Origin of the sequence: Listeria booriae, from assembly GCF_000766865.1 — a bacterium.
GTDB classification, from domain to species: domain Bacteria; phylum Bacillota; class Bacilli; order Lactobacillales; family Listeriaceae; genus Listeria_A; species Listeria_A booriae.
On the sequence record NZ_JNFA01000028.1, the window covers coordinates 115,343 to 173,013 of the forward strand.

A 57,671-nucleotide genomic window follows, 5' to 3' on the forward strand; every position below is an offset into this window, starting at 1 on the left:
CAATCCAGCCAATGTTATTAAAACTGGACTGACACAAGCCGAAATTGACGCAGCGCAGAATTTAGTGAATCAAGTAACAGACGAAACAAAAAAAGCAGCGTTCCAAAAAAACTTGGATAACGCGAAAAAACAATTGAATGACCGTATCGATGCAGAAAACAAAGCGCAAGATGTGGTAAATAACTTGTTTGAAAATAAAAATCCAAACGGTGATATCACAGGAAATGTTACAAAAGATGATATCGATGCAGCACAAGACTTAATTGACAAACTAGCCAATACAACGAAAAAAGCAGAACTCCAAACAGCATTGAATAAAGCAAAACAACAATTGACTGATCGCATAGAAGCTACTGAGAAAGAAGCGCAAGACAAAGCAAACGAAGCAGTAACTAATTTGTTTGAAAACAATGACCCAGATGGTGACATTGTCGGAAATCTAACTCAAGATGATTTAGATAAAGCGCAAGATTTAATTAATAAAGTAACTGACGAAACGAAAAAAGCAGAACTCCAAACAGCATTGAATAAAGCAAAACAACAATTGACTGATCGCATAGAAGCTACTGAGAAAGAAGCGCAAGACAAAGCAAACGAAGCAGTAACTAATTTGTTTGAAAACAATGACCCAGATGGTGACATTGTTGGAAATCTAACTCAAGATGATTTAGATAAAGCGCAAGATTTAATCAATAAAGTAACTGATGAAACGAAAAAAGCAGAACTTCAAAGCAGCTTAGACAAGGCAAAACAACAATTAGCAGACCGTACGAACGCTGAAAAAGAAGCGCAAGATGCGGCTAAAGCAAGCGTGAATGACCTATTTTTAAATAATGATCCAACAAAAGATATTAAAGCGACAACAAATCAAGCAGCAGTTAATGCCGCACAAGAAAAAGTAAACACAGTGACGGACCCAGCTGTAAAAGAAGCACTTCAAAAACAAGTAGATAAAGCACAAGCACAGGTTTCAGCAAGAGCTGGTATTACAGGAGTCATCTCGAAATACACAGTTGGCGATATGTATATCACTGGAACATACACTGGCCCAGCAACAGCTTTGAGCGTCGATGTCAATGGAAAACGTTACTACGGTGGGGACATCGCTAATGGTACGTTTAAATTCTACGTAGCAGATAAAAACCTAAAAGCTGGCGATACTGTAATCGTGAATTTCTATGACAGCAGCAAACAAATCAGAACATCTGTGCAAGTACAAGTATTTGAGCCATTAAAAGTGACTGTGGCAGACTATAAAATTGGCGATGGCTATCTAACAGGAACATATAACAACAATGTAGCCAAGGTTGGTTTAGTAGTTAACGGCACGAAATACTGGGGTGGAACTGTTGCGAACGGCACAGTTAGATTTTACGCAGCTGATAAAATTAGAACAGCAGATGCAGAAGCAGTTATGAATTTCTACGACGAAAACAATAACTTACTAGCATCCAAAACAATCAAAATCCAAGCAGCTTATACAGGTGAAATCACAACAGCTGAATTCACACTAGGTGCAACCTATATCACTGGAGAACTTACTGGAGATATAACACAAACAGCAATATCTATCAATGGTAAAAAGTATTACGGTGGCACTATCGCATCCAATAAAACATACAAATTCTACGCACTAGATAAAAGAATAACAGCAGCAGATGAAGTTATCGTTTATGGTTACAGCGCAGACAATAGACTACTATCACAAAAAACAGTAACTATCACACAATAAAACCAAGAAACTAAAGAGGGGAACTATCACCGTGACTATTCGCGGCGTAAGGTAGTCCCCTTTTTGTAAGGAATGGAAGGAGAATTTTATGAAAAAAATACTGACAGCGATAAGTATAGCGGCACTTTTTGGGTTAGCATTAGCTGGTTGTGGCAAAGAAGATACCGATATCAACAAAGCATTGGGAAGCGAAGAAATGACTGTAACACCAACAAAGATTACTCGAGAAAAAGCAGCGACAGATCGCAAGAATATTTTAAAAATCGCCGTAAAAGTGAAAAATAACTCCAAAACAGAAATAGGCATCGGTGCCGGTAATTTTCGAATAAAAGATGACAATAGGAAAGTATACGACAGCTATGGCATGAAGAAAGATAGTCTAGGTCAAGTCGTAGCGCCAGGAGAAACGATTACTGGAAATATCTATTTTGAGGTTCCGGCGATTTTAGAAAAAGTTTGGTTGGAATACGATGTGTCTATGGACCGAGAGCCAGCAGCAGAATGGTTGTTAGCATTTCCTACTAAATAGGTAAGGAGGAGACAGTATGTTTTACTCATCAGAAAAAAGAAAGAGCGTCTACGTCAATGGCACAAAAGAGTACAGATACCGCGTACTTGATATTAGCGTTTCTCTGCTCGCCCTACTGATTAGCGCACCAGTCCTACTAATCATTATGTTACTCATCAAAATAAGCGACATTAAAGCACCGGTTTTCTTCAAACAAAAGCGAATCGGATTGGATGGAGTATCTTTTGAGATGTATAAATTCCGTTCCATGGTCGTCGGTGCTGAAAAATTAAAAGCGGCACTACTCGAACGAAACGAAGTGGAAGGCTTGATGTTTAAGATAAACGACGATCCACGTATCACGAGAATTGGCAAAGTTCTAAGAAAAACGAGCTTAGACGAATTCCCGCAACTTCTCAATGTTTTGCAAGGACACATGAGCATTGTCGGACCGCGCCCGCCGTTACCCGAAGAAGTGGAAGAATATACGAGTTATGATAAGCTACGTCTACTCGTCAAACCAGGATGTACTGGACTTTGGCAAGTAAGTGGTCGTAATAAATTGAGCTTTCAAGACATGGTCGAATTGGATTTATACTACATTCGCCACCGATCCATCCGATTTAATTGCCTCATTTTGATGAAAACTTGGAGAGAATTGACTGGAAAAGGAAGTGGAGTCTAAAGGGCTAAACCCGTTTCAAAAGTGCCCATAATTTGGGCAAAATAAAATGGCATGCGCGATCTAAATATCATAAAATAAAAGTATAGCAAAGATAATATTACGAGAAAAGGAAGTGGTGTCTCATGGAAAAACGCATTCAATTTTTAGAGGCGAACCTTGACAGATATAACTTTCATGAAACCATTGCAAAAATTGAAACCTACATTGCATTGAGAAAACCAATACATCATACAGGTGTTAATGCAGATAAAATAAACATGATGAAGACAAATCCTAAGTTCAAGAAAATTATCAATGAGGCAGCTCTAATCAACCCAGACGGTATGTCGGTTGTACTGGCTGCACAAGTATGCAAACAGCCGAAATTAGAACGCGTCGCTGGCATCGATGTGATGACTCGACTTCTAGAAATTGCAGCTAAGAAAGGGTACCGCGTGTATTTTTTAGGAACGAGCGAGCCGATTTTAAAGAAAATGATTGACCGGATTACAACGGACTACCCAACATTGCCAATTGCAGGTTATCATCATGGCTATTTTAAAGCGACAGAAGAAGTTGAAATCGTTGAGAATATTCGAAAAAATAAAGCTGATTTACTTTTTATAGCACTCCCAAGTCCGCAAAAAGAATATTTCGTAGACTCATATATGGAGGCGATGAATGTGCCGGTTTCCATCGGTGTGGGCGGCAGCTTCGACGTTATCGCTGGAGAAATCAAACGAGCGCCGAAATGGATGCAAGCACTCAGTTTGGAGTGGCTGTTCCGGATGATGCAAGAACCGAGACGACTAGCCAAAAGGTACTTGGTAGGTAATCTGATATTCCTGAACCACGTGATACGCGAGAAAAGAAAACAGATTTTGGAAAAGAGATGATAGCATGAGAATTTTAATGTTTGGACCTGACCATGAGACGAAAGGTGGTATTGCCACTGTTATCGCCAACTTTAAAAGTCATTTTAAATCCAGCAGAAACGCCATGTTCTACCTAGAAAGTTGGAAGGAAGGCAGTTTATTCAGACGTACAATGTACTCGATACGTGGATTAGCCTATCTGCCATTTTATATTAAAAAAAAGAACATCGATGTAGTGCATATTCATATGGCACAAGATGGTAGCTATTTCCGAAAAGCACTGGCAACAAGTATTGCAAAGCGCAGTGGGGCGAAGGTTTTGCTTCATATTCATGGCTCGCACTTCGATCAATATCACCAAGAAAGCCGGCCCGGACTGCAAAAACATCTGCTAAAAACACTCAGATGCGCGGATAAAATTATCGTGCTAAACGATGAAGTTCAAACTTATTTTGCAAAATTCGGTATCACAACCGAAATCATACACAACGCAGTACCAATCCCAACTTCTAATTCTAACCCAGTAAAGCGAACGCAAATCAGCTGTTTTGGACAACTCGGTGAGCGAAAAGGGACGTACGACATTCTAGCAATCGCAGAACCACTTCAAAAAAAATATCCGGATATCATGCTTTATTTATACGGTGATGGTGATACAAAACAAGCCGCAGAAATCATTAGAAAGCAACAATTAAAAAATGTGCAGCTAGGCGGATGGATTACAGCAAGCGAGAAAGAAGCAGCCATGAAAAAGACGATGATTCATATTTTACCATCCTACCAAGAAGGTTTACCAATGGCGATTTTAGAAACAATGGCGTGTGGTATTCCGAATATTAGTACGTACGTTGGCGGGATTCCAAGTGTCATCGAATCCGGAAAAGATGGGTTGTTGATTCAGCCTGGAGACAAAGATGAACTGCTGGCGTCAATCATGGAACTCATCGATCGGGAATCGGAACGAGAAACAATGGGTGAGGCGGCTGCCAAGAAAATGAAGCAACACTTTTCAATCACCGCTTACAATGCCAAATGGAATGAAATCTACTCAGAATGGAATGAGTAAGGCATGCCTAATAAAATCAGAAAAGAAAACACGAAACTAGCTAGCATTCTATTTTTCACATTTATAACGCTGATATTATTTTCCCCAGTTTTTGAAAAAATGCCCTTTTTAGCGGCTTTAAATATAGATAATATGTTGACATTTCTATGTTTTATCGGGATTATCTTGTTTCAACTAAAACAACCTAAAGCGCTTATGACGCAAGAATATCTGGTGATAGCGCTCCTCTTGATTATTATTGTCCTCGGTTTATTCGGTAATCGGGTTGCTAATGTTTATGGCTGGACTTTTATAGTTCTGGATATCTGGAGTATTTGCAAATGCTTTATTGCTTATTTCTTCGGACGACTCGCATTTCGACCAGGATTTTTCTCCTCACAAATTAATGGTTTGGTTCTGTACAGTAAATGGGTCATTGGGGTTTTGTTTCTGCTCTTACTTGTTAACTTAGTATATCCAATCTGGCCCTCGACGGAAATTAGAATGGGGATTAAGACACAGTACCTCATTTTCCCCCACGCTACGTATTTAAGTGCCACTGTATTTTTCTGCATGTTATTCCTCGGATTAAAAAATGTGCGTTATCATATTCCGTTCCTCGCGATGGGAGGAATCTTGATTTTCTTTGCTGCTCGAAATAAAGGTTTGATTTTTATCGGGATTTATTTCTTCATGTTATTATTTCAGCATTATGCCAAGAAAAAAAGCTTCAAAATTAGTTATTTGATTTTACCAGTGATCACGTTGATCGCAAGTTTTTGGGAGATTATTGATACACGTTTATTGTCTTCTACGACATCTGCCCGGAGCTTATTATACCAAGCTGCTTTCAAAATAGCGGATATGTATGCTCCATTTGGCGCGGGATTTGCTTCGTTTGGATCAGGCAGTTCGGTGAAGAATTACTCGCATCTTTACGATAAATTTCGATTTTATGAGTATTATGGCTTTACGAGAGAGAATCCGCAGTATTTAAATGACAGTTTCATTGCGATGTTTATTGCGCAATTTGGCTATATTGGGACGGCTTGTTTTGCTTTAATACTTTTGATATTTTTACTCATGATTAATCGGCGTTCAGGTAGGATACAGGCATTTACGTTGGTACTATTCCTCTACGCGGTGACCTCATTGTTTACAGAACTCTATTTAACGACAAGTCTCGGCATTATCACCTTTTTTCTCATCGGGATTGCTTTTGGAGATGAAAAAGAAAAGCCGCGACTAAGAAAGGATGACTTATGGAAGAAACCATTACACTAAAAGAAATCATGGAAGTTTTGCGGAAAAATATATGGATTATGGTAGCAACTATGTTACTCTTTGCCACTGTTGCGTTCGGATATTTGCAGTACTTTGTTTCTCCAAAATATGAGGCGGTGTCTCAAGTTCTGATTACGCAAAATGCCCAAAATCAGAATTCAGCGGTTCAAAATTCAGAAATACAAGCGAATATTCAGATGGTCAACACGTATAGTGTCGTGATTAAAAGCCCGCGAATTTTAAAAAGTGCTGCTGCTGAATTTAGTCAGGATATGAGTGTGGAAAGTTTGGCAAATAAAGTATCGGTGGATAGCGTACAGAATTCCCAGGTTATCAATATTCATGCGGTTGATAGCCAGCCTGAGAATGCGGTTAAGATAGCAAAAATCGTGACGCAGAGCTTTTTAAAAGAAACCCCTGGCATGATGAAAGTATCCAATGTCGAATTATTAGCAGATGCTTCTACGGCACAAAAAGTGAGCCCTAACATGAAAATAGGCGTATTAGCTGGGATGTTCGGGGGCTTGGTTATCGGTATTGTTATCGCGTTTGTGAGAAGAATGTTTGATGACCGGTTTAAGAAAGAAGAAGAGATTGTAGTGAGACTTGGAGTCCCCGTTATTGGAACAATTGGCAATATAACAGCTAGCGAGGAAAATGGCGAAGGGCAAACATTGAAACGGAGGCGAATGAAAAAATGATGCGACGTAAAGTAAAAAAAGTGCAGCGAGATGATCGTAAATTAATTGTGCAAAATAAGCCATTATCTCCTTTATCGGAACAGTTTCGGATGTTGGTAGAAAATATAGAACTCATGAGTATTGATAAGAAAATAAAATCGTTACTAGTTACTTCGGCAGATCCTAGTTCTGGAAAATCCCTTATTTCGAGTAATCTTGCCATTGCCTTTGCACAAAAAGGGAAGAAAACTTTATTGGTGGATGCAGATTTACGAAAGCCTACGATTCAAAAATATTTTCGGAACGGTGTTAATTTAGGATTGATGGGATTAATCAAAAAGGAATCAGACTTGCATGGGGCTATTTTTGAAAGTGAGAGTCCAAATTTATTTATTTTGCAAACGGGTATCATTCCGATAAATCCGGCTTCGATTTTGGCGTCGGATCGTTTGAAGGAGATTTTTGCGGAGTTGGAAGCAGCGTTTGATTATATTATTGTGGATACACCGCCGATTTTGGCAGTTGCGGATGCACAGGTGTTATCTGGGATGACGGATGCTTCGCTGCTCGTTATTCGTAATGATTATACGGTGACGGAGCGGGCTCGTAAGGCAAGTCAACGTTTGGAACAGAGCTCACGTTTGTTCTTGGGGGCTGTTTTTAATAATCAGAAACAGAAGGAAGATCATTATTATTATAAGGAGCGAAATTAAGGATGCTGGGTCTTGTAAGTGTTGTAATACCAACATGTCGTCGTGCTGATACATTGAAACGGGCGATGGACAGTGTCTTGTGCCAAACGTATAAAACCATCGAAATTTGTGTCGTTATTGACGGTTTTGATGAGGAGACGCGTCAATTGGTTATGCGATATATAGAGGCTGGTAAACCAGTACGATACGTTCAAACTACCGGTATTGGTGGAAGTGCTGCGCGAAATTTGGGAGTTCAAATGGCTCAAGGGGAATGGATTGCTTTTTTAGATGATGACGATGAGTTTTTGCCTACAAAGTTAGAGAAACAGCTTGGACTTTTGGGATTCGATTCTGAGAAACGGCATTTGGCTTTCACTTCTGTTTTGACTTATAAACCGAATAAGGAGCGAGATACGTACGTGCTTCCATATATGAATTGGGAGGAAATGACATGCTCTGTGGGGGAATACTTGTTTTGCCGTAAAGGGAGATGGACGATTGGGTTTATGCAGACATCGACACTTTTGATTCCGCGAAAAATTTTGTTGGAAATACCATTTACAGATGGGTTGAAAAAGCATCAAGACTGGGATTTGTTGCTTCGGATGGAGGCTGCTGGGATTGAGATTCGTCATTTGGAAAGTCCGGAAACGATTTATCATCAACACGATATGACGGCTAAACATGTCGGACAGCAAAATGCGTGGCGATTTTCAGAGGAATGGATGCAGACGGTGCCACTCAGTCGAAATGCTCAGGATGCTTTCTTGTTGTCTATCGTAAATCGAGGAATTGCAACGGATCGAATGATGACAAGTTGGGAGCGTCAGAAGGAGTTAGGAAGACGATTTTTGAAGGTACGTTGGGGTGTGAAAGAGGCAGGAAGTTATGTGTATATGGCTGGCCTTAATATGGTGCGATCGTATTTAAAATAGAAGTGAGGATGATATGATATGAGAATTGCAGTAGCTGGGACGGGATATGTTGGATTGGTGACTGGAACTTGCTTGGCTGTGGTCGGTCATTCTGTGGTGTGCGTGGATAAAGATGCGGCAAAAGTGGCAAGGCTACAACGCGGCGAGTCACCGATTTATGAGCCGGGTTTGGAGGACGCGATGGCTGTGGCGCAAAGAGCTAATCGATTGGCATTTACGCTCGATTATGAGGAAGCTTATGGCGACGCTGATGTGATTATTATAGGAGTTGCGACGCCTGAGAATACAGATGGATCTGCGAATTTACAAGCACTATACGGTGTTTGTAAGGAGATTGTTGCGTCGATTACGAAACCAACATTGGTTGTGGTGAAATCAACGGTTCCGGTAGGTACGAATGATAAGTTGGCGGCTTATATGGACACTCTGCTTGGCAGACAGCGCCGTGGATGGATAGATGTTGCCTCCAACCCAGAATTCTTATCACAGGGAACGGCATTACGAGATACGCGTCAGGCTGAACGGATTGTGATTGGAACAGAAACAGAAGCAGCGGCAGCAATTTTATCTGAGCTGTATGCACCTTTTGGGCAGCCGATTTTGATGATGAATCGCCGTAGCGCAGAGATGGTGAAGTATGCTTCCAATGATTTTTTAGCGCTTAAAATTTCGTTTGTCAATGATATTGCGAATTTGTGCGAGGTTGTGGGTGCGGATATTGAAGAAGTGACGCGTGGTATGGGTGCAGATTCGCGGATTGGTAGCCAATTTTTATCACCTGGAATTGGATACGGGGGTTCATGCTTCCCGAAAGATACGAAGGCTTTGCATTGGTTAGCAGAAGAGGAAGGCTATACTTTAAAAACGGTACGTGCTGCAATTGATGTCAATGAGAAGCAACGTTTTAAGTTGATACAAGCGGCTCGCAAGGACATGGCTCAATTTGCTGGGAAAAAAATTGCGATACTTGGTGCTACGTTTAAACCAGGAACAGACGATTTACGTGAGGCTCCATCGATTCCGAATATTAACTTGTTGCTGAATGAAGGCGCGGATGTGCATGTGTATGATCCAGTCGGCTTACCTAACTTAGCTAAAGTTTTTGGAACGGATATCACATATGGAGATTCGATGGCTGATGTGTTGGAATCTGCAGATGCTTGTTTTATTTTTACAGAATGGGCGGAATTTAAAGAGATGGACTTGAGTCTTTTTGAAAAAATGCGAGATGCACGTGTGTATGATGGCCGTAATTGCTTTGCACTAGAAGACGTAGATAAAGCTGGGTTTGCATATTACTCGATTGGTCGCCAAAAAATAGGAGGTTCTGTTTTTGCCTAGTGTTTCGATTATTTTACCGGTATATAATGTTGCTCCTTACTTAGGTACTTGCTTGGATAGTTTGAAAAATCAGACGTTTCAAGATTTTGAAGTTATCGCAGTGAACGATGGGAGTAGTGATGGGAGCCTCGCAATTTTAGAAGTGTATCAACGAAAATTTCCGAACTTACGCATTATCTCACAGACGAATCAAGGGTTATCGGCGGCTCGGAATACGGGGCTGGAGCAGGTGACTGGGAAGTATCTTTACTTTCTAGATTCCGATGATTATTTGCAGCACGATATGCTAGAACGATGCTTTACTCTCGCCGAGCAGGAAGCGCTTGATGTTGTGAAATTCGATGCGATTGGGTTTACGGAGCAGGGAATCACGAGGACAAATCCGTACGATTCAAGTTTTGTGCTTCAAGAAAATAAACGATATACCCAGAAAGAATGGTTACAAGTTCAAAGAAAACACTACAATTCTCCAGTCTGGCTCTACTTTGTACGCACATCATTAGTTTTATCCCAAGGTCTGCGATTTGTGGATGGAATTCTGCATGAGGATGAGATTTTTACGCCGCAATTGTTTACGCGAGCAAATAATTTTATGTATATCGCCCAGCCTTTTTTTAAAAGACGATATCGTGCTGGGTCGATTATGCAAAGTTCCATTTACCAAAGTCAGGCTTCCTACACGTCCAAACATCAGGTGATTCAATTATTGGAAGAAGAACGTGTGGTTGCTAAAACAAGAGCAGCGAAGCAATTTTTACGTCAGCGCCGTAATGTGTTATACATCGATAGTTGCCATTATGCAAAAGAATTGCATCAGAAAATTACGCTGCCACTCGGAGTAAAACTTTACTTAGATGCGCGTGCTTGGCTGAGAAAAATACGTAGAAAGAAAGGTGCACAAAATGAATAATAAGCATAAAAAACGACTACTCGAAAATACGATATTCTTATATGCTCTGACGTTCTCAGGTTACTTTTTCAGCCTGATTACGGTACCTTATCAAACGCGGATTCTAGGCCCTGAGTTTTACGGGAAAGTAGGTTTTGCGGTAGCGATGATGACGTATTTTAGATTAGTGATTGATTTTGGTTTTATTTTATCAGCTACGGCGGATGTGGCTAAAAATCGAGAAGATGCTCAGAAAGTGGCGAGCATTTATACTGCAGTAATGTATGCGAAGGGCTTGTTGACGGCGTTGAGCTTTGTTATTTTACTAGGCATTTGTTATGCGGTGCCGATGTTGCGCCAAGATATGTTTCTGTATCTACTGACCTTTGCATCTGTTGCCGTTAGCGCCTTCTTGCCAGATTTTTTGTATCGCGGGTTGGAAACAATGAAACGTATCACGATACGAACACTTATCATTCAAGCCTTTTTTGTACTCATGATTTTCCTCTTCTTAAAAACTCCTCAACATTATTACTTCGTTCCACTATTTACCTTGATTGGCAATGCTGTAGCGCTCCTCTTTGTACAGCGGCATGTCTCACGTCAATTAAAGATTAAGTTTGTCCGACTTGAAAAAGGCTATCTCTGGCAAACAATCCAAAAATCTAGCCCGTTTTTCTTTTCACGTATTTCAGCAACCATTTATCAAGTCACTAACACACTGTTTCTCGGTCTGATGTACTCTCCAGGAAGCGCAAAAGTGGGGATGTACGTAGCATCAGACCGACTTATAGGCACAGCAAAAACGACTTTTTCACCGCTGGCAGATAGTTTGTACCCATACATGGTGAAGAATCGTGACTTTCGTTTGCTCAAGAAAATTATCTGGATCATCATGCCACCAGTGATTATCATATGCATCGTATTAAGTATTTATGCGAATGAATGTATGGCATTATTTCTAGGCCCCGCATTTTATGGTGCAGGTTCTATTCTACGCTTATTATTGCCGATTGTTGCCATAACTCCACTGGTATACATGTTGGGCTTTCCAACCTTATCACCAATGGGACTGGCCAAACATGCCAACCTCTCGACCGTTGTTTCAGCAGTTGTTCAGCTTGTCGGGCTATCTATCTTATTTTTAACAGGTACGTTCAGCGTCCAAACGTTGTGCATGATGACCGTACTTTCTCAATTCACCGTACTTGTGTATCGCGTATTTATTGTTTGGAAAAACCGCCATATTTTCTCACAAAAGGAGTTGCTAGAAGATGTTCCACAAGTTTAAACAAACATTTCGACTTATCAAAAACCGCTTCAGTTTTGGAAATTATGCGTACCACTATTGGTTTTTGCCAATTCAAAAAAATAAAATCGTGGTGACCGCGCATGAAGGTCGTGGGTATAGTGACAGCCCAAAGTACATTATCGATGAACTATTAGACCAAAATTTTGATATTGTGTGGCTCATTCAAGAAGGACAAGAAACATCGCTCCCTGCCGGTATTCGCCCAGTACGATATGGTACGAAACAGGCGTTGAAGGAACTATCAACTGCGAAAATTTGGCTAGATAACTGCCGAAAAAAATACTGTCCACCGAAGCGTAAAGGACAAATATACATCCAAACATGGCACAGCCCGCTCCGCCTGAAGAAAATTGAAAAAGATGCGGAACAGCAATTACCACTGGCTTATCTGGACCGAGCTAAACGTGATGCTAAAAAATGCGATTATATGTTAGCAGGAGCCACTTTTAGCCGAGAGCTGTACGAAAATGCTTTTTGGTTTCAAGGAGAAGTATTAACGACTGGGACGCCACGCTGTGATTTATTTTGGAAAGATACTACAGCAATTCGACAACGTGTAGCTGATTTTTTTCAAGTGGATGTGACGACGAAATTCTTGCTTTATGCTCCCACTTTTCGAAAAGAGGCTAGTCTATCTGTTTATTTGCAGGAGTTTACCGATTTAAAACGGGCACTTCAGACGCGATTTGGTTCTGATTGGAAAATTTTTGTCAGATTACATCCGAATATCGCATCTTTGGCTAAAGAATTAGTTTATGATAGCAATGTTTTATCTGCGACCGATTATCCCGATATGCAAGAGTTGATTGCTACGTCAGATATGCTCATCACTGATTATTCTTCTTGTATGTTTGACATGGCTATAGCGGGAAAGAAAACGATATTATACACGCCGGATCTTACAACATATCTTCGTACGGAACGCTCGCTTTATTTTGATATAGAAGAGCTACCATTTCCAATCGCTATGACAGTAGAATCGCTCGTGCAGGAGATACATCAATTCGATGAAGCAGTTTATCAGCAAAACATGCAGAAATTTTACGGACAAACAGGATTATTTGAAAAAGGAACAGCCGCCACCGCCGTTGCCACGAAAATCAAGGCATTATGCCGCTAAAGGAGTTATTTTAGGATGAATAAAAAATATAAAATTGGTTACACCACAGGCGTGTACGACATGTTTCATATTGGTCATTTGAACCTTTTAAGAAAAGCAAAAGAGCAGTGCGATTATTTAATTGTTGGTGTCACGGTGGATGAACTTGTTGCCTATAAAAATAAGGAAGCCGTTATTCCTTTTGAGGAGCGGATAGAAATTGTAAAGCAGATTAGTTATGTGGATGAGGTTGTACCTCAGCTTAACATGAATAAAATGGAGGCATGGCGCAAGTTAGGCTTTGAAGCAATTTTTGTAGGCGATGATTGGAAAGGAACCGACACGTGGAATCAGTTCGAAGCTGATTTTGAACAAGTGGATGTTCATATTGAATATTTGCCTTATACAAAAGGAACGTCTTCTACGCAATTACGTCAAACATTGCAAGTAATTAACGGGAGGTAGCGCGGATGGTAACGAAACGCATGGATTGGATTGATACAGCAAAAGGCATTGGTATTTTCCTCGTAGTTTGGGGACATTTCTATGCTAGCGACACATTGAAAATAGTCATTTACGGTTTTCATATGCCTCTGTTTCTATTCCTATCAGGCTATCTTTACAAGCAAAAAGACATCCGATTCTTAGCGTTCTTACGGAAAAAGAGTAAGCATTTATTAGTGCCATTCTTCTTGTTTCAAACGGTGACATTTCTTGTAGTAAACGGTTTGTCTTTCTTAGCATCACACAAACTATATGAATCACCAACGGCGCTGTGGAAACATTTCTTTTACTTGGATGGTGATGTGGGATTCAACACGCCACTCTGGTTTTTAGTTGTTCTATTTTTTGTGGAAATCCTATTTTATTTGTTTATGCAGATGAGAAAAGGAAAACTAATTGTGATAATTCTTTTTTGCGTGCTTGCGATAATGTTTAGCGAGCAAGAGGGTATGCGAATCTTTCTAGGTTTTCAAATTGTGCCTTTGAGTTGGTTGTTTTATTATTTGGGTTTTAAATGTAAGGTGTGGGGCGTATTAGTGCATAAACGTTGGCATAATTGGTATGTACTTCTTGTGATGTCTCTCATCTATGTTCTCCTTGTATTTTATCTAAATAACGCTCAGATTGTGGGCTTTCGGAGCAATAATATAGGAAACCTTTTCATTTTTATGGTTGGGGCGTTGCTAGGGATTTATACGTTTTGCATCCTTTGTCAGAAAATCGGGAAGTCAGCGTTGTGGGGTAATTTTGGCAGGCATTCAATGATTATTATGGGCACACATTATTTTTTCTTGATTTTTTATGCAAATACTTGGAGGCTAATTACTCATGAAACAATCCAACAAGTATATCCTGTTTGGACTAGTTTGTTGCTAAGCGTGTTTGCGTTTTGTGTGTACTTTATTTGTTTTAGATGGTTGGAAATCAGACATCGTAAGAACGGCTCTTTCTTAAAATGAAAGTACAAATAAAAATCGAATCATACCTCCACACTAAAATAATTTAGTAAAATTACTTGATAAAGTTTACTAAAAGAATTATAATAAACACAAGAGGTTCTATTTTGAATGTGGAGGTATGGGGAAATGGATTTTTCGAAATTGAAAGCCGATTTTGCGCGGGTATTTCATCGGGAAGATGGGGCGTTGTTTTTTGCGCCGGGTCGGATTAATTTGATTGGGGAACATACGGATTATAATGGTGGACATGTTTTTCCGTGTGCGATTACGCTTGGAACGTATGCGGTGGCGGCGAAGCGGGATGATACGCAAGTTCGCTTGATATCGCTTAATTTTGAGGATTTGGGAATTATTTCGTTTGATTTAGCGGATTTGGAGTATCGGAAAGGCGATAATTGGACGAATTATCCGAAAGGGATGATTAAGTTCTTGAAAGAGGCAGGCCACGGGATTGATTCAGGGATGGATGTGCTTTTTTATGGGAACATTCCGAATGGTGCTGGGCTGTCGTCGTCGGCTTCGATTGAGCTTTTGACGGGAGTTATTTTGCAGGGGTTGTACGGGTTGGAATTGGCTGAGTTGGAGCTGATTTTGACTGGGAAGAAGGTTGAGAATGAATTTATCGGCGTGAACTCGGGGATTATGGATCAGTTTGCGATTGGTAAGGGTCAGAAGGATATGGCGATTTTGCTGGATTGTAATACGCTGGATTATGAGATGGTGCCGGTGAAATTGGCGGGATATACGATTGTGATTATGAACACAAATAAACGGCGGGAATTGGCGGATTCGAAATACAATGAGCGGCGCAGTGAATGTGAGCAAGCGTTAGCGGAATTGCAGCAGGAGTTAGCGATTAAGTCGCTTGGTGAGCTTGATATGGAGACGTTTAATAAATACCAACATTTGATTTCTAGTGAGACGTTGGTGAAACGAGCGCGCCATGCAGTAAGTGAAAATGTTCGCACGTTGCAGGCTACGAAAGCGCTTAAAAATGAAGATTTAATGACTTTCGGCAAATTAATTAATGAATCTCACATGTCTTTACGTGACGATTATCATGTAACTGGGGTAGAATTAGATATGCTAGCAGAAACAGCTTGGGAGCAGACGGGCGTTTTAGGTGCTCGAATGACAGGAGCTGGTTTCGGTGGATGTGCAATCGCGATAGTGGAAACGGCTCACGTAGATGCTTTTATTGACAATGTCGGTAAAGCTTACGCGCAAAAAATTGGCTATCCAGCAGCGTTTTATATTGCAAATATTAGTGATGGAGCGAAAGCCATCAAGGAGGAATAGTATATGAGTATTTTAGTATTGGGCGGCGCGGGTTATGTTGGCTCGCATGCAGTGGATCAATTGGTAGACAAGGGTTACAAAGTAGCGGTTGTTGATAATTTACAAACGGGTCATGTGGAATCGTTGCATAAAGATGCGGTTTTTTATCAAGGGGATATTCGTGATAAAGCGTTTATGCAAGACGTATTTAAGAAGGAAAACATTGAAGGTGTGATTCACTTTGCGGCGAATTCGTTAGTTGGTGAGTCGGTTGAAATGCCTTTGGAGTACTTTAATAATAACGTGTATGGCACGCAAGTAACATTGGAAGTGATGGAAGAGTTTGGCGTGAAGAACATCGTCTTTTCTTCATCTGCAGCGACTTACGGCGAACCTGAGGTTATCCCGATTACAGAAGATGCGCCGACCAATCCTGAAAGTCCTTATGGTGAAACGAAACTCATGATGGAGAAAATTTTAAAATGGTGCGATAAGGCGTATGATACGCGTTTTGTAGCGTTGCGTTATTTCAATGTGGCGGGTGCGAAGTTCGATGGTTCGATTGGTGAAGACCACAATCCAGAGTCGCATTTAGTACCGATTATTTTACAAACTGCATTGGGACAACGTTCGGAACTATCGATTTTTGGTGATGATTATCCGACAGAAGATGGTACGTGTATTCGTGATTACGTCCATGTAGTTGACCTAATTGATGCGCATATTTTGGCATTGGAATATTTGAAAGACGGCGGCGAAAGCAATATTTTCAATTTGGGCAGTAGCCAAGGTTTTTCAGTGAAGGAAATGTTGGAGGCAGCGCGGAACGTGACGGGCAAAGAAATTCCTGCGAAAATTGTGCCAAGACGTGCAGGAGACCCAAGTACGCTGATTGCTTCTAGTGATAAGGCACAACAAGTTTTGAAATGGAATCCGCAATTTACGGATGTGAACAAAATTATTGAGGACGCCTGGAACTGGCACTCTAAAAATCCGAATGGCTACTCGAACTAAAAACCTACGAGGTGTAAAAAATGATAGTAGATCAGTTTGTTGATATAGCAATAGAAAATGGGGAAATCGACGCGTTAGATCGTGTGTATGTGACGAATCGATTGTTGGATTTGCTTGGCTGGTCGGAAAAGCGCGCGGTGGCAGAAAATGTTGCCGCGGATCGCTTGTCTTTGCTGGATCGGCTGACAGAATTAGCGATAGAATCGGGCGCGATTGGGGAGACATTGGCGGAGCAGGAAATCTGGCAGAGTAAGGTGATGGATTTGTTCATGCCAATGCCGTCGCAATTAAATACGGAATTTTGGGAATTATATAAACAATCTCCGAGAAAGGCGACGGATTATTTTTATGCGGTGAGCAAGGAAAGTGATTATATTAAGACGCGAAGCATTGCTAAAAATATCGAATATCGGGTGAAAACGGAGTATGGCGAGTTGGAAATGACGATTAACTTGTCTAAACCGGAGAAAGATCCGAAGCAGATTGCGATGGCGAAATCGGAGCAGGGAGTGAGTTATCCGCTTTGTGCGCTTTGTGTGGAGAATGAAGGGTATGCGGGACGGATGGATTTCCCAGCGCGAACGAATCACAGAATTATTCGGATGCGGGTATGTGATGAGGATTGGGGATTGCAGTATTCTCCGTACGCGTATTATGATGAGCATTGTATTTTCTTGTCGGCGGAGCATCGGCCGATGGTGATTAATCGCGGGACGTTTGAGCGGTTAGTTGGGATTACGGCGCAGTTTCCGGATTATTTTGTGGGATCGAATGCGGATTTGCCGGTTGTTGGTGGATCGATTTTGTCGCATGATCATTATCAGGGTGGTGCGCATACGTTTGCCATGGCGAAAGCGCCTGTACATAAGGAGTTTCCGGGGTATCATTGGGCGGAGTTTCCGGATGTGACGGTGGACATTGTGAAGTGGCCGATGTCGGTGATTCGGTTGCGGTCGGCGAGTGCGACGGAGATTGTTGCTGCCGCGGATGCGATTTTGCAAAAATGGGTAGGGTATTCGGATGACTCGGTGGACATTTTGGCGTATAGTGGTGAGGAACGGCATAATACGATTACGCCGATTGCGAGTTGTCGGGATGTTGACGGCGAGCGGGTGTTTGAGTTGGCGCTAGTGTTACGGAATAATCGGCGGACGACGGAGCATCCTGACGGGTTGTTTCATCCGCACGCGACGCTGCATCATATTAAGAAGGAGAACATTGGCTTGATTGAGGTGATGGGGCTTGCGGTATTGCCGCCGCGATTGAAGCCTGAGCTTGAGGAGGTTGCGCGTTATTTGATGGATCAGCCGAATGCGATGGCGGACTATCATTTGGAATGGGCGGACCGGTTGAAGGCGACGGGGGGCTTTGATGCGGAGACGGTGACGGAATTTCTGCGGCAGGAAGTCGGGAAGGTGTTCTGTCAAGTGCTTACGGATGCTGGTGTGTTTAAGGACACGGAGACGGGAATACGGGCGTTTAAGCGGTTCATCGAGACTGTAATTGGAACGGAGGATGCGAAATGAAGGTAACGGAACGGGAATTTGGTGTGCTGGATGGCCAAGTGGTGACGGAATTTTGTTTGGAAAATGATAACGGTGTGCGTGTGAAGGCGCTGGATTATGGCGGGATTGTGACGGAAACTTGGGCGCCGGATGTGACGGGGAATTTTACGAACGTATCGCTGGGCTTTAAGACGCTGGATGAATATTTGGAGCATTCGCCTTATTTTGGAGCGCTTGTTGGACGGATTGCAGGTCGGATTGAGAATGCGCGATTCGAACTAGATGGGAAAGTCTATGAGCTTACGAAAAATGAGGGCGAGAATCAGCTGCACGGTGGACCGAATAATTTTAGCAAAACGATTTGGGATGCGGCGAGTCTGGAAAGAGACGACGAGGTCGGGGTTGTCTTTTCGATGACGAGTCCTGATGGGCACAATGGTTATCCGGGGAATTTGGATGTGCGCGTGACGTATACGCTGAACAATGCCAATGAGTGGAAAATTAAATACGAAGCGGCAAGTGACGTGACAACGGTTTTCAATCCGACGAATCATATTTATTTTAATTTGACAGGCGATGTGGCAAAAACGGTGCTGGATCAGACGTTGCAAGTTCGCAGTGACCGCATTGTTGCTCTGCGTGAAGATTCGATTCCGACGGGCGAATTAATGGACGTTGCGGGAACGGCATTTGACTTGCGCGAGCCAAGACCGATTCGTGATGGTGCAACAAGCGAACACCCGCAAAATATCATTATCAAAAATGGCTATGACCATGCGTTCGTGCTAAATCATGCGCCAAATCAAGCAGATGCGCGATTAGTTGATCCGCAAAGTGGCCGAGTTGTTGAAATGGAAACGGATTGTGATTCAGTCGTTATTTATTCTGGCAATCAACTATCTGGGAAATTTGCCATCGATGGCACGCCGGTTCCGAAATATGCTGGTGTTACAATGGAAACTCAAGGTTTACCGGATTCCATGAACAACGATGGATTTGGTTCAGCCGTACTTAAAGAAGGCGAAACTTTCCAATCGGAGACAGTTTTCCGATTTACAACGATATAACAGAATTCCAAGGCTAGGAATGTGATGTTCCCGGCCTTTTTTTTGGTAATTAGATGAAAATGGACGTGTTGCAAAATACCTGATAAAATGAAGGTGATGCTTCACGGAATGCTAACAGAGGAGCGTGTTGACGTGGCAACAATTAAGGATATTGCAAAGCAAGCTGGTGTCTCGATTGCGACCGTATCGAGGGTCCTCAATTACGACGAAACATTGTCGGTCGGAGATGATACGAAGAAGCGGATTTTTGAGGCAGCAGAACAGCTTTCATATACGAAGCATAAGCGCAAACAGCAAAAGAAGAATGCCAAAATAGCCATCGTGCACTGGTATTCAGAAAAGGAAGAATTGGATGACTTGTATTACTTATCCATTCGTGTTGGCGCGGAACGTAAGGCCGAAGAAGAGGGCTACCAAGTGTTGCGACTTTTTCAAGACATTCCAGATCAAAGTTTGACGAATGTGGAAGGAATTATCGCGATTGGAAAGTTCAGTCAGGCACAGATTACGGCGTTGACGGACTGGAACGCCAATATTTGTTTTGTGGATTCGGATCAATCTGTGTTGAAATATGATTCGGTTGTCGTTGATTTCCAGCAGGCGACGGTTTCGGTTCTCGATTATTTTATTGCAAAAGGACATCGAAACATTGGTTTTATCGCTGGTGAAGAACAGTTTAGTGATGAATCGGCTAATATTATCGACACAAGATGGCTGGCATTCCGTGATTATATGAAACGTAAAGGCTTATATGAAAAGAAATTCTGTTTTTCAGGAAAGTTTTCTGTTAAAACAGGGTATGAATTAATGACAAAGGCGATTAATGAACTTGGCGAGGACTTGCCGACTGCTTTTTTTGCGGCGAATGATTCGCTAGCGATTGGTTGTTTGCGGGCGTTACAGGAGCAGGGAATTGCGGTTCCTGAGCGGGTGAACGTGATTGGTTTGAATGATGTGAGTGTTTCTAAATATGTTTTTCCGCCGTTAAGCACGGTGAAAGTATATACAGAATTGATGGGCGAGACGGGTGTGGAACTTTTGCAAGAAAGGTTGCTCGCGGGTCGCTCGATTACAAAAAAAGTAACGCTATCTACGGATTTAGTCATTCGGGACAGCAGTTTGTGAGAGGAGCAGGAGAATTATGGGATGGAAAGAGGAATACAAGAAATGGATGGCAAATGATGCACTTGAGGGTAGCTTGAAGGAAGCGTTACATGCGGAAAAAGACGAGAAAACGCTTGAGGACAGCTTTTATCGTAATATGGAATTCGGAACGGCGGGCATGCGTGGTGTGCTAGGTGCTGGAACGAACCGGATGAATATTTATACGATTCGCAAGGCTTCGGAAGGTTTGGCGCGCTATGTTGCGGAGAACGGTGAGGAAGCGAAGAAACGCGGCGTTGTTATTGCGTATGATTGCCGCCATATGTCGCCTGAATTTGCGTATGAATCTGCGCGTGTTTTAGGGCACCACGGCATCAAGAGTTACGTGTTTGAAACATTGCGTCCAACACCAGAATTGTCTTTTGCTGTGCGCTATTTGAATACGTATAGCGGTATCGTGATTACGGCGAGCCATAACCCAGCGGAATACAATGGTTACAAAGTCTACGGCGAAGATGGCGGGCAAATGGCGCCACACGCGGCGGGGGCAGTAACGCGTTATATCGATGCAATTGACGACATTTTCTCCGTTCAAGTAGCGGATAAAGAGGCGCTAATTGCAGACGGCATGCTAGAAGTCATCAGCGAGAAAGTCGACACACCATACTTAGAAAAAGTAAAAACAGTCGTTGTAAACAATGATTTAGTAACAAATCACGGCAAAGATTTGAAAATTGTCTTCACACCACTTCACGGAACTGGCGGCATGCTTGGCTTGAAAGCATTGGAAAGCGTTGGATTTACAAACGTCATCCAAGTCGAAGAACAGTTCGTTCCTGATCCAAATTTCTCGACGGTGAAGTCACCGAACCCAGAAAACCGTGCAGCATTTGAAGTTGCGATTGGCTACGGGGAGAAATATGACGCGGATATTCTTGTCGGAACAGACCCTGACGCTGACCGTCTTGGCGTTGTAGTTCGCACCAAATCAGGGCAATACGATGTTCTAAGCGGTAACCAAATCGGCGCGCTAATTTTGCATTACTTATTGAAACAGAAGAAAGCGCAAAACGAATTACCACAAAACGCAGCAGTCTTGAAATCGATTGTAACATCTGATTTAGGAACGGTTATTGCGAACCATTTTGATGTAAAAATGATTGAAGTTCTGACTGGTTTCAAATTTATCGCCGAGCAAATTCACCAATTCGAAACAACGGGTTCTAACACGTTCGAATTTGGTTTTGAAGAAAGTAATGGTTTCATGGTGAAGCCGTTCACGCGTGATAAAGACGCGATTCAAGCGCTACTTGCTATTTGTGAAGTGACGCTGGACAGTAAACAAGCGGGCAAAACATTAGCAGAGGACCTTGAAGAAATTTACGAGCAATTTGGCTATTTTAAAGAGGACTTAGTATCGTTAACGATGAGCGGGAAAGATGGCTCGGAGCAAATTGAGAACATCATGAAATCGTTCCGCGCAGCACTTCCAGAGCACATGGGTGGCGAAGCGATTACGAAAGTGGAAGACTATCAATTAAGCGAACGCCGCGACATCACGGCTGGCACAACCGAAACAATCGATATGTCCAAATCCAACGTTATCAAATGCTTCCTAGCAGATGGTTCATGGTTCGCGCTACGCCCATCCGGCACAGAGCCAAAAATCAAATTCTATTTCAGCATCAAAGGCCAAACAGAAAACGAAGCAACTGAAAAATTAGAACGTGTTCGCGATGGATTAATGAAAACCGTCGAGAAATAAGCGCAGAAAAAAGGATTTTCCGTCATTGGAAAATCCTTTTTTGTTTTATAAATCGAAGTATCGACTAAGTACTTTGGCCGCATCAGCAATCAATTGATCGTCATATTCAGCATCCTCTTTGTCTTTTTTCGAGAAGATAACCCAGACTAGTGGTTCTTTATCTTTGTCATCAGAATAAATAACGGCGATATCATTTCGTGTTCCGTAAGAGCCCGCGCCGGTTTTGTCTCCGACTATGTAACCTTTTGGAACGCCAGCTCGGATTAGTTTGTCTCCCGTTGTGTTTTCAATAAGTGTTTGCTTGAAATAATCTAACTGTTTTGGTTGTAAGTTGCCTTGCTTTGTTAGGAATGCCAAGTTTTTAGCGAACGCTTCTGGAGTGCTTGTGTCGCGAGAGTCTCCAGGAATGGCTGTATTTAATTCCGTTTCGTAGCGGTCGGAGTTTGTTGTTTCATCTTTGATTTTGCGGAGTTCGTCTTGGAAACCTTTAGGACCGTTTAGCGCGTTGAATAATAAATTTCCCGCTGTGTTATCGCTGTATGCAACGGCTGCGTGAATGATTTCTTTGATGGTCATGCCGCTTTCCACATGTTTTTCAGTGACTGGGGAGTAGTCCACTAAGTCCTCTTTTTTGAAGAATACGCGTTTTTCTAGTTGTTGTTCGGTTAGATTTTTCAGTAACACGCCGCTTGCGATGGCTTTATATGTGGATACAAAGGCAAAGCGTTCCTGTGCGTTGTACTGGAGGGTTTGGCTGTTTTCCGGATTGACTGCATAGACGCCTAATTCCGATCCGTATTTTTTTTCTAGCTGATTGAGTGCTTCTTTTGCTTGTGTGGTTTTACTTTTTGGTGCGGGTTTGGATTCGGCAGTTGTTGGCGTGCAAGCGATTAATAAGCCCATGAGCATTGTCGCAATAAAGATGATGCTGATTTTCTTCATTTCCTCTCTCCTCTATAAAAAAATGTGGTGCATTGCCTACTATACGGATAAGCTCTAAAGGTTTTATAAAGAAAAGTATAGAATTTTTTAAAAATGACAAATTAATTACTTTTTGGAGTAATAGGTGTAAACTAAGCCATTGTTTACGTCTACTCGGTCGACTCTTAGAGAAACTGGGCCTTCAAATTCTGAGAATAAGGGGATGCCTTTGCCTAGAAGGACTGGAATGGTAGTAATGACGTACGAATCGATTAAGTTGGCTTCGACTAGAGGTGCTATAATGCTACTGCCACCTACAATCCAAATCGCTTTTCCGTCCACGCTTTTTAAGTTGCGGACTAATTCTACGGGATCTTCGGATGTGAAAACTAGTTTTTCGGTGTTTGTGTCGGGGTGACTTGTAATGATGTACGATGTTTGTTCGGTGTACGGATAATTTCCAGGCGCAAGCTCGTTTACCAACTGATCGTAAGTCGTTCTGCCAAGTACGACCGTGTCGATTTTGTCCAGCAATTCTTGATAGGAAGTCTCCTCATCGACAATCACTTCTGTATCTTCCAAAAAGCCAATGCTACCGTCTGCTTCTGCAATATAACCATCCACACTTACTGCGATATATAAAATAACTTCACGATTCATTGTGCCTCGTCTCCTTTAAATATGATTATTCGCATATTCGATCGTTTCTTTGCGCCGTTTCGTAAGTTCTGCGGTCACAAATTGTTCATCGAGATACGCGGATAGTTCCAAACTGAATTTCATTTTTCGGGTTCCTGTTTGCTTTCGGTTGGTGCGAATAAAAAATACACCGAGTTCAAAAAATAAATAGGAGAGGTAAAAATTATTGTTTTGCCGTTTACAGCAGTCAATGCCTAGGTGAATGTACTCGATTGCCGTTAAATTATCACCAGAAAAGCCGTAACAAAGCGCCACATGATGATAAATGGCTGGAATGAGTTCGCTTGAAAAGTCGCGTTTATTTAAGAACAGTAAACAGTGATTTAATTGTTGCAGCGCGGCGACTTCATTGTTAGTAGCGTAATAAGCTGGGGCGAGATAACTGCTGATTAATGCTCGCATCACGTCGGTTTTCGATAATGTTAAAGCTTGTTCTAATGCGCTAATGCCAGCCGTGTTATTTTTCTTGTATTTTAGTTCGCAGATGCCGAGATAGAAATAATAGTAGCTTTCTTGTGTATTGATTTCGAATGTTGCCAACGTCTTTTTGTGTAGGTAGGTGTAGAGTGTTTCGTAGTCGTGTTGGATGTATAAATCATGCAGTTCTTTTTTGAGCTGGATGAGCGGTGAGTCGAGTTGGGATTGGGCGAGTAGGAAATCGACGGTGATGCCGAGTTTCTGGCAAATGTTGTGGATGATTAGAACGCTTGGGATTTCTAGCCCTTGTTCGACGCGGCTGAGTAAGCTTTGGGAACAGATGCCTTCTGCGAGTTGTTTTTGGGTGAGTTCTTGGTTGATTCGTAGTTGTTTGATGCTTTTGCCGAGTGCGTTAGACAAGTGATGGCACCTCCTTTGTTTGAAATATGCGGATAGTCATTTGAAAGATAGCGCATTCTTCTTTAGTATAAAGCCAAACGAAGAAAATTCAAGCGGCACGCATTACGCGAAGGAGGTATCATGATGACGGAACAATGGCTGCTGTTGAATCAGTCGAACTTAGACCCAGCGATAAACATGGCGATTGATGAGAAATTGACGGATTGGCACCGAGCTGGGAAGATTCCACCTGTTTTGCGTTTTTATGGTTGGACGCCGGCCGGGCTTTCGGTTGGGTATTTTCAACGAACGAAGGGCAAAATTGATATGGATGCGGTGAAAAAACACGGATTTGAGCTGGTTCGCAGGCCTACGGGAGGTCAGGCGGTGCTACATGATGATGAATTGACGTATAGTTTTGTGATTTCTGAGGAACATCAGGCGATTCCGCCAACGATAAAAGCGGCGCACAAGCTGATTTCGGATGGTTTGATTGCGGGCTTGGCGAAATTGGGGATTGAGGCGAATTGTGCGATTCCTGATGAGAAAAAGACGGGGAGCGGGACGGCGATTTGTTTTGAGGAGCCTTCGTGGTCTGAGATTACGATGGAGGGTCGCAAAATTATCGGTAGTGCGCAGGCTAGGAATCAAGGGATTTTGCTGCAGCACGGGTCGATTCCGTTACGGATGAACGCGACGGAGCTTTTTGACTTATTTATTTTTGATAATGAGCGGGTGAAAGAGCGGATGTTGCGGACGTTTGGGAATAAGGCGGCGGGTATTTTTGATTTGATTGGTCGGGAAATACCGCTGGATGAGATGAAAAAGGCATTCCAAGATGGGTTTGCGGAAGTTTTTGGCGTGTCGTTTGTGGACTATACGTTATCGGCGGCAGAATGGGACGAGGTTCACGAGTTGGCTGATTCGAAGTTTCGCGAGGACAGCTATTTATTTTCGCGATGAGGAAGGGACGAGACAAATGGAGAAGAAGCGGGAACATGTAAGGAAGCCGGATTGGCTGAAAATCAAGATTAGTAACAGTGAAAGCTTCAAAGCTGTGAAAAATAATCTACGGGAAAATCGGTTACATACGGTGTGCGAAGAAGCGAAGTGCCCTAATATTCAGGAATGTTTCGGTGATCGCAAAACGGCTACATTTATGATTCTAGGCGATATTTGTACGCGGGCGTGTCGGTTTTGTGCGGTTACGACGGGAGCACCGACGCATTTGGATTTAGGTGAGCCTAAGCGTGTGGCGGATTCGGTAGCTGCGATGGGACTTCGGCATGTCGTGATTACGGCGGTTGCGCGGGATGATTTGAATGATGGTGGTTCGCAAGTTTTTGCGAATACGGTGAATGCGATTCGGTATCGGATGCCGCAGACGACGGTGGAAGTTTTGCCTTCGGATATGAAAGGTGATTACGATAGTTTGAAAACGTTGCTGGATGCGAAACCGGATATTTTTAATCATAATATTGAGACGGTGCGCAGGTTAACGCCAAGTGTGAGGCATCGCGCGACGTATGATCGTTCTTTGGAGTTATTGCAACGCGTGAAAGATATGGAACCGGACTTGCCGACGAAATCGAGCATCATGGTAGGTTTGGGTGAGACGCGGGAAGAGTTGCTGGAAACAATGGATGATTTGCTGGCGCATGGCGTGGAAATTTTGACGATTGGGCAGTATTTGCAGCCTTCGAAAAAGCATTATCCAGTGGAGCGTTATTATGACCCGCGCGAATTCCGTGAGTTAAAGCGCATTGCTCGTAAGAAAGGCTTTATTCACTGCGAATCTGGCCCAATGGTGCGCTCGAGTTATCATGCGGATGAACAAGTGAATGCTGCGGCAAAACAAAGGCGGCTAGATGCAGAAAAAGCGCAAAATTAAAGAGAAATCCTCATGTTCTTTGGAATGTGAGGTTTTTTGCTGGGATAAAAATGAGACGCCCGGCGGATTTCTTTTCTTAGGTTTTCAGTTCGGAATGTGATAAAATAGGAGAGTAAAGGAAGACGATGAAGAGGTAACGAGTTTATGCTTCTTTTTTAATAGAAAGGTTGGGTTTTTGATGGCAGCGAATCATCTGCAATTAGTAATTATTACGGGTATGAGTGGTGCGGGAAAGACTGTTGCAATGCAATCTTTAGAGGATTTAGGGTATTTCTGTGTCGATAATTTACCGCCGAGTTTACTGCCGAAATTCTGGGAACTGATGAAGGAATCTGGCAAAATGAACAAAATCGCACTCGTTATGGATTTGCGTGGCCGCGAGTTTTTCGATTCGATTCAAACCGCGTTGGATGAGCTGGATAATACCTCATTTATTACGACAAAAATGCTTTTCTTGGATGCAGACGATCAAGTGTTGGTTTCGCGTTATAAAGAAACACGCCGTCATCATCCGCTGGAGCCGAATGGTTCTGTGTTAGAAGGTATTCGACAAGAACGTGAATTGCTAGAAGATTTGAAAGGTCGTTCGCAACTTGTGATCAATACGTCGACATTGGCGCCGCGCGAGCTTCGTGACCGGATTAACAATGAGTTCCAAACGAGTGACCGTGAAGTTTTCAACGTGCAGGTGATGTCTTTTGGATTTAAATATGGCTTGCCGATTGATGCTGATTTAGTGTTTGATGTGCGTTTCTTGCCGAACCCGCATTACATTGATAAGATGCGTCCGCTGACTGGGCTTGATAAAGATGTGTATAATTACGTGATGAAATGGCCGGAGACGGAGACATTTCTTAATAAACTGATGGACATGTTGCTATTTACATTGCCGTTTTATAAGCGTGAAGGGAAGACCCAACTTGTGATTGCGATTGGCTGTACAGGCGGGCAACACCGTTCTGTGGCGCTGTCGGAATACGTTGGTAACAATCTGAAAACCAAATATGAAACGCAAATATCGCACCGAGATATGAAACGCAGAAAGGGAAAATGAGATGACAACGACGCAAAAGCCGAAAGTGGTCGTGATTGGCGGCGGGACAGGACTGCCAGTCATCCTTCGAGGCTTGAAAAAACAACCGATTGATTTGACGGCGATTGTCACGGTCGCTGATGATGGCGGAAGTTCAGGCAAAATTCGCGAACAAATGGATGTATTGCCGCCGGGTGATATTAGAAACGTCATGGTGGCGCTGTCGAATACGGACCCGCGAATGGAAGCGCTGATGCAATATCGTTTTAAAGTGGAAGGTGATTTATCGGGACACGTTATTGGTAATTTAATTTTGACGGCTTTGTCGCAGTTGAATGATAGTTACGTAGAAGCGATTGAAGTGTTGAGTAAAGCGATGCGGATTCGGGGAAAAGTCATTCCGGCAACGGATAAGCCGCTCATCTTGAATGCGATTATGGAAGATGGCTCGCTCGTACAAGGAGAGTCGGTTATTCCGATGCAGGGCCAGCCGATTGATCGTGTATTCATTACGCCAGAAGACGTGAAGGCTTTGCCTGCTGCGATTGAGGCGATTCATGATGCGGATTTGATTGTGCTTGGACCGGGTAGTTTATACACGAGTATTTTACCGAGTTTGCTTGTGCAAGATTTACAAGATGCCATTTTTGAAAGTAAGGCTTATAAAGTGTATATTTGCAATATCTTGACCCAAGTTGGAGAGACCGATTTCTTCACGGATGCGGATCATGCGCAGGTGATTTTGAACCATGTTGGGCGGCCGATTATTGATGCGATGATGATTAATACTGCTGAGGTGCCGCGCCACTTGATGTTCCCTGATGACGTGTTGCAGGTGAGCCAAGATTTTGAGAAAGATAAGAAGTTAAATATTAATGTCATTGCTGGCGATCTGCTTTCCACAGAAGGCGGACTCGTACGACATGCCGCAGATAAAGTGACAAATACATTATTACAGATTCTAATGAATTTGAAAGAAAAGGAATGAGGGTCTATGTCCTTTGCCTCGGAAACAAAGAAAGAACTAACCAATTTAGATATATCAGACACGGACGCAAAAGTAGAACTGTCCGCATTTATCCGCATGAACGGAGCGGTTTCATTTTCTAACCAAATGATGATGGTGGACGTCCAAACCGAAAACGCAGCCATCGCGCGCCGCATGTACCGACTTTTAAAAGAACTATACCAAGTTCCAATCGAACTACTCGTACGCAAGAAAATGAAGCTCAAGAAAAACAACGTCTACATCGTGCGTCTAAAAGCAAAAACCAAGGAAATCCTTGCTGATTTGGCGATTTTAAACGACGGTATTTTTCAAAAAGCGATTGATCCCGCGTTAATAAAAACGAAAAGTGCGCGCCGGGCGTATCTTCGCGGAGCCTTTTTGGCCAGTGGATCAGTGAACAACCCAGAAACGTCGTCGTATCATTTGGAGATTAATTCAGTGTATGACGAGCATAACGAGGCGATTTGTAGCCTGATGAACAGTTTCAAGCTGAACGCGCGAACGCTAGAGCGCCGAAACGGCTACATTACCTATTTGAAAGAAGCGGAGAAAATCACGGAATTCCTCAATATTATTGGGGCTACCGGGGCTTTGCTTCATTTTGAAGACGTGCGGATTATGCGCGACATGCGAAATTCGGTGAACCGACTTGTGAATTGTGAAACCGCAAACCTGAACAAAACAATCAACGCGGCGGTGCGCCAAATCGACAATATCAAGTTCATCTCCGCGTCAGTCGGGCTAGAAGCACTGCCTGGCAAACTGCGCGAAATCGCTGAACTGCGCATCACACACGAAGACGTCACACTAAAAGAACTAGGCGAAATGCTATCCAGCGGACCAATTAGCAAATCCGGCATCAACCACCGTTTGCGCAAATTAGACCAAATCGCCGATCGATTACGAAGTGGCGAATCTCCATCACAATTAGGCTTAAAAGCACCATCAAAATAAGTAATTATATTAAGAAAAGGATGCGATCAAACCATGTCAAAATTGTTTTCTACGTATAAAACGAAAAATCTTACTTTGAAAAATCGAGTTGCGATGTCACCGATGTGTATGTATTCGGTAGAAACGGACGACGGGGTAGCGAATGACTTTCATTTGGCTCACTACGTTTCCCGTGCTGCAGGACAAGTTGGCTTAATTGTATTGGAAGCAACAGCCGTTCAAGCGGTTGGCCGAATTTCTCATGGCGATTTAGGCTTGTGGGAAGACGCGCAAATTCCAGCATTGAAGCGAATTGTAGACGGCGTACATTATCACGGCGCAGCAGTCGGAATTCAATTAGCACACGCAGGACGTAAAGCAGTTTTAGACGTAGATCCAGTGGCACCAAGCGCTGTTCCGTTTGACGATGATAGCAAGAAGCCACACGAATTAACGGCAACAGAAATTGAAGAAGTAGTTGCTGACTTCCAAAAAGCAGCGATTCGCGCAAAAGAAGCAGGTTTCGATGTCATCGAAGTCCACGCAGCACACGGTTATTTATTACATGAATTCCTATCCCCAATCTCGAATTTACGAGATGACGAATACGGTGGTCCAGCAGGGAACCGTTATCGCGTTGTAAGTGACGTCATCAAAGCAATCCGCGAAGTTTGGGACGGCCCACTTTTCGTACGCGTTTCCGCAAGCGATTTTGCACACGGCGGTCTGACAGTAGACGACTACATCCCATTCGCTAAATGGATGAAAGCAGACGGCGCCGACCTTCTAGACGTCAGCAGTGGCGGCCTAGTAAACGTCGCACCAAAAGTATACCCAGGCTACCAAGTCCCATTCGCCGAAAAAATCCGCATGGGAGCAGGAATCGCAACCGGCGCAGTAGGACTAATCACAACTGGCGTCCAAGCAGAAGAAATCCTGCAAAACGACCGCGCTGATTTGATATTCCTAGGCCGCGAGCTACTACGCGATCCATATTGGGCAAGAACAGCCGCGAAAGACGTACGAGATTCGGTGGAAGCGCCGAAGCAGTATGAGCGTGGTTGGTAAATAGAGAGATAGATTAAAGTCTAGTATTCCGAGATTGGAATGGAATGCTAGGCTTTTTTATGTTTAAAATGTATTGTGTGTTATACTATTGATATAAATCTTCAAGTCTAACGCATCTAAAGGAGTGAGGCAAATGTCAAATCTAAACAATTTATTTACAGGCCCAATAGTTGCCCATGAAATAAAAATAGAGAATAAAACGGGGTACACCATTTCGCAACCATCTCTACTAAGCGGCAATCAGAAGAAAAAAGGTGCTAACTTTCAAGCTGGTGAAAAAAGAAGCTTATATCTACCAGCCTCAGATTCGGACGCTTGCGAATTAGAGTTTATAGTAGACAATCAACCATATTCTTTTGTGCTGCACGAGAAAATAGACATACACAACCAAGCACCGATTATCGTAGAAATTGTCGGAGATAGCCCAGCAAACTTAAAAATAGAAACATACCGCGAAAAACAAGAAGTTCCAGAAGGCAAGGTGGTGTGGAAAGATTCTAAAGTAACTTGGGGAACCGCGATAGTTTTTGCAATCGTTATTGTTATATGGCTTGTGAATATACTCTGAATAAAGGCAGGTCAATGTGTAGATTTCTAATTGAGCTTATTTAGGATTGTCAAAATTGGCATCTTGAATAGGCTTGTTTTTTTTGAGCAGAAAACAGAAGGAATGGAATTATTCTCTTTTAGAAACCATTTATGATATACTAAATAAGTACTAATTAACCAATGCATTACCATTTTAATACTTAATCAGCGCGTTTAAGAATGAAAAGTGTCATTTTAAGATTAATCTGATAATTCTTTTTATTTCTGTGCTACAATCGTGATGAACAAAATAAAACAAGAAAAGAGGAATCGAGATGACAAAGAAAAATCGAAAAATCACTGCTATTTTTGCTGTAGTTTTGGCTTCAAGTTTAGTATTGGGGTCTTCACCGCTGGCAGGAAGTGCACAAGAAACGGACACTAGTTTTGAAAGTTATATCAATCAGTTAGTAGAGAAACAACCAGGTATTACGAAAGCTGAATTAGAGCTAGAAATTAGTGAGAGTGCTAAGGAGCTGGGCATGGATAAGCAATCACTTGCCAAGGAAGCGCTAGCAGAATTAAACGACAAAGAGTTAGCAGCGCAGATTGAAGCTAAAGAAACGGGACAATTGATTTCGGCTCGTGGAGGAAGTTCTGGAACTAAGAAATTAACCAAAGCTAATCAGCGTGGAGATGTTTTCTATACGCCTTCATCGACACTTGGAATCTCACATGGACATAATGGTATTTATTACACTACAGACTATATCGTGGAATCTATACCAAAATCGGGCGTAAGAAAGATTCATTATACAGGCCGAAATGTTGAAAAAAATGCCGTGATGCAATCAGTAAAAACATCACAAGCCAATCGTAATGCAGCAGCAAACTGGGCTAATAGCCGTGTTGGTGATAGTTATTCTTATAATTTTGCAACTAATAGAGCAACATCTACAACAGGAGCCAAAAATTGTTCCAAACTAGTCTGGAGTGCTTACAAGCTGAAAGCGAATATTGATATAGATGCTGATAAAGGTGCAGGCGTCTATCCTGTTGATATTCGAGACAGTAGCTACACAGTAACCTACAAAAAATTATAAATGAGGAGAACCTAATGCGAAACAAAAAGGGATTTTGGTTTATTTTAGCTTTGGTAATAGTTATTTTCGCCGCGGGGATTGTAGTATTCAAACTACTAGCCACACAAGAAAATGCAAAACAAATTCAAAATTTAGATATTACAAATTCAAAAGCTTTCTTGTATTCATCAACCACAGCAGAGAAATTTATCACGACGGGAAGTTTCTACACTATAAGCAAGCAAAATAAAGTAGACAGAGCATTAGGTACTAAAGGGTTAGAGCTGGGAAGAATATTACTCGCGGATACTGGTGTAGTTATCAATGATGAAAAATATCGATATAGTGTGACTGATAAGGCCATAAAGAAAACAAAAAGACAAACTAGTGAATTCACTGGCGATCTGGTTGGGCATACCAATGGTTATCAAGTAGAATTATACAATAGTGGCTATGATGGGGATGGTGTATATACATCTAATTTATACATGAGTAAGGATGGAAAAGAGCTACTCAAAACACTGCCTTATTTTATTATTGGATCAGGATTACATGATGGAAAGCTCTATGTTATGGAACAAGATGAATCGAAGCTAGCCCTCCATGAAATTACTTTAGGAGCGAATTTTGCAGACACAACATTGGTAACATTACCAAACAATGTCGAAGGTTTTTCTCTCTTAGACAACTTTAAATTTGGTGGAAATAATCTGTACATGCCTACCAGACAAGATAATACGTATACTATCATGAAAATCAATCTAGCAACAAAAATGATAGAAGATATTCCGTTTGATAGCGCGAAAGAAAATGACGAGGCGGAATTGTTAATGGCAGCTTCCTATCGTGACAGTACTCATTTGACAAAGAATTCCTACATGTATCTGAGCAGACGCGGTGTACTTTATACATTTGATATAAATGCCGTTTTGCAAAATAAAAAAGAATTAGTTCCAATGAAGGCTAGCACAATATTGACAGATTGGGATCAAGATAATTTATATGTATACAGACAAGATGAAGATGATTCATACTTAGAAACATACGATTTTGAGGCACATAAACAAATAGAAAAAGTGAAGTTAAAAACTTCGTATGTTTCAGGCGAGTATATATATGATTTTAAGATGAACAAATAAAAGCAATGAAGCTATTAATCAGCAGTTCTCATGTGCAGTAGTTTGCCAAGAGGAGCTCGCTGAATGAATAGCTTCATGTTCTATTTTTTATACATATTATCGTAAATCGTGTAATATAATTCTTCATAAGAGCTTCCTACTTTTTGCAGTAGCCTTATAGTCGAGCATTTGATGAACCATTCAGGTATGTTATTATATAATTGTATGAATTTCCACATAAAGGAGTGCTACCATGAAAAAAATAAAATTAGTAATACCTCTCTTTATTTGTATGCTATTGGTCGCTTGTGAAGAAGAGAAAGCGAATACAAAAGACAATGAACTAAGTGCGAGTGTGCATGCGTCAACGGAAGATATTAGCTATAAACAAGCAGTTGCAGAAGCGGATTTAATAGTCGAAGTAAGTATCCAAAAAATGCAAGGTGTTATCGAAGGCGGGAATAACATTATTGCAAAAACCAAATTTGAAGGCCAGATTAACAACGTTTACACTGGCTCGAAGAAAGTTAAAGATACTATATCTATTCTCCAAGAAGGTAAAAATGGGATGGAAATAGAAAATTATCCTTTGTTTGAACCAGGTGAAAATTATATTTTAATGCTGATGGATTCAGGTGACGGAAAAACTTATTGGATAAAAGGGCAGTTAAACGGAACGTATTTGATAGAGAATAAAAGTACATTGAAATTCGGTAAACAAGAAGTCACTTTGCCTGAAAAGAAAGATATAAGCGATGTTGAAGCCAGCATAATAGAAAAACAAAAAGAAACCGGTGGGAATTCGCAAATATTAGACACAGCGAAGTTTAAAAAGCAGATTCAGAATGATGTAGAGTAATTTTGTTTAAGGAAAGCAAATCACTAGATAGGAATTCTGCGAAGAAGGGAGAATAGAATTGCTAACTTTTCAAGAAAATTTTATGTTACTCCTCATTTATTTACTTATTTTTTATTCGATGTGGAGAGATTATAAAAAAAGGATATACCTTTTTTCATCAATTTTAATTACGGGTAATTTTGTTTTTGCTGTTTGGAAAGCCTTAGATTATGGCCGACTGCTTGATGAAAAAATTCTAATCAAAAATCAAGTAGCCATCAGTGTGATTACTTGGGGAAATTTAATTTTAGCCTCACTTTTATTGCTATATGCAGTATACATAGCGATAAAAAAAGAATTCAAATAATTGATATAGAAAAATAAATCTCTAAATGAAGCTGTTCTTAAATTGAAATTCTGAATTAGTGTACTTTACTTTATTTCAGTGTGCAGAGAAACACGACGAAATTATGTTATATTTATTAATAAAAGAATAATAAGGAAAACGTTTAAGACTGTAAAAAGGCCTTTTAGGACTAAAATGGTTCCCATCCCCTTTTCTATGATATGCTTAATGTGTTGCTATCATAACTATACGAGGAGGAACTATCTATGAAAAAAGTAATCACTATATTAGCAATAGGTACGATGAGTTTGTCAGCCTTTATTCCACTTGCTCACGCAGAAGCCCAAGTGGTCGTTCCAAATGAAATGGAGCAATCTGAGATTAAAGAAAACGATGCTTTACCAGAATCACTTGTTGAAGGATTAGATAAATATGTGGAATTTACGGGGGATAAGTACATTCTAAATATTCCTGCAGATGTAAAATTAACGTATTCTGTAGAAGAAATTATGGCTGTACAAACGCAAATTGACGAAAGTAATAGTTTTCTAAGTGTGGCAGAGGCAGATTCTCATACATATGTAGATGAGGCTGCTAAAACGACCAATTTTCTGATCACTGATTCAGAGGTTCTAAAGGCGGCGGGGCAAAAGCCAATGCTAAGAGCTGCTGGTGTAACAAAAGTAGTGAGATATTGGTGGGGCATGAAAATTTATCTGAGTAAGACATTTTTAAACTACAGTGGTGGATCATTAACTGGTATGGCTGGATACATGGTTAGCAAGCTACCCTTAAAACATCCATTTGCACTGTTAGCTGCTGGAGCAATGGGTGCTATAGGTGTCTTTGGGACTAGCGCCAAGCATGGATACGTTATCAGGATAACAGGAATTAGTACAGCAGCTACAGTCACTGGGATTTGGAGACAGTAATGAAGAAATATGATGTGATAGAATTTCTAGTTATTTTATTCATTATATCTATATGGTCGTATTTAATATTTGTAGTGGGTATTGTATCTAATACAGTAGGTGTTATACTGACAATAATATTATCAATATTGATCTATATTGTAGTGAAGGTAACTGAGAAAAAAAGACGGAAATAAAATACTATGATGGCAACATGAATTAAAATAGTTATCAAAATAAAGTAACAATTTCTATGAAACCAACACTTGATAATATGGTGCTGGTTTCTTTTAATGGGTTTCTTAAACTTGGAAATAAGGGTCTTAATTGGAGAAGCAACGCACTTAGGAATAAAAATCGAGCGTTTAAGACAAATTTGGTTTCTTACCCACTTTTTATGTTAGTATAAAAATAGCAAAAGAAGTAAAAATCCTGCAAGTAATGATATTCCTGATCTGCTATTGCAAACTAAAAGAAAGTTTCATATAATTAGGAGATTCTTACTCACACAAGGAGACCAGCATGCAAGAAATCCAAACTTATTTTATATCTGCATTTCTAGGGTGTAGCGTACAAGTCATTTCCTTAATGATGGGTATTCAGATTCTTACTAGAGGGGCATTTACAAAGATAAATCTAGTAATTCTGTATATTGTTTTAATTATAGAAAGTATGACACTGCTATACTACATTCAGTACTTCTCGCTTATATTTACACTTGGAATACTTGTACTTGCATTGCGGCTCAAGAAAATTCGTTGGACATTAGCGATTGGTTTACCATTTGTTTGTGTAGCCTATCTGGTTGCGGTTGATTATATCGTTAACATTACGACAATTCTTGTATTATCTTCCACAAGTCAAGCTACTATTGCGAATCCGAATATTTATTATGTGGTATACATACTAGCTTTATTAGTAGCCTATCTACTATACAAGTTGACCGCCCGAATTATTTTTAACAGTAAAATCAAAGAAATAAGCAATACAAATAAAAAATGGTTGATAGTCGTCCTGATATTAACAATCGTAATGGTATACTTATTCATTTATTTAGAGTCTAGCTATGGATTCCCTAATGAACTCGTATACATTAACGGCGCTTTATTTTTCATTTATTTTTTGTCAGCGATTATCATCTTCTTATTAATTCTTAAAGCAAGTGAAAGACAGGCTGAAATCAGGAATCAGGACTTAAAAATGCAGCAACTTAAGAAATATACAGCATCCATAGAGAAAATCTACGATGAAATGAACGTATTTCGACACGATTATATTAATATTTTGGCAAGTCTAAATGGTTATATTGAGAAGGCGAATCAACAGGATTTACAGACGTATTTTGAAAAAACTATCAAGCCATTGAGCAACCATATTACAAATAAAGAAACCGGAGGCACCGAAGAATGATGAATATCGGCACTATCTTTAACACCAGCACAGCTTTTATCTGGATCACACTTATCGCGATAATCTGTATTATTTTATTTATCAGCATCTTATTCCTAATGCGAAAACGAACGAAAATATCCAAAACGCAGCGCTACTATATTTTCCTAGCAATCGGCATTATCGTTGTAACCGCAGTGATATTACAATTAACGATTTATATGTCAAATACATATGAATTTCCAAAAGCTGTTTTATACACAACAGAAGTACTTTTTGTCGCGTACTTGACGATTATTTGCCTGGTTTTGGTGAAAGTGTACCGCGCGAATTTGAGAGAGGCTGAGAAACGAAATCAAGAAGAACAAATGGCGCAGTTGCAACGTTATGTCACGAATGTGGAGCAGTTGCAGCATGAGGTTGTTCATTTCCAGCAAAACTATGTGGATGTGCTATCGAATCTAGAAACTTTGATTGCCAATGGTCAAATGGAAGAATTGGCGATGTATTTTGATGAAAATATTTTACCAGTGAACAAAAGCATGGTGGATAATAAATACAAGTTGTCGCAGATTAAGAACATGCACGTGTTGGAACTAAAAGGCTTACTTGCGGCGAAAATGATGCGTGCTCAGGAACTGAAAATTGATGCGCAGTTGGAGATTGTGGAACCGATTGAAAGCTTGGAAATGTATAAAGTCGAGTTATGTCAGATTGTTGGGATATTGCTTGATAACGCGATTGAGGCGAGCGCTGGAACGACGGCTGCTTTTATGAAAGTGGCATTTGTGAAGAACGAGAACACGGTGACGATGCTTGTGCAAAATAGTGTACCTGATGAGATGCCTGAAATTCACCAAATGTTTGAAAAGGGCTTTTCGACAAAAGGTGAGAATCGTGGGTTGGGGTTGGCGATTGTTGATGAGATCGTTAATAAAAACGCTTCGGTTGTGTTGGATACGCAGATTATGGATGATGGGACCTTTATGCAGGGACTTATTATAAGGCAGTAGGTGATTGTTTGATTGAGTTTATCGGAATAGCTGTAAGTCAGTTGCTTTTATTAGTTTTGAGTGTAAATATAATGACAAGAAATATTTTAACTAAATTAGAACTAGTTGCAGTAAGTATTATTTTATCTGTTTTCGGAACTATACTACTCGCACATATTCAATATTTTTCTCTTCTGTTTGTACTTGGCTTATTAACTATTGTATTGAAAATCAAAAAAGTGAGCTGGTTTATGGCGATAACAGCTCCAGTACTGGGCCAATTAGTGATGATAATGAGTGACTATATTATTAAGATAGAAAATAACTTCTTTTTTATAGTATGTTTGGCGGTACTAATGATTTTATCAAGTTTTGCCTTAAAGAGCGTGTTACCAAAAATCGAAAACGACTATTTTATATTGGCTTTACTAATATTGACTACTATAATATTCTATATGTTTATTTATGCAGGCTCGTTGTATAATTTCCCTAAGGCCATTACTTCTATATACACACTAATCTTCGCAACGTTTATACTGGCAATCGCTCTAACTTTTATAATCATAACGAAGATAAGCCAAAAACAATTAGAAATTCAGAAACAACAACTTGAATTAGCGCAACTAGAAGAATATACAACGCGAATGGAAAGTTTGTATGCTAGCATGAATATGTTCCGTCATGATTACATCAATATTTTGGCGAGTTTGCAAGGCTATATTGCGCAAGGGGACAAGACTATTTTGGAAAGTTACTTCAAGGAAACAATTGCGCCTTTGAAGAACACTTTTGAGGCTGCGGAGGGAGAAGAATGACATATTCTATAGTAATGCTGATTGTCGCGGGAACCCTGCAACTTTTAGGTATGGCAATTGTGGCGAATATAATAGCGAATAAAGTTCTTCGAAAAAGAGATATTGCTATAGCGACCTTATTTATGACAATAGGAGGAACATTGTTTCTTAATTCCATGCAATATTTTACGATTATTTACACAGTAGGAGTCCTATTTGTTTTTATGAAGTGGCGAAAAGCGGGTTGGGTAATCTCATTAGTAGCCCCGATGTTGTCATTTTTATTGGCTGTTGTAGTGGATTATATATTGAGTTGGGGTGTCGGAAAGGCATTTGGAGTGTATGCAAGTGATTATGATAGTAGTATTCTTGGCGTAACGTTAACAATACTAGTTTTTTTGTTGCCATTCTTCATGTGTGCTTACTTACTTGGGTTAGTCATTCATAGGATTTTGTACAGACAAAGTACTGCTGATGTCCTAACTCGTAATGGATTCGTGGTAGTTATCTTAATGCTGATGACAAGTATGATTACCTATTTACTTATTTCTGCAGAAAATGTGTTAGGTTTCCCAGAACAATTATTAACGGTTTACCCCATTTTATTCATCACATTCTTTCTAATTATCTGTATCGTCTTTTTGATTATCAATAAAATTGGACAAGAACGGGAAAACATGAAAAAGCGCGAAATGGAGATGGCTCAGCTTCGCGATTACACTGTTCGGTTAGAAGAAATGTATGCAAATATGAATATGTTCCGTCATGATTACATTAATATTTTGGCGAGTTTGCATGGTTATATTGAGCAAGGAGATCAGGAGTTATTAGAAACTTATTTTGAAGAAGTGGTGAAGCCGCTAAAACAAAAATTCAACTAAAAGATAAGGAGAAGCTATGCAGACATTACTTTTATTCATTTTTTCAGGGGCGTTACAGATTGCAATCTTCGTGATATGTTCTGACGTTATCGCACAACGTGTACTGACAAAGCGAGAAATCTTGTATATTTCAATCTTGTTATGGCTTATCGGAATCCCGTTACTATTAACTGTTCAATATTTCTCCTTAGTCGTAGTCATTGGGGTCCTGGCACTGGTTTTTAAATGGAAAAAGAAAACGTGGGTACAGGCTATTACTATATCGATTATTCCTATCTTATTAATGGTTTTAGGAAATTATATTTTTGAGTTTCTATTTATAATCATTTTTGGTGGGAGTAATGCGCGTTATGTTGGGGATATTTTTTACATACTTCTATCCAGTTTTTTGATATTCATTCTAGTGTTTGGATTATCTCACTTAATTAAAAAAGCATTTCAAAGTCAAATCTATAAAAATATGTCTAAACAAAGTGGCTATTTACTGGCAATGCTTCTAATTATTACTGCAGTTACGATTTACATTTTTATTTATATCGGTGCTACATATAATTTCTCAAATGATATTATTGTTGCCAATGCATATTTATTTGTCATTTTTATACTAGCGATTTTGATGATTTTTTCTATCGTCTATTACACTAGCAAACAACAAAATAAAGTCATGAAACAAAGAATAGAACTCAAAGCATTGGCGGACTACACTACTTCAATAGAAACTATCTCTAGTGACATGAGCCAATTCAAACACGACTACATCAACATCTTATCAAGTCTACACGGCTATATAGAACAAGGCGATACATTACAATTAAAAACCTATTTCAAAAACACAATCACACCACTAAAAACCAATTTAACCAACAATCAAAACCAACTAGCAACCTTACAAAAAATCAATAATCTAACATTCCGAGCAACACTAAACACCCTATTTACCAAAGCTAAACAAAAACGAATAGACCTCCACCTAGAAATCACCGACCATTTTCAAATGACCGATGAGCAATGCACAACCATCGAAATCCAACTTGCAGAACTAATCAACCAGCATCAAAACACGAAACTCAAGCTTAATCTAACACCATCTGGGATAGAAAGGATGTCGAGCGAATGATTCCAATTTACATTTGTGAAGATGACACGATGCAGCGAGAAGAAATTGCATCCTATATAGAAGACTATATCAAAATCGAACATAAAGACATGCACATCCAACTAAAAACAGAAAGCCCAGACAAATTGCTCGAATCCATTCAGAAAAAACACGAACCAGGCTTATATTTCCTCGATGTGGCCTTAAAAACACAATCCATAAACGGTTTCGAACTAGCAAAAGAAATTCGCAAAAACGATCCCCGAGGATTCATTGTTTTCATTACATCGCACTCAGAAATGAGCTACTTAACGTTCACCTACAAAATCGAAGCAATGGACTACATCATCAAAGACGACTACAAAAATATCCAAAGACGCGTTATCGAGTGCATTCAAAGCGTAACCAAGCGCGTCAAAAATAACGATAAACCAGGCAAATATTTAACGATAAAAACCGACGATCGCATTCTACATGAACCACTAGAAAATATATTGTTTATCGAAACATCATCGCGCGCTCACCGAATCATCCTGCATAGCAAAAAACGCAAAATCGAATTTTACGGTAAAATTAAAGAAATTGCAGCCAAACTAGACCAGCGTTTCATCAGAACCCACCGTTCTTTCCTCGTAAACAAAGACCACATCAAAGAAGTTGACCTAGCCAAAGGTATCGTTTACATGAACAACGGACAAAAATGTCTCCTCTCCACGAGAATGCGAAAAAATTTAGAATAAAAGCAAACCAAGAAGCTGAAAATAAAGCAGTTTTCTTGGTTATTTTTATGTCAAAAAACCTTTTAAAGTTATAAATATAACTAAAAATATAGCGTTTTTTTGCGTTCACTTACAAAAACGCGACGTTTACGAACGATTGCGTCAGAAACCGCTTTTCTATCGTATAATTGGTTTATGAAAGTAAGGCTTACGGAGATGAGCCAGAGAATCACACTATTAGACACTGAAAGGACTAGATTACGGTATGATGAAACCATTTATTCCAGTAGGATTGGCTAGCACACAATCATGCTCCTTTTTCCAAAAGGAAATTATGCGTGATCAGCAGTTCTTTAGCCCCGTCTTGGCTAAAATTAATTTGGTGGACCGTAATAGTGAAGATTCTAAATGGGATTGTCTCATGTTAGCGGTATTTTCTGAGCTTGATCGCTACTATATAAATAATCAAGACCACTATATGGAGGGTTTTCCTATTTCCAACAACGAGCCAAAATATAAAATGTTAATCACATATCGTGGTTACATCTACTTTTTGGACAGCATTACAAAGCATGTTGGCATTAGTGATAATCGCTTCTTAGTAGGACTTAACCGCGACAAGTTGTATATGATTGCTTATCGGGATGAGGCACTTTATTGTAAGCCGCTGAGAGGGAAGACTAGTCTTCTTTCTCAAGATGGCGTAGTAACGCGAAACATAGAGAAAATATTAGATATGAATGAAATACCGAATGATAGGGTAGAAATTGCAGAGTTTGTTAATTCGGACAGAGTTAGTGAAATTTCACTAGTCTCTGTCTGGGAATTAGCACTCGGTGAATAGGGAGGCGAATGGTATGTTTAGTTTGACCGTCCCCAATATGGCAACAAAGATTACCAAAACGATTTTTCGCGATAGAGAAGTCGACGAAGATAGATTCGCTATTGTAAAGTATGGCGTGGAAATATTTTTAGTAAACGTGACGAAAGGTATCATCGTATACCTCGCCGCTGCCTTGCTCGGGATGCTTTGGCAGACGTTGGTTGTACATCTTTCATACTTGATGATTCGTAGGCATTCGTTTGGTCTGCATGCGAAGACGAGTTTGGGTTGCACAATAACAAGCGTTGTAATGTTCGTGATATTACCTTATTTTGTGAAAGAAGTTCAATTGTCGGAATGGATGATTGTACTTATAAGTGGCTTAATTTTACTGAATATTGCAATATTTGCACCTTCGGATACTGAAAATATGCCGCTTTTTAACGCTCAAAAAAGACACACTTTGAGGCGAAAATCGATTTTCGACACTATTTTAGTACTTGCTTTAGGGTTTCTAGCACCTTGGGCATGGATGCATATTTGTGTCTTAATGGGAGCACTGATTCAGTCAGCAACTATTAATCCAGTTACGTACAAATTATTAAAGAGGGGGTACAATAATTATGAAAAAGACACCATATAAAAATAGTCTTAATAAAAAATTTATGGCTCAATTAGAGAAAAAGGCGAGTAATTTAGCGGAAAAATCGGTTGTCAAATCTTGTGGCATGTTCACTTATGAACCAACAGTCCCAACAAGTTTGTTAAAAAAATAATTTGCCTTTATGATGCATTCATTTGTCAATTAGAGTATCTTGAACTATAATTTAGTAATAGATACTCTAAATTCGACATAGGAGGAATTATGGAGAAAATTTTACAAGGGATAGTTTTAGGTGGAGTTGAAATTGTTGCGCTAGTAATTGGTATACAAATAATTAGTAGAATTAGTTTTTCATGGAAGCTAAGGATGTATGTAATAGGATTTTTAATGTTAACTGCAATACCAATATATTTTTATATGTTACCGAAAGGTTTACAGTATCTTTCTGTAATATACATGATGTTAGTAGTTCTAGTTATCCTTTTTATACAAACCAAAAAAGTAAGGCTACCTCTAATTACAATATTTGTTACATTTATTTGTATGGTCATCTCAGATGCAATAGCTAGCAATATGACATTAGGTTTCGGAGAACTCATTAATCATAAGTTTCCAAGTTATGGTTGGCTTACAATAGTTCTCTATACTTGTTGTATAGCTTTACTGTTGAAAATTATTGATATTATAATGAATAGAAACTACAGAGAATCAATATTCCAAGGTAAGTACTTATCGTTGATACTGGTAGTTAGTGCTACGACAATTTTATTATTTTATTTGTATATCTGGCAAGGGGCAAAATTAAATTTTCCAGACAATATAATTAGAATGAATGCTATAGTTTTTATTGCCTATGCTTTAGTAATGATAATAGTTTTAGCTATCATTGTTAAGAATGCTGTTAGAAGTGCCAAAGTCGAAGCGCAAGCTCTCCAAATGCGGCAACTTCAGGAATATGTTGGTGCGCTGGAAGCTTTGCAGAAAGATGTTCGTGTTTTTAGGCATGATTATGTTAATATTTTATCGGGGATTAATGGGTTTATCACGAATGAAGATATGGACGGGTTGCGGGTTTATTTTAGGACGAAGGTCATTCCGATGAACTCGGATATGGAAGTCAATATTTCGAAACTGGCGACTTTACATAACTTAGAAGTAGTTGAATTGAAGGGCTTGTTTGCGACGAAATTGATTCGGGCGCAGGAGCTTGGTGTGAATGCACAGGTGGAGGTTTATAAGAAAATCGACCAGATAAATATGGATAGTATTGATTTGTGTCGCGCAGTGGGAATTTTATTGGATAACGCGATTGAGGCAGTTATGGGAACGGAAGATCCGACAATTCGCGTTGCAATTATTCAGAAAAAAGATGCGATTGTACTTGTTTTTGCTAATAATTTACCGGAGGATTCGCCGCCTGTTCATCAGTTCTTTGATGAAGGTTTTTCGACGAAGGGTGAGAATCGCGGGCTTGGTTTGTCAACTTTGAAAAAGACGTTGAAGAAATATCCGAATGTATCTCTAGACACGAAAGTAACGCAACTTGGGTTCGTGCAGGAACTTGAAATCGGCTAACTTGGAGAGGGTGAGGAGATGATTGAGGTTTTTATCTGTGAGGATGAAGATAACCAAAGAGCAGAAATTGTGAAATATGTCGAAAGCTACATCATGATTGAAGAGTTTGACATGCAACTTGCTTTGGCCACAGGTGATCCTGAAGAACTATTATCCTACGTGCAATTGAGCGGCGAGGGTATGGGACTTTACTTTTTAGATGTAGACTTGAAACATGCGCATTTGGATGGTTTATCTTTAGCGCAACAAATTCGAGAATACGATCCTAGAGGGTTTATCGTTTTTATCACAACACATGCGGAACTGAGTTACCTCACTTTTACGTACAAAGTAGAAGCGATGGATTATATTATCAAGGACGATTTCGACAAAGTGCGCAATCGGATTTTTGATTGTTTGAAAAGTGTTGAAGAAAGAGTGAGCCGGGAACGCAAAGATGTCGGGAAATTTTTTACGTTTCGTTCTGGTGAAAAAGTGGTGCATGAATTGTATGACGACATTTTGTTTTTGGAAACAACGGGAAATGCGCGTCGTGTTACGTTGCACGGGAAGGAACGGCAACTCGAATTTTATGGTAGCTTGAAAGATTTGGATGAGCAGTTTGATGAGGACTATTTTTTCAGAACGCATAAGTCGTTTATTGTGAATCTGGATAGAATAAAAGTAGTTGATTTTAAAACGCGGACAATTACGATGGTGAATGGCGCGGAATGTTTGGTTTCTATGCGTAAAGTGAAGGAATTGAAAGAGCGGATTAGCCAGCGTAAGGAAAGTGAAGCATAAATAAAACTCCCGTATTGTCTCTTAAGTACAGAGATGATACGGGAGTTTTGTTGCTTATTTCAAGCCAGCTTTATTTACTACGATGTCATCAATTAGGCCGTATTCTTTCGCTTCGGCAGCCGTCATGAAGTTGTCGCGATCTGTGTCACGAGCAATGACTTCAATAGGTTGGCCAGTGCGTTCCGCCATAATTGTGTTCATGCGTTCTTTAATTTTTAGAATGTGGCGAGCAGCGATTTCGATTTCAGTCGCTTGACCTTGCGCACCGCCAAGTGGTTGGTGAATCATGATTTCTGCGTTTGGAAGCGCAAAACGTTTGCCTTCTGCACCAGCTGTTAATAGGAATGATCCCATAGAAGCAGCCATACCCATTGCAATCGTTTGAACGTCCGCTTTCACGAAGTTCATTGTGTCGTAAATCGCCATACCCGCGGAAATACTTCCACCTGGTGAATTGATGTAAAGGAAAATATCTTTCTCTGGATCTTGCGCATCAAGGAATAACAATTGCGACACGATAGAATTCGCTACGTTATCGTCGATTGCACTACCTAACATAATGATGCGGTCCTTAAGTAAGCGGGAATAAATGTCATAAGCACGTTCCCCACGACTTGTTTGCTCGATTACTGTTGGAATTAAATTCATAATTAAAACGCCTCCTGTTTACCTAATTTCATTGAAAAAAGCCTAACTCTTTAGCTTTTTGTTGCCTACTTGATGCTTCTATATTACACGAATGGTCAAACAAGGTCAAACGAAAGGCTCGCACAAAAATTGCCTGTAAGATAAAGCTTGTATAATTGGGCTTTTTCCGCTATAATTATTGTTTGTGAGTGTCAATTAACTCGCCCTCGTGGTGCAAAGGATAGCACGTGAGATTCCGGTTCTTAAAATGGGGGTTCGATTCCCTCCGAGGGCATAAATAAGTAAATGAAGAAGTCGTTAAACTGTGGGTAACTTGTTGGTATGGCAAGGGTTACGAGTGGTTTAACGACTTTTTGTTTTGCATAGTATTGCGAGGGTTTTTCAATCTTCCTCGAAACCATTTGTACCTTTTTCATTTTTGTTATAAAATCAATGTAACAAAACGAGGTGAACGCATGAGCAAAAAAGTTCTAATACTAGCATCAATAATACTAATACCCGCCATTGCCTATCTCATCTATAAAATAAACTTCGAAAATCCTGGCTACGCGTGGTTGGGTGGTAATGATAAGTGGAAAGCGGAGTATCGCATATCAAGAACCTCTGCCAATGAGATGTATTCAGGAGAATTATGTTGGGTTGGCGAACCAAGCGAGAAACAAAATCTATACATATCGCATATCGACACGTTCTTCGACGGAAACAAAATCGACGTATCAGAAATAAACAACAAACTCTACGAAAACATGCCATTCGCTGAGTTCCAGCAAAATGTAAAAAAGGACACGGCAATCAAAATAATTATTTATGGAACAAATGGCAGCAGGAAGTTCACAGAAGAACTATCGCTGCCAATAGAAAATTAAAAGCAACCATCCAAAACCACTTATCTGGCGCGATGATTGCTTTTTTGCTATGATAAATTGCGAAAGAGGTGAGGTCATGAAATTAGGCTATGCATGTATTAATATGTCAATGCCATCGAAGTTCAAATCGTGTCGGCTGAAAACGGTGGAGGAGCAAGGGCTTGGAAAGGTCAAGGAGATTGCTGTACATAATTTAGCGGAAGTCATTCGCGTCCTAGAGTGGGATATCGCGCATGACATTTACTTTTTCCGGATGTCGAGTGATCTGATTCCTTTTGCGTCGCATCCGATTATGACGTGGGAGTGGCAACGGGATGCGGATATTTTGGCGTTAACTGCTGAAATTAGTCGGTTGCGGGAGCTTCACGATATGCGGTTGTCGATGCACCCAGGGCAATACACGATTATTAATTCGCCGCGCGAGGATGTTGTGGAGAAGGCGATTGCGGAGCTGACGTATCATCAGCAACTTCTGGATTTAGTCGGAGGCACGGACATGATTTTGCATATTGGTGGTGCTTATGGAGACAAAAAATCAGCAAGTGAGCGCTTTATTCAGGCGTATAACGGCTTATCAGAGGATATTCAGCGGCTTTTACGGCTGGAAAATGACGACAAGACATATACGGCGATGGATGTGCTGGGAATTGCCAAGGCAACAGGCGCAACGGTTTGCTTTGATATTCATCATCATATTTGTAATCATGAACCGGACGCGGACGTGACGCAAATTGTGACGGATGTCTTCAAAACGTGGAAAACGACGCCAAAAATGCATATTAGTTCTGGAAAAACTGGGCCAACAGATCGGTCGCATCATGATTTGATTCACGAAACTGATTTTCAGTATTTAATGGGCTTGCTTGCTGGTCGGGATGCGGATATTATGTTTGAGGCGAAGCAAAAGGAGCGGTCGGTTTTAACATTGCGGGAGACGTTGAAGTGGTAGTTTACGTATGGAGAAAGTCGTGATAAAATGAGGTGAATTGAGTGTTGGAGGTGGTAGCGATGAAGAAGAGGACCCGTGCGGAGGAACTGATTTTTACGCGTAATAAAATTTTGACAACGGCTCGAGATCTTTTCATGGAGAAGGGCTATCGTTCGGTTTCTACTCGGGACATTGCGGCCAAGTGCCAGATGACGCAACCCGCGCTATATCACCATTTTAAAGATAAGGAAACGTTATACGTGGAGGTTGTTCGGCAGTTGACGATTGAAATCCAATCGGACATGATACCTATCGAAAAAGCAGATACTTCACCACAAATACAGCTAAAATCGATGCTGACCATGCTTATCGAAAACCATCCAACGAACATTTTATTGATGATTCACGATATCCTGAACGAACTGAGCCCAGAAAATCAATTTCTCATGTTCAAACTCTGGCAGACAACGTATTTAGAGCCGTTTAATCGTGTTTTTAAAACGATTTCGGATAAAGGAATGCTTCGAGATGGTATTACAAGTGAAACAGCGGCGCGTTATTGTTTGTCAACGATTAGTCCGATTTTTGCTACGGATAGCCCATTTCGCCAAGGTTCTATGTCGGATCGGCTAGACGAGTTAATCGATTTTATGATGTTTGGTATTTGTAAAAAAGAGGTATAATTCAAGTGTCTCTTTTTTTAAATAAATATTTATCGAGTGATAAACGAAAATTTTAGGGGGGAATGAAAATGAGTAACTCGATTTTCAGTAAAATTGCCAATGCGGTTGGCGGGAAGAAAGGTCGGTTTATAACGCTGGCCATCTGGATTTTGCTAGTTATTGCTTTACAATTATTTTTACCAAAAGCTGCGGATTATAAAGATGATGCGGCGCCAGACCTTGCGGCATCGGAGCCTTCTGTTGTAGCGCAAAAAGTGATGGATGAACAGTTTCCATCTGGTGAAGGCACGCCAGCTCTGATTACTTGGTATCGTAGCAATGGACTTACGAACGCTGACTTAGCGCAGATTCAGCAATTTTCGAAGGAGTTAGAACAGAATCCGATAAAACATCAAAAAACAGCAGTTCCTTATGACAAAATGCCGCTTCCAGTGTTGAAACAGCAAGTCTCAGAGGACGGGACAACATTTATTCAAACGGTATTAATGGATTCATCGGCAACTTCTGATCAATTAAAAGACAGTTTTACGGAGCTGGAAAAAACGGCAAATGCGACTTTTTCAGACAAGCCGTTTAAACAAGATGTGGCAAGTAAAGACACATTGGTAGCGCGGACAACAGGGCCTGCGGGGATTAGTGTGGATGCGACAGAACTGTTCAGTGACGCGGATGTATCCTTGCTCATTGGAACGGTATTACTTGTCTTGGTCTTCTTATTAGTTATTTATCGCTCGCCGATATTAGCGCTGATTCCACTTATCGCAGTCGGTTTCGCGTATCTCGCAGTGACGCCGATTCTAGGATTACTCGGTCAAGAAGGCATTATCACATACGGTTCACAAGGACTCTCGATTATGACCGTACTTCTGTTTGGTGCTGGGACGGATTACTGCTTATTCCTCATCGCCAGATTCCGAAGCCAACTTCATCATGACGAAAATCGCTACACCGCATTCAAAAAAGCTTTTGGAAACACTGCTGGGGCAATCGCTTTGAGCGGATTTACCGTGATGGCAGCACTTCTCATCCTACTTGTCGCCAAATACGGTTCGATTCATAATTTTGCGGTACCGTTTAGTTTATCTATTTTAATCATGATGATTTCATCCTTAACACTAGTGCCAGCATTACTTGGCATCTTCGGGCGCATCTCATTCTGGCCTTTCGTACCAAGAACCGAAGCTATGGCCAAAGAACATGCCACCAAAAAAGGCAAAAAGGTCAAAATTCACCGCGAAAACCGATTTTGGCACCGTGTTGGTGAAATTTCAGCGCACCATCCAATCAAGACATTTGTCATCACGCTCCTCATTTTAGGCGGATGTGCCTTGTTCGCAACACAAGTCAAATACACATATGACACACTATCCACTTTTCCAAAAGATATGCCGTCGCGCGAAGGTTTTACACTAATTAGCGACCACTTCGGCGCCGGGCAATTAGCACCAATGAATCTCATCGTCAAAACAAACGGCGAAAAAACAGCGATGCGTGAAAATCTGCAAAAAACAGATGGCATCGAAACCGTCTCGGTAGGCGTTCCAAGCACGAAAAACCGGGATTATACCATGTACACCATCCAGCTTACAGACAATCCGTACAGCAACGCCGCCATGGACCTTATCCCAGATATCCGCGACACCGCGCAAACTACCATGTCAGATGCAGGCTTGTCCAAAAACAATGTCTGGATTGCCGGACAAACAGCGACACAATACGATTCGCGTGCTGTAACAAAAGACGACGAAGCATTAATCATCCCGCTTGTCATCGGCCTCATCGCCTTGCTACTACTCGCATACTTGCGTTCCATTACAGCGATGGTCTATCTCGTGGCAACCGTCCTGCTATCCTTCTTTAGCGCACTCGGATTAGGCTGGGTCATCATTCACTACATCATGGGCACCGAAGCAATCGCAGGCCTCATACCAATTTACGCATTCGTGTTCATCGTCGCACTCGGCGAAGACTACAATATTTTCATGATCTCAAGCATTTGGAAGAAAAGTCGCGAGCTTCCATTGCGCGAAGCAATCGCAGAAGGCGTCGGCCAAACCGGTGGAGTCATCACATCCGCAGGTCTCATACTAGCAGGAACATTCGCCGTCCTAACGACGCTTCCAATCCAACTGCTCGTCCAATTCGGCCTCATCACAGCAATCGGCGTCCTACTCGACACGTTCATCGTCCGCCCATTCCTCGTTCCAGCCATCACCATGCTATTCGGCAAATGGGCATTTTGGCCAGGCAAAGGACATAATCAAGAGCATAAATAAAAAAGGCTTGTATCCCCATAAAAAAAGTATATAATGGAGATATTGAAAAACGGAGGTGGGCATAATGATGAACATCGTGGATATGCACTGCGACGCACTTTACAAGTTACAAGCAGGCGTTGGGAAAGTTACATTTCAAGATTCCGAGGAACTAGATGTGAACTTCGAAAAAATGATTGCCGGCGGCGTGAAAATGCAGGCCTTCGCTATTTTTTTAGATCCAACAACACCAGTAGAACAGAAATGGAAAAAAGCAATCGAACAAGTCAATATTTATAAACAACATATTCTGCATCGCAATGGCGTAATCAAGCCACTTCGCCAATGGTCAGACGTCGCGCTCGTTCCAGAAGAGAAAATCGCGGCATTCCTAACATTGGAAAGCGTAGAGCCAATCGGCACAGACTTACGAAAGCTAGACCAAATGCTCGATTACGGCGTACTATCTGTTGGCTTAACTTGGAATAACGCCAATTTAGCGGCAGACGGCATCGAAGAATCACGCGGAGCAGGTTTGACCGACTTTGGAAAAGCGATTGTTGCCAAACTCAATGACCGCAAAGTTTTTACCGACGTATCGCATTTAAGCGAGAAAGCGTTTTGGGACGTGATGGAACTAGCGGATTATCCGATTGCGAGCCATTCTAACGCCAAGGCAATTTGCCCGCATCATCGCAATTTATCGGACGAACAAATCAAGGCGCTACTTGAAAAAGATGCAATGATTCACCTTGTTTTTTATCCGTTGTTCACGAAGGAGACGGCAGACACTGTTTATATAGAAGATTTGATTGCGCATATCAAACATATTTGCGACCTTGGTGGCGTGAAAAACATCGGTTTTGGCTCGGATTTCGACGGCATTCCATATCATATAGAAGGTTTGGAAGATTGCTCGAAATACCCAACACTCATTACCGAATTACGAAAACACTTCACAGAACAAGAAATCAAAGGTTTTTGCTACGATAATTTTGTTAATCACTTACCTAAATAAAAATGGGCACTTCTCTGAATTTTGGAGAGGTGCTTTAATTTGGGTCTTTTGAACTTGGGGTGTCGTGTTATAATAGAAGAGACGAGTACGTAAAAACTAGGAGGAGTAATCCATGAGATTAGAGTCTAATTTTGTCCAAAAGCAGCAGCAGACGCAATCGATGAAGCTCGCGATGACGCAACAATTATCGCAATCCATCGCAATGTTGCAGTTTAATATGGAAGATTTGACGGCTTTTCTAGAAGAGAAGGCGCTTGAGAATCCTCTCATTGAAATTGTTCCAGGCGTGGACATGGCTCCTGATTACACAACGATACGTAAAAATAATAATGCGACAGGGACGGACGCCACGGATTGGTTGGAGCAAATCGCGGATACAACAATGACGCTGGCCGATGCTTTGAAAGAGCAAATGCAGTTTTTAGATATGACCAGTCAGCAGAAGCTGATTTTATTGTTCTTAATTGAAAGCCTAGATGACAATGGCTATTTGCAGACGGATGTGGATGTCGTTGCTTCGGCGCTCCTTGCCTCAGAAGGCGATGTACTGGAAATGCTAGAAGTTTTGCAGGGCTTTGAACCAGCTGGTGTTGGTGCTAGAGACGCGAAGGAATGCATTTTATTACAAATTGAACGGAAAGAAGACGCACCACTTCATGCTTACGACGTGATCCGCGACTACTTCGAAGACTTTGCAAATAAACGTTGGAAAAGAATCGCGGATGGGCTAGGCATGAATGTGCTTGCGATTCAAGATATTGCTGATTTCGTCGTGACGCTAAATCCAAAACCAGGTGCAGAATTCGAATCAGACCGGGTACAATATGTCGTGCCAGATTTGATTTTGCATCATGTAGGCAACGAATTACAAGTATCGGTTGCCAAGCAATTTTTGCCACGAATGCAATTTCAAGAAGCCTATTTTCAAATGATGCAGGCAACGCAAGAAAAAGATGTAGCAGCATTTTTGAAAGACAAAGCCGGCGAATTCGACTGGCTCAAAAAAGGCTTGGAACAACGAGAAAGTACGATTGGGCGCGTGGGTGAAGCGATTGTACGCCATCAGAAGGACTTCTTTTTACACGAAGGCAAGCATTTGCAACCGCTGACGCTAAAAGAAATTGCCGAAGAAATCGACGTCCACGAATCCACAGTAAGCCGCGCGGTAAACGGCAAGTACATGGAAACAGCGCACGGCGTCTACGAACTGAAATACTTCTTCTCATCCAGCCTCACCAAGAAAGCAACCGAAGAATCTGACGCGGGCGATGTCTCCAGCCAAAGCATCAAGAACCTCATCCAGCAATTCGTCAGCAACGAAAACAAATTAAAACCACTTTCCGATCAAAAAATCGTAGAAATGTTAGACGAACAAGATATCCAAGTTTCTAGGCGTGCAATTGCGAAATATCGCGGGGAATTAAATATTCCATCATCGTCAAAAAGGAAACGTTTCGCTTAACCTCTTGACTACAACGCAAGAGGTTAAGCTTGTGTTTTGCTTGTTCATGTTTTAACGCATTCATTCCGTGGAACTAGTAGAGTGACCTGTTTGAGAGTGTTAATAAATCATGAATTTTTCTTTAAATTACTGCTTAACACTTGAATTTCCAAGCAATCACTGGTAGAATACTTGTTGTAGGGTAATGAAATAACTGCTTGTGTTACGGCAAGTGCTTTACGGAAGAGACGGGTTAGTTTAGAAACGATAAGATGGCTGAATGGCCACAATAGTTACTAGCAAAGACTTAGATCTCTTGTTTTTTTAGTTTTATCGGGACATCTTATGACTAAGCGGGTCAAGAAGAGTCCAAGAAGGTTAGGAGACTTTGAAATGTCAGATATCATTAACATTCAAAAGAAATTGTTACCCGACATGCTTCTAGTTATGCAGAAGCGCTATCAAATTCTACGCTCTATCTATTTTGCGGAGCCAGTTGGCAGACGAACATTAGCCCAAATGCTTGGGATGAGTGAACGAGTGCTACGCGGTGAAGTGGAATTTTTGAAAGCACAGGGGTTGATTGGCATTGCTCCTTCTGGAATGACAGTTACGAAGGACGGCCTGGTTGTATTTCGTGAATTGGAATCCGTAATGAATCAACTAACAGGAATACATACAATGGAAGACCGGTTACGCGAGAAACTGAAAATCAAAGCGTGTTTCGTCGTTCAAGGTGATAGCGATGTGACGCCGTGGGTCCAGGAAGAAATGGGACGCGTGGCATTGGCACAACTCGACATATCATTAACGGAGAACGAAAATATTATTGCAGTAATGGGTGGTTCAACAATGGCAACGCTGGCCGAAATGATGACTCCCGATTTTGCAGCAGGACGTGAATTACTCTTTGTTCCAGGGCGCGGTGGACTTGGTGAGGACCTGAATAATCAGGCGAACACGATTTGCGATCGCATGGCGACAAAGACGAACAGTAAGCACCGCATGTTTTACGTACCAGAGCAGCTTGGCGAAGAAGCGTATCAATCACTTCTGAAAGAGCCGGCTATTCAAGAAGGACTGCGACTCGTTCAATCGGCGAATGCCATTTTGCACGGAATTGGTGATGCGATGACAATGGCAGAACGCCGTCACACCAACGCCGAAACTATGCAGAAAATCACAGACAGACAAGCTGTAGGTGAAGCATTTGGCTACTATTTCAACGAACAAGGAGAAGTCGTGTATAAAGTCCCGACATTTGGTTTACAATTTGAAGACCTACCGAAGATTCCAAACATCATCGCGCTTGCAGGAGGTACTTCAAAAGCCAAAGCAATCAAATCGTATATGAAAACCGCTCCGGCACATACGATTCTAGTAACAGACGAAGGAGCCGCAACGATGCTTTTAAAAGGGGAAAACACCCTTTTGAAATAAAAAATTTCATTATTTTCAAGGAGGAAATTGACTTATGACAGTTAAAGTTGGTATTAATGGTTTTGGACGTATCGGACGTCTAGCATTCCGTCGTATTCAAAATGTGGAAGGTATTGAAGTTGTTGCAATCAATGACTTAACAGACGCTAAAATGTTAGCTCACCTGTTGAAATATGATACTACTCAAGGTCGTTTCGATGGCGATGTTGAAGTACATGATGGTTATTTCAACGTGAACGGCAAAGAAGTTAAAGTTTTAGCTAACCGTAACCCTGAAGAATTACCATGGGGCGAACTAGGTGTAGATATCGTTCTTGAATGTACTGGTTTCTTCACTGCAAAAGAAAAAGCAGAACTACACATCAAAGCTGGTGCTAAAAAAGTTGTTATCTCAGCTCCTGCATCTGGCGACATGAAAACAATCGTATACAACGTAAACCACGATACTTTAGACGGAACTGAAACAGTTATTTCTGGTGCTTCTTGTACTACTAACTGTTTAGCTCCAATGGCTAAAGTTCTAGAAGACAAATTTGGTATTGAACAAGGTCTTATGACTACAATCCACGCTTACACAGGTGACCAAATGACTCTTGATGGTCCTCACCCAGGTGGAGACTTCCGTCGTGCGCGCGCTGCTGCAGAAAACATTGTTCCTAACACTACTGGTGCTGCTAAAGCTATCGGTCTTGTATTGCCAACACTTGTTGGTAAATTAGACGGTGCTGCTCAACGTGTTCCAGTTGCAACTGGTTCATTAACTGAATTAGTAACTGTTCTTAAAAAAGACGTTACTGTTGAAGAAGTGAACGCTGCAATGGAAGCTGCAAGCGATGCTGATACTTTCGGTTACACAAATGACCCAATCGTTTCTTCTGATATCCAAGGAATCACTTTCGGTTCTTTATTCGACGAAACTCAAACAAAAGTTCTTTCTGTTGGTGGCAAACAATTAGTTAAAACTGTTGCTTGGTACGATAACGAAATGAGCTACACTGCACAATTAGTTCGTACACTTGAATATTTCGCTAAAATTGCTAAATAAGATTGCAAAGAACTAAATAATAAACAAATAAGCGGGGACAGGTTTTATGTTTCCGCTTTTTATTTGAAAGCTATGGAGGAATTTTATTATGGCTAAAAAAGTTGTGACTGACTTAGACTTAAATGACAAAAAAGTTCTAGTACGCGTTGACTTTAACGTTCCGATGAAAGACGGTAAAATTACCAACGATAACCGCATCGTAGCGGCATTACCAACAATCCAATATATCCTTGAACAAAACGGTAAAGCAATTCTTTTCTCTCACTTAGGTAAAGTGAAGACAGAAGAAGACAAAGCAGACAAATCATTACGTCCAGTTGCTGAACGTTTGAGCGAATTACTAGGTAAAGAAGTAAAATTCGTACCTGTAACTCGTGGTCCAGAACTTGAAGGCGCGATTAACGAAATGAAAGACGGCGACGTTATTTTATTCGAAAATACGCGTTTTGAAGACATCGACGGCAAGAAAGAAAGCAAAAACGATCCTGAGCTAGGTAAATACTGGGCTTCTTTAGGTGATGTTTTTGTAAATGATGCATTCGGAACAGCCCACCGCGCGCATGCTTCTAACGTTGGAATCGCTTCTAACTTAGAATCAGCAGCAGGCTTCCTAATGGAAAAAGAAATTAAATTTATCGGCGGCGTTGTTGATAACCCAGAACGTCCACTTGTTGCTATCCTTGGTGGAGCAAAAGTATCCGACAAAATCGGTGTTATCGAAAACCTAATCGAAAAAGCAGACAAATTACTAATCGGCGGCGGAATGGCATACACATTCTTCAAAGCACAAGGTAAAGAAGTCGGCATCTCTCTTTTAGAAAAAGACAAAATCGATCTTGCGAAGAGCTTACTTGAAAAAGCAGGCGACAAATTAGTACTTCCAATCGACAATGTTGTTTCTCATGAATTCAGTAATGATGCACCATTCCACACAGTTGATTCGAACCACATCCCGGCTGACGAAGAAGGCTTGGACATCGGACCTGCAACAGTGGAACTTTTCACAAAAGAATTGCAAGGCGCGAAAACAGTTGTTTGGAACGGTCCTATGGGCGTGTTCGAAATGAGCAACTTTGCAAAAGGTACTATCGGTGTTTGTGAAGCAATCGCAAACCTTGATGGCGCAACTACAATCATCGGCGGTGGCGACAGTGCTGCAGCAGCGATGGACCTTGGTTACGCTGACAAATTCACACACATCTCAACTGGTGGCGGAGCTTCTCTAGAATATTTAGAAGGCAAGAAACTTCCAGGCGTTGAATCTATTAGCGACAAATAATCCACAGAGCGAAAATAGGAAGGGTGAAGAAAAAATGCGTAAACCTATCATTGCAGGAAACTGGAAAATGAACAAAACAGCTGCAAAAGCTGCACAATTTGCTGAGGACGTAAAATCTAAAGTCCCAAGTAAAGACGCTGTTGATTCCGTAATCGCAGCACCAGCTTTATTTTTAAAAGAACTAGTTCACTTAACAGAAGGAACAAATCTTAAAATTGCAGCACAAAATACTTATTTCGAAGACGAAGGTGCTTTCACTGGCGAAATTAGCCCGTTCTCAGTTGCGGATTTAGGCGTTTCTTATGTTGTTATCGGTCACTCTGAACGTCGTGAGTATTTCCACGAGACAGATGAAGACATCAACAAAAAAGCACACGCAATCTTCAAACACGGCATGACACCAATCATTTGCTGTGGTGAAACACTAGAACAACGCGAAGCTGGCCAAACAAACGAATGGGTTAGCGGCCAAATCCGTGCAGCGCTTAAAGGCTTGACAGAAGAACAAGTTTCTAAAGCAGTTATCGCTTATGAGCCAATCTGGGCTATCGGAACTGGTAAATCTTCTACAAGTAAAGACGCTAACGACACATGTGCTGTTGTTCGTCAAACCGTTGCAGAAGTTGTTTCTAAAGAAGCAGCAGACGCAGTTCGTATTCAATACGGCGGTAGTGTAAAACCTGAAAATATTGCTGAATACATGGCAGAATCCGACATTGATGGAGCTTTAGTTGGTGGCGCAAGCCTTGAGCCAGCTTCCTTCTTAGCCCTATTGGAGGCAGTGAAATAAATGACGAAATCACCTGTAGCTATTATCATTCTTGACGGCTTCGGTTTACGTAACGAAACGGTTGGGAATGCAGTAGCATTAGCTAATAAACCGAACTTTGATCGCTACTGGGCAGAGTTTCCGCATGGTCAACTGAAAGCAGCTGGTCTTGACGTAGGTCTTCCAGAAGGTCAA

Annotated in this window: 59 protein-coding genes and 1 tRNA gene (2 of these 60 running past the window's edge); 56 read left to right on the top strand and 4 right to left on the bottom strand. The window is 41.0% G+C overall.

Annotation, left to right across the window (positions count from 1 at the left end; all coding sequences use genetic code 11):
• From EP57_RS13165 to EP57_RS13265, 21 genes are all read left to right on the top strand, one after another.
• On the top strand, positions 1–1,732 hold the 3' portion of the coding sequence (locus tag EP57_RS13165; protein WP_036087402.1) for an immunoglobulin-like domain-containing protein. The gene continues 743 nt to the left of window position 1, outside the view; 1,732 of the gene's 2,475 nt are visible here — the last part of the coding sequence; its start codon lies off the left edge, out of view; it ends in the stop codon at positions 1,730–1,732.
• Between the two features lie 88 nt (positions 1,733–1,820).
• The gene (locus EP57_RS13170) at positions 1,821–2,261 is read left to right on the top strand and encodes a DUF4352 domain-containing protein (RefSeq protein WP_036087403.1); all 441 of its coding nucleotides are present in this window, start codon (positions 1,821–1,823) and stop codon (positions 2,259–2,261) included.
• 16 nt (positions 2,262–2,277) lie between these two features.
• The gene (locus tag EP57_RS13175; protein WP_036087405.1) at positions 2,278–2,925 is read left to right on the top strand and encodes a sugar transferase; all 648 of its coding nucleotides are present in this window, start codon (positions 2,278–2,280) and stop codon (positions 2,923–2,925) included.
• 122 nt (positions 2,926–3,047) lie between these two features.
• Positions 3,048–3,800, top strand: coding sequence for a WecB/TagA/CpsF family glycosyltransferase (locus EP57_RS13180; protein ID WP_036087406.1), 753 nt, complete (start codon positions 3,048–3,050; stop codon positions 3,798–3,800).
• A gap of 4 nt (positions 3,801–3,804) precedes the next feature.
• A complete protein-coding gene (locus EP57_RS13185) occupies positions 3,805–4,845 on the top strand; it encodes a glycosyltransferase family 4 protein (protein WP_036087407.1) in 1,041 nt (346 codons plus the stop codon).
• Between the two features lie 3 nt (positions 4,846–4,848).
• A complete protein-coding gene (locus tag EP57_RS13190) occupies positions 4,849–6,108 on the top strand; it encodes a hypothetical protein (RefSeq protein ID WP_036087408.1) in 1,260 nt (419 codons plus the stop codon).
• A complete protein-coding gene (locus EP57_RS13195) occupies positions 6,087–6,809 on the top strand; it encodes a YveK family protein (protein ID WP_036087409.1) in 723 nt (240 codons plus the stop codon). Before EP57_RS13190 ends, EP57_RS13195 begins: the two co-directional genes overlap by 22 nt.
• The gene (locus EP57_RS13200) at positions 6,806–7,501 is read left to right on the top strand and encodes a CpsD/CapB family tyrosine-protein kinase (RefSeq protein ID WP_036087411.1); all 696 of its coding nucleotides are present in this window, start codon (positions 6,806–6,808) and stop codon (positions 7,499–7,501) included. Before EP57_RS13195 ends, EP57_RS13200 begins: the two co-directional genes overlap by 4 nt.
• A gap of 2 nt (positions 7,502–7,503) precedes the next feature.
• Positions 7,504–8,418: a glycosyltransferase family 2 protein gene (locus tag EP57_RS13205; protein ID WP_052167694.1), complete on the top strand. Its 915-nt coding sequence runs from the start codon at positions 7,504–7,506 to the stop codon at positions 8,416–8,418.
• An 18-nt stretch (positions 8,419–8,436) separates the two neighbouring features.
• The gene (locus EP57_RS13210; protein ID WP_036087412.1) at positions 8,437–9,759 is read left to right on the top strand and encodes a UDP-glucose dehydrogenase family protein; all 1,323 of its coding nucleotides are present in this window, start codon (positions 8,437–8,439) and stop codon (positions 9,757–9,759) included.
• Positions 9,752–10,669 (top strand): glycosyltransferase, encoded by a 918-nt coding sequence (locus EP57_RS13215; protein WP_052167695.1) that lies wholly within the window; start codon positions 9,752–9,754, stop codon positions 10,667–10,669. Before EP57_RS13210 ends, EP57_RS13215 begins: the two co-directional genes overlap by 8 nt.
• The gene (locus EP57_RS13220; RefSeq protein WP_036087413.1) at positions 10,662–11,939 is read left to right on the top strand and encodes an oligosaccharide flippase family protein; all 1,278 of its coding nucleotides are present in this window, start codon (positions 10,662–10,664) and stop codon (positions 11,937–11,939) included. The genes EP57_RS13215 and EP57_RS13220 overlap by 8 nt, the downstream gene beginning before the upstream one ends.
• Entirely contained in the window at positions 11,923–13,080 is a 1,158-nt protein-coding gene (locus tag EP57_RS13225) for a CDP-glycerol glycerophosphotransferase family protein (protein ID WP_036087414.1), read from the top strand. The genes EP57_RS13220 and EP57_RS13225 overlap by 17 nt, the downstream gene beginning before the upstream one ends.
• Positions 13,081–13,095: 15 nt before the next feature.
• Positions 13,096–13,524 (top strand): FAD synthase family protein, encoded by a 429-nt coding sequence (locus EP57_RS13230; RefSeq protein WP_036087415.1) that lies wholly within the window; start codon positions 13,096–13,098, stop codon positions 13,522–13,524.
• Between the two features lie 5 nt (positions 13,525–13,529).
• Complete coding sequence (locus EP57_RS13235) at positions 13,530–14,522, top strand: acyltransferase family protein (RefSeq protein ID WP_036087416.1); 993 nt, start codon at positions 13,530–13,532, stop codon at positions 14,520–14,522.
• A gap of 126 nt (positions 14,523–14,648) precedes the next feature.
• The gene (locus EP57_RS13240; protein ID WP_036087417.1) at positions 14,649–15,821 is read left to right on the top strand and encodes a galactokinase; all 1,173 of its coding nucleotides are present in this window, start codon (positions 14,649–14,651) and stop codon (positions 15,819–15,821) included.
• A gap of 3 nt (positions 15,822–15,824) precedes the next feature.
• Positions 15,825–16,814, top strand: a complete 990-nt coding sequence (gene galE, locus EP57_RS13245; protein ID WP_036087418.1) for a UDP-glucose 4-epimerase GalE — start codon at positions 15,825–15,827, stop codon at positions 16,812–16,814.
• Between the two features lie 20 nt (positions 16,815–16,834).
• Entirely contained in the window at positions 16,835–18,340 is a 1,506-nt protein-coding gene (gene galT, locus EP57_RS13250; RefSeq protein WP_036087421.1) for a UDP-glucose--hexose-1-phosphate uridylyltransferase, read from the top strand.
• Positions 18,337–19,386, top strand: coding sequence for an aldose epimerase family protein (locus EP57_RS13255; protein WP_036087424.1), 1,050 nt, complete (start codon positions 18,337–18,339; stop codon positions 19,384–19,386). The genes galT and EP57_RS13255 overlap by 4 nt, the downstream gene beginning before the upstream one ends.
• A gap of 132 nt (positions 19,387–19,518) precedes the next feature.
• Entirely contained in the window at positions 19,519–20,511 is a 993-nt protein-coding gene (locus EP57_RS13260) for a LacI family DNA-binding transcriptional regulator (protein ID WP_036087572.1), read from the top strand.
• Positions 20,512–20,527: 16 nt separating this feature from the next.
• Complete coding sequence (locus EP57_RS13265; RefSeq protein WP_036087425.1) at positions 20,528–22,255, top strand: phospho-sugar mutase; 1,728 nt, start codon at positions 20,528–20,530, stop codon at positions 22,253–22,255.
• A 45-nt stretch (positions 22,256–22,300) separates the two neighbouring features.
• Here EP57_RS13265 and bla read toward each other — a convergent pair whose 3' ends face one another.
• The 3 genes from bla to EP57_RS13280 all read right to left on the bottom strand — a co-directional run bounded on the left by bla (position 22,301) and on the right by EP57_RS13280 (position 24,712).
• Positions 22,301–23,197 (bottom strand): class A beta-lactamase, encoded by an 897-nt coding sequence (gene bla / locus EP57_RS13270; RefSeq protein WP_052167696.1) that lies wholly within the window; start codon positions 23,195–23,197, stop codon positions 22,301–22,303.
• Between the two features lie 105 nt (positions 23,198–23,302).
• Positions 23,303–23,836 (bottom strand): dihydrofolate reductase family protein, encoded by a 534-nt coding sequence (locus EP57_RS13275; RefSeq protein ID WP_036087427.1) that lies wholly within the window; start codon positions 23,834–23,836, stop codon positions 23,303–23,305.
• A 15-nt stretch (positions 23,837–23,851) separates the two neighbouring features.
• Positions 23,852–24,712 (bottom strand): helix-turn-helix domain-containing protein, encoded by an 861-nt coding sequence (locus tag EP57_RS13280; RefSeq protein ID WP_036087429.1) that lies wholly within the window; start codon positions 24,710–24,712, stop codon positions 23,852–23,854.
• 123 nt (positions 24,713–24,835) lie between these two features.
• On the opposite strand from EP57_RS13280, the gene EP57_RS13285 reads away from it, so the two are divergent.
• The 23 genes from EP57_RS13285 to EP57_RS13390 all read left to right on the top strand — a co-directional run bounded on the left by EP57_RS13285 (position 24,836) and on the right by EP57_RS13390 (position 45,104).
• Positions 24,836–25,654: a lipoate--protein ligase family protein gene (locus tag EP57_RS13285; RefSeq protein WP_052167697.1), complete on the top strand. Its 819-nt coding sequence runs from the start codon at positions 24,836–24,838 to the stop codon at positions 25,652–25,654.
• A gap of 16 nt (positions 25,655–25,670) precedes the next feature.
• Positions 25,671–26,582, top strand: coding sequence for a lipoyl synthase (gene lipA, locus EP57_RS13290; RefSeq protein WP_036087431.1), 912 nt, complete (start codon positions 25,671–25,673; stop codon positions 26,580–26,582).
• A 178-nt stretch (positions 26,583–26,760) separates the two neighbouring features.
• Entirely contained in the window at positions 26,761–27,636 is an 876-nt protein-coding gene (gene rapZ / locus EP57_RS13295; RefSeq protein ID WP_036087434.1) for an RNase adapter RapZ, read from the top strand.
• A 1-nt stretch (position 27,637) separates the two neighbouring features.
• Entirely contained in the window at positions 27,638–28,603 is a 966-nt protein-coding gene (locus EP57_RS13300; protein ID WP_036087437.1) for a gluconeogenesis factor YvcK family protein, read from the top strand.
• Positions 28,604–28,609: 6 nt separating this feature from the next.
• A complete protein-coding gene (gene whiA, locus EP57_RS13305) occupies positions 28,610–29,578 on the top strand; it encodes a DNA-binding protein WhiA (protein ID WP_036087438.1) in 969 nt (322 codons plus the stop codon).
• A gap of 33 nt (positions 29,579–29,611) precedes the next feature.
• Positions 29,612–30,625: an NADPH dehydrogenase NamA gene (gene namA, locus EP57_RS13310; RefSeq protein ID WP_036087440.1), complete on the top strand. Its 1,014-nt coding sequence runs from the start codon at positions 29,612–29,614 to the stop codon at positions 30,623–30,625.
• A 133-nt stretch (positions 30,626–30,758) separates the two neighbouring features.
• A complete protein-coding gene (locus EP57_RS13315; RefSeq protein ID WP_036087441.1) occupies positions 30,759–31,193 on the top strand; it encodes a hypothetical protein in 435 nt (144 codons plus the stop codon).
• 295 nt (positions 31,194–31,488) lie between these two features.
• Positions 31,489–32,256, top strand: coding sequence for a YiiX/YebB-like N1pC/P60 family cysteine hydrolase (locus EP57_RS13320; protein WP_036087442.1), 768 nt, complete (start codon positions 31,489–31,491; stop codon positions 32,254–32,256).
• Positions 32,257–32,270: 14 nt separating this feature from the next.
• Positions 32,271–33,374, top strand: coding sequence for a hypothetical protein (locus tag EP57_RS13325; RefSeq protein ID WP_036087443.1), 1,104 nt, complete (start codon positions 32,271–32,273; stop codon positions 33,372–33,374).
• Positions 33,375–33,606: 232 nt separating this feature from the next.
• Positions 33,607–34,212, top strand: a complete 606-nt coding sequence (locus tag EP57_RS13330) for a hypothetical protein (protein WP_036087446.1) — start codon at positions 33,607–33,609, stop codon at positions 34,210–34,212.
• Between the two features lie 58 nt (positions 34,213–34,270).
• Positions 34,271–34,558, top strand: a complete 288-nt coding sequence (locus EP57_RS13335) for a hypothetical protein (protein WP_036087449.1) — start codon at positions 34,271–34,273, stop codon at positions 34,556–34,558.
• A gap of 245 nt (positions 34,559–34,803) precedes the next feature.
• Complete coding sequence (locus EP57_RS13340) at positions 34,804–35,469, top strand: hypothetical protein (protein ID WP_036087450.1); 666 nt, start codon at positions 34,804–34,806, stop codon at positions 35,467–35,469.
• A 567-nt stretch (positions 35,470–36,036) separates the two neighbouring features.
• Complete coding sequence (locus EP57_RS13345) at positions 36,037–36,858, top strand: sensor histidine kinase (protein ID WP_143812841.1); 822 nt, start codon at positions 36,037–36,039, stop codon at positions 36,856–36,858.
• Positions 36,855–37,850, top strand: coding sequence for a sensor histidine kinase (locus tag EP57_RS13350; RefSeq protein WP_052167698.1), 996 nt, complete (start codon positions 36,855–36,857; stop codon positions 37,848–37,850). The genes EP57_RS13345 and EP57_RS13350 overlap by 4 nt, the downstream gene beginning before the upstream one ends.
• 8 nt (positions 37,851–37,858) lie before the next feature.
• Positions 37,859–38,644, top strand: coding sequence for a sensor histidine kinase (locus EP57_RS13355; RefSeq protein WP_036087456.1), 786 nt, complete (start codon positions 37,859–37,861; stop codon positions 38,642–38,644).
• A gap of 203 nt (positions 38,645–38,847) precedes the next feature.
• Positions 38,848–39,504: a Spo0B domain-containing protein gene (locus EP57_RS13360; RefSeq protein ID WP_143812840.1), complete on the top strand. Its 657-nt coding sequence runs from the start codon at positions 38,848–38,850 to the stop codon at positions 39,502–39,504.
• Between the two features lie 16 nt (positions 39,505–39,520).
• Entirely contained in the window at positions 39,521–40,621 is a 1,101-nt protein-coding gene (locus tag EP57_RS13365) for a sensor histidine kinase (protein ID WP_036087461.1), read from the top strand.
• The gene (locus tag EP57_RS13370) at positions 40,618–41,340 is read left to right on the top strand and encodes a LytR/AlgR family response regulator transcription factor (protein ID WP_036087464.1); all 723 of its coding nucleotides are present in this window, start codon (positions 40,618–40,620) and stop codon (positions 41,338–41,340) included. Before EP57_RS13365 ends, EP57_RS13370 begins: the two co-directional genes overlap by 4 nt.
• Before the next feature lie 244 nt (positions 41,341–41,584).
• Positions 41,585–42,163: a hypothetical protein gene (locus EP57_RS13375; protein ID WP_036087467.1), complete on the top strand. Its 579-nt coding sequence runs from the start codon at positions 41,585–41,587 to the stop codon at positions 42,161–42,163.
• A 13-nt stretch (positions 42,164–42,176) separates the two neighbouring features.
• Positions 42,177–42,785 (top strand): accessory gene regulator B family protein, encoded by a 609-nt coding sequence (locus EP57_RS13380; RefSeq protein ID WP_052167699.1) that lies wholly within the window; start codon positions 42,177–42,179, stop codon positions 42,783–42,785.
• Complete coding sequence (locus tag EP57_RS16720; protein ID WP_077916871.1) at positions 42,766–42,918, top strand: AgrD family cyclic lactone autoinducer peptide; 153 nt, start codon at positions 42,766–42,768, stop codon at positions 42,916–42,918. The genes EP57_RS13380 and EP57_RS16720 overlap by 20 nt, the downstream gene beginning before the upstream one ends.
• A 764-nt stretch (positions 42,919–43,682) precedes the next feature.
• Positions 43,683–44,321 carry a sensor histidine kinase gene (locus EP57_RS17015; protein WP_159106436.1) on the top strand — a complete coding sequence of 213 codons (639 nt, stop codon included), beginning with the start codon at positions 43,683–43,685 and terminating at the stop codon, positions 44,319–44,321.
• Between the two features lie 18 nt (positions 44,322–44,339).
• Complete coding sequence (locus EP57_RS13390) at positions 44,340–45,104, top strand: LytR/AlgR family response regulator transcription factor (protein WP_036087471.1); 765 nt, start codon at positions 44,340–44,342, stop codon at positions 45,102–45,104.
• Positions 45,105–45,158: 54 nt separating this feature from the next.
• On the opposite strand, the gene clpP is transcribed toward EP57_RS13390, so the two are convergent.
• Positions 45,159–45,752, bottom strand: a complete 594-nt coding sequence (gene clpP, locus EP57_RS13395; RefSeq protein WP_036087474.1) for an ATP-dependent Clp endopeptidase proteolytic subunit ClpP — start codon at positions 45,750–45,752, stop codon at positions 45,159–45,161.
• Between the two features lie 202 nt (positions 45,753–45,954).
• Here clpP and EP57_RS13400 point away from each other — a divergent pair.
• The 12 genes from EP57_RS13400 to gpmI form a co-directional block, all read left to right on the top strand.
• Positions 45,955–46,026, top strand: a tRNA-Arg gene (locus EP57_RS13400).
• A 181-nt stretch (positions 46,027–46,207) separates the two neighbouring features.
• Positions 46,208–46,618 carry a DUF4944 domain-containing protein gene (locus EP57_RS13405; protein WP_036087477.1) on the top strand — a complete coding sequence of 137 codons (411 nt, stop codon included), beginning with the start codon at positions 46,208–46,210 and terminating at the stop codon, positions 46,616–46,618.
• Positions 46,619–46,694: 76 nt separating this feature from the next.
• Positions 46,695–47,567, top strand: coding sequence for a UV DNA damage repair endonuclease UvsE (gene uvsE, locus EP57_RS13410; protein ID WP_036087479.1), 873 nt, complete (start codon positions 46,695–46,697; stop codon positions 47,565–47,567).
• A 59-nt stretch (positions 47,568–47,626) separates the two neighbouring features.
• On the top strand, positions 47,627–48,229 hold the full coding sequence (locus tag EP57_RS13415; protein WP_036087481.1) for a TetR/AcrR family transcriptional regulator: 603 nt from the start codon (positions 47,627–47,629) through the stop codon (positions 48,227–48,229).
• 68 nt (positions 48,230–48,297) lie between these two features.
• On the top strand, positions 48,298–50,505 hold the full coding sequence (locus EP57_RS13420; protein ID WP_036087483.1) for an MMPL family transporter: 2,208 nt from the start codon (positions 48,298–48,300) through the stop codon (positions 50,503–50,505).
• A 67-nt stretch (positions 50,506–50,572) separates the two neighbouring features.
• Positions 50,573–51,502 carry a dipeptidase gene (locus EP57_RS13425; protein WP_036087578.1) on the top strand — a complete coding sequence of 310 codons (930 nt, stop codon included), beginning with the start codon at positions 50,573–50,575 and terminating at the stop codon, positions 51,500–51,502.
• A gap of 112 nt (positions 51,503–51,614) precedes the next feature.
• Positions 51,615–52,964 carry an RNA polymerase factor sigma-54 gene (gene rpoN, locus EP57_RS13430; RefSeq protein WP_036087485.1) on the top strand — a complete coding sequence of 450 codons (1,350 nt, stop codon included), beginning with the start codon at positions 51,615–51,617 and terminating at the stop codon, positions 52,962–52,964.
• 372 nt (positions 52,965–53,336) lie between these two features.
• On the top strand, positions 53,337–54,383 hold the full coding sequence (locus EP57_RS13435) for a sugar-binding transcriptional regulator (RefSeq protein ID WP_036087486.1): 1,047 nt from the start codon (positions 53,337–53,339) through the stop codon (positions 54,381–54,383).
• Between the two features lie 34 nt (positions 54,384–54,417).
• The gene (gene gap / locus EP57_RS13440) at positions 54,418–55,428 is read left to right on the top strand and encodes a type I glyceraldehyde-3-phosphate dehydrogenase (protein ID WP_036087488.1); all 1,011 of its coding nucleotides are present in this window, start codon (positions 54,418–54,420) and stop codon (positions 55,426–55,428) included.
• Between the two features lie 88 nt (positions 55,429–55,516).
• Positions 55,517–56,707, top strand: coding sequence for a phosphoglycerate kinase (locus EP57_RS13445; protein WP_036087490.1), 1,191 nt, complete (start codon positions 55,517–55,519; stop codon positions 56,705–56,707).
• A gap of 34 nt (positions 56,708–56,741) precedes the next feature.
• A complete protein-coding gene (gene tpiA, locus EP57_RS13450; RefSeq protein WP_036087579.1) occupies positions 56,742–57,497 on the top strand; it encodes a triose-phosphate isomerase in 756 nt (251 codons plus the stop codon).
• A protein-coding gene (gene gpmI, locus EP57_RS13455) for a 2,3-bisphosphoglycerate-independent phosphoglycerate mutase (RefSeq protein WP_036087491.1) crosses the window boundary here: on the top strand, positions 57,498–57,671 show its 5' end (the start). 1,359 nt of this gene lie beyond the right edge of the window; only the first 174 of its 1,533 coding nucleotides appear in the window; the start codon lies at positions 57,498–57,500; the stop codon falls past the right edge of the window.

Coding starts and splice junctions, on each gene's coding strand:
- bla (WP_052167696.1), bottom strand. CDS start 23,197: ATGAAGAAAATCAGCATCATCTTTATTGCGACAATGCTCATGGGCTTA.
- EP57_RS13300 (WP_036087437.1), top strand. CDS start 27,638: ATGACAACGACGCAAAAGCCGAAAGTGGTCGTGATTGGCGGCGGGACA.
- EP57_RS13170 (WP_036087403.1), top strand. CDS start 1,821: ATGAAAAAAATACTGACAGCGATAAGTATAGCGGCACTTTTTGGGTTA.
- EP57_RS13230 (WP_036087415.1), top strand. CDS start 13,096: ATGAATAAAAAATATAAAATTGGTTACACCACAGGCGTGTACGACATG.
- EP57_RS13375 (WP_036087467.1), top strand. CDS start 41,585: ATGATGAAACCATTTATTCCAGTAGGATTGGCTAGCACACAATCATGC.
- EP57_RS13425 (WP_036087578.1), top strand. CDS start 50,573: ATGAACATCGTGGATATGCACTGCGACGCACTTTACAAGTTACAAGCA.
- EP57_RS13175 (WP_036087405.1), top strand. CDS start 2,278: ATGTTTTACTCATCAGAAAAAAGAAAGAGCGTCTACGTCAATGGCACA.
- EP57_RS13225 (WP_036087414.1), top strand. CDS start 11,923: ATGTTCCACAAGTTTAAACAAACATTTCGACTTATCAAAAACCGCTTC.
- EP57_RS13180 (WP_036087406.1), top strand. CDS start 3,048: ATGGAAAAACGCATTCAATTTTTAGAGGCGAACCTTGACAGATATAAC.
- EP57_RS13320 (WP_036087442.1), top strand. CDS start 31,489: ATGACAAAGAAAAATCGAAAAATCACTGCTATTTTTGCTGTAGTTTTG.
- EP57_RS13235 (WP_036087416.1), top strand. CDS start 13,530: ATGGTAACGAAACGCATGGATTGGATTGATACAGCAAAAGGCATTGGT.
- EP57_RS13415 (WP_036087481.1), top strand. CDS start 47,627: ATGAAGAAGAGGACCCGTGCGGAGGAACTGATTTTTACGCGTAATAAA.
- whiA (WP_036087438.1), top strand. CDS start 28,610: ATGTCCTTTGCCTCGGAAACAAAGAAAGAACTAACCAATTTAGATATA.
- EP57_RS13420 (WP_036087483.1), top strand. CDS start 48,298: ATGAGTAACTCGATTTTCAGTAAAATTGCCAATGCGGTTGGCGGGAAG.
- namA (WP_036087440.1), top strand. CDS start 29,612: ATGTCAAAATTGTTTTCTACGTATAAAACGAAAAATCTTACTTTGAAA.
- EP57_RS17015 (WP_159106436.1), top strand. CDS start 43,683: ATGCGGCAACTTCAGGAATATGTTGGTGCGCTGGAAGCTTTGCAGAAA.
- EP57_RS13315 (WP_036087441.1), top strand. CDS start 30,759: ATGTCAAATCTAAACAATTTATTTACAGGCCCAATAGTTGCCCATGAA.
- EP57_RS13265 (WP_036087425.1), top strand. CDS start 20,528: ATGGGATGGAAAGAGGAATACAAGAAATGGATGGCAAATGATGCACTT.
- EP57_RS13285 (WP_052167697.1), top strand. CDS start 24,836: ATGACGGAACAATGGCTGCTGTTGAATCAGTCGAACTTAGACCCAGCG.
- EP57_RS13190 (WP_036087408.1), top strand. CDS start 4,849: ATGCCTAATAAAATCAGAAAAGAAAACACGAAACTAGCTAGCATTCTA.
- clpP (WP_036087474.1), bottom strand. CDS start 45,752: ATGAATTTAATTCCAACAGTAATCGAGCAAACAAGTCGTGGGGAACGT.
- EP57_RS13380 (WP_052167699.1), top strand. CDS start 42,177: ATGTTTAGTTTGACCGTCCCCAATATGGCAACAAAGATTACCAAAACG.
- tpiA (WP_036087579.1), top strand. CDS start 56,742: ATGCGTAAACCTATCATTGCAGGAAACTGGAAAATGAACAAAACAGCT.
- EP57_RS13205 (WP_052167694.1), top strand. CDS start 7,504: ATGCTGGGTCTTGTAAGTGTTGTAATACCAACATGTCGTCGTGCTGAT.
- EP57_RS13275 (WP_036087427.1), bottom strand. CDS start 23,836: ATGAATCGTGAAGTTATTTTATATATCGCAGTAAGTGTGGATGGTTAT.
- EP57_RS13330 (WP_036087446.1), top strand. CDS start 33,607: ATGAAAAAAATAAAATTAGTAATACCTCTCTTTATTTGTATGCTATTG.
- EP57_RS13325 (WP_036087443.1), top strand. CDS start 32,271: ATGCGAAACAAAAAGGGATTTTGGTTTATTTTAGCTTTGGTAATAGTT.
- EP57_RS13200 (WP_036087411.1), top strand. CDS start 6,806: ATGATGCGACGTAAAGTAAAAAAAGTGCAGCGAGATGATCGTAAATTA.
- EP57_RS13210 (WP_036087412.1), top strand. CDS start 8,437: ATGAGAATTGCAGTAGCTGGGACGGGATATGTTGGATTGGTGACTGGA.
- rapZ (WP_036087434.1), top strand. CDS start 26,761: ATGGCAGCGAATCATCTGCAATTAGTAATTATTACGGGTATGAGTGGT.
- EP57_RS13350 (WP_052167698.1), top strand. CDS start 36,855: ATGATGAATATCGGCACTATCTTTAACACCAGCACAGCTTTTATCTGG.
- EP57_RS13340 (WP_036087450.1), top strand. CDS start 34,804: ATGAAAAAAGTAATCACTATATTAGCAATAGGTACGATGAGTTTGTCA.
- EP57_RS13345 (WP_143812841.1), top strand. CDS start 36,037: ATGATGGGTATTCAGATTCTTACTAGAGGGGCATTTACAAAGATAAAT.
- EP57_RS13360 (WP_143812840.1), top strand. CDS start 38,848: ATGAAGTGGCGAAAAGCGGGTTGGGTAATCTCATTAGTAGCCCCGATG.
- EP57_RS13445 (WP_036087490.1), top strand. CDS start 55,517: ATGGCTAAAAAAGTTGTGACTGACTTAGACTTAAATGACAAAAAAGTT.
- EP57_RS13405 (WP_036087477.1), top strand. CDS start 46,208: ATGAGCAAAAAAGTTCTAATACTAGCATCAATAATACTAATACCCGCC.
- galE (WP_036087418.1), top strand. CDS start 15,825: ATGAGTATTTTAGTATTGGGCGGCGCGGGTTATGTTGGCTCGCATGCA.
- EP57_RS13195 (WP_036087409.1), top strand. CDS start 6,087: ATGGAAGAAACCATTACACTAAAAGAAATCATGGAAGTTTTGCGGAAA.
- EP57_RS13390 (WP_036087471.1), top strand. CDS start 44,340: ATGATTGAGGTTTTTATCTGTGAGGATGAAGATAACCAAAGAGCAGAA.
- EP57_RS13255 (WP_036087424.1), top strand. CDS start 18,337: ATGAAGGTAACGGAACGGGAATTTGGTGTGCTGGATGGCCAAGTGGTG.
- gap (WP_036087488.1), top strand. CDS start 54,418: ATGACAGTTAAAGTTGGTATTAATGGTTTTGGACGTATCGGACGTCTA.
- rpoN (WP_036087485.1), top strand. CDS start 51,615: ATGAGATTAGAGTCTAATTTTGTCCAAAAGCAGCAGCAGACGCAATCG.
- EP57_RS13435 (WP_036087486.1), top strand. CDS start 53,337: ATGTCAGATATCATTAACATTCAAAAGAAATTGTTACCCGACATGCTT.
- uvsE (WP_036087479.1), top strand. CDS start 46,695: ATGAAATTAGGCTATGCATGTATTAATATGTCAATGCCATCGAAGTTC.
- EP57_RS16720 (WP_077916871.1), top strand. CDS start 42,766: ATGAAAAAGACACCATATAAAAATAGTCTTAATAAAAAATTTATGGCT.
- EP57_RS13365 (WP_036087461.1), top strand. CDS start 39,521: ATGCAGACATTACTTTTATTCATTTTTTCAGGGGCGTTACAGATTGCA.
- galT (WP_036087421.1), top strand. CDS start 16,835: ATGATAGTAGATCAGTTTGTTGATATAGCAATAGAAAATGGGGAAATC.
- EP57_RS13240 (WP_036087417.1), top strand. CDS start 14,649: ATGGATTTTTCGAAATTGAAAGCCGATTTTGCGCGGGTATTTCATCGG.
- EP57_RS13370 (WP_036087464.1), top strand. CDS start 40,618: ATGATTCCAATTTACATTTGTGAAGATGACACGATGCAGCGAGAAGAA.
- EP57_RS13220 (WP_036087413.1), top strand. CDS start 10,662: ATGAATAATAAGCATAAAAAACGACTACTCGAAAATACGATATTCTTA.
- EP57_RS13185 (WP_036087407.1), top strand. CDS start 3,805: ATGAGAATTTTAATGTTTGGACCTGACCATGAGACGAAAGGTGGTATT.
- lipA (WP_036087431.1), top strand. CDS start 25,671: ATGGAGAAGAAGCGGGAACATGTAAGGAAGCCGGATTGGCTGAAAATC.